Origin of the sequence: Streptomyces sp. NPDC006261 (assembly GCF_040613515.1) — a bacterium.
In the GTDB taxonomy this organism is placed as follows: Bacteria; Actinomycetota; Actinomycetes; order Streptomycetales; family Streptomycetaceae; genus Streptomyces.
In genome coordinates this window covers 113,186-170,406 of record NZ_JBEXSI010000007.1, presented here as the reverse complement: position 1 = coordinate 170,406, position 57,221 = coordinate 113,186, and the positions used below count along the sequence as shown (strand labels likewise).

The 57,221-nt window shown below is 72.1% G+C and carries 51 protein-coding genes, 1 tRNA gene and 1 pseudogene (1 of these 53 cut by a window edge); 30 read left to right on the top strand and 23 right to left on the bottom strand.

Features of this window, described 5'->3' with window-relative positions:
• From ABZ154_RS06610 to lgt, 7 genes are all read left to right on the top strand, one after another.
• Positions 1–155, top strand: partial view of a DUF2752 domain-containing protein gene (locus ABZ154_RS06610; RefSeq protein ID WP_356829684.1) — the 3' end only. The gene continues 430 nt to the left of window position 1, outside the view; the window shows 155 of its 585 coding nt (coding positions 431–585); its start codon lies beyond the left edge, outside the window; it ends in the stop codon at positions 153–155.
• Between the two features lie 115 nt (positions 156–270).
• Positions 271–1,080 (top strand): indole-3-glycerol phosphate synthase TrpC, encoded by an 810-nt coding sequence (gene trpC / locus ABZ154_RS06605; protein ID WP_356829682.1) that lies wholly within the window; start codon positions 271–273, stop codon positions 1,078–1,080.
• Between the two features lie 17 nt (positions 1,081–1,097).
• On the top strand, positions 1,098–1,286 hold the full coding sequence (locus ABZ154_RS06600; RefSeq protein ID WP_356829680.1) for a tryptophan synthase subunit(beta): 189 nt from the start codon (positions 1,098–1,100) through the stop codon (positions 1,284–1,286).
• 309 nt (positions 1,287–1,595) lie between these two features.
• On the top strand, positions 1,596–2,882 hold the full coding sequence (trpB, locus tag ABZ154_RS06595; RefSeq protein ID WP_356829678.1) for a tryptophan synthase subunit beta: 1,287 nt from the start codon (positions 1,596–1,598) through the stop codon (positions 2,880–2,882).
• Entirely contained in the window at positions 2,879–3,691 is an 813-nt protein-coding gene (trpA, locus tag ABZ154_RS06590) for a tryptophan synthase subunit alpha (protein WP_356829676.1), read from the top strand. Before trpB ends, trpA begins: the two co-directional genes overlap by 4 nt.
• A 76-nt stretch (positions 3,692–3,767) precedes the next feature.
• Positions 3,768–4,595, top strand: coding sequence for a thioredoxin domain-containing protein (locus ABZ154_RS06585; RefSeq protein ID WP_356829674.1), 828 nt, complete (start codon positions 3,768–3,770; stop codon positions 4,593–4,595).
• Positions 4,596–4,714: 119 nt separating this feature from the next.
• Positions 4,715–5,683, top strand: coding sequence for a prolipoprotein diacylglyceryl transferase (lgt, locus tag ABZ154_RS06580; protein WP_356829672.1), 969 nt, complete (start codon positions 4,715–4,717; stop codon positions 5,681–5,683).
• Between the two features lie 46 nt (positions 5,684–5,729).
• Here lgt and ABZ154_RS06575 read toward each other — a convergent pair whose 3' ends face one another.
• From ABZ154_RS06575 to ABZ154_RS06545, 7 genes are read right to left on the bottom strand one after another with little or no spacing between them, the layout of a single operon-like run.
• A complete protein-coding gene (locus tag ABZ154_RS06575) occupies positions 5,730–6,596 on the bottom strand; it encodes an aldolase/citrate lyase family protein (RefSeq protein WP_356829670.1) in 867 nt (288 codons plus the stop codon).
• On the bottom strand, positions 6,593–7,798 hold the full coding sequence (locus ABZ154_RS06570) for a CoA transferase (RefSeq protein WP_356829668.1): 1,206 nt from the start codon (positions 7,796–7,798) through the stop codon (positions 6,593–6,595). Before ABZ154_RS06570 ends, ABZ154_RS06575 begins: the two co-directional genes overlap by 4 nt.
• Positions 7,795–8,685 (bottom strand): ribokinase, encoded by an 891-nt coding sequence (gene rbsK / locus ABZ154_RS06565; RefSeq protein ID WP_356829666.1) that lies wholly within the window; start codon positions 8,683–8,685, stop codon positions 7,795–7,797. Before rbsK ends, ABZ154_RS06570 begins: the two co-directional genes overlap by 4 nt.
• On the bottom strand, positions 8,682–10,049 hold the full coding sequence (locus ABZ154_RS06560; protein WP_356829664.1) for an ADP-ribosylglycohydrolase family protein: 1,368 nt from the start codon (positions 10,047–10,049) through the stop codon (positions 8,682–8,684). Before ABZ154_RS06560 ends, rbsK begins: the two co-directional genes overlap by 4 nt.
• Positions 10,046–11,242, bottom strand: a complete 1,197-nt coding sequence (locus ABZ154_RS06555; protein ID WP_356829662.1) for an ADP-ribosylglycohydrolase family protein — start codon at positions 11,240–11,242, stop codon at positions 10,046–10,048. Before ABZ154_RS06555 ends, ABZ154_RS06560 begins: the two co-directional genes overlap by 4 nt.
• Entirely contained in the window at positions 11,166–12,428 is a 1,263-nt protein-coding gene (locus ABZ154_RS06550; protein ID WP_356829660.1) for an ADP-ribosylglycohydrolase family protein, read from the bottom strand. Before ABZ154_RS06550 ends, ABZ154_RS06555 begins: the two co-directional genes overlap by 77 nt.
• Positions 12,425–13,534, bottom strand: coding sequence for an ADP-ribosylglycohydrolase family protein (locus tag ABZ154_RS06545; protein WP_356829658.1), 1,110 nt, complete (start codon positions 13,532–13,534; stop codon positions 12,425–12,427). The genes ABZ154_RS06550 and ABZ154_RS06545 overlap by 4 nt, the downstream gene beginning before the upstream one ends.
• 286 nt (positions 13,535–13,820) lie before the next feature.
• Between ABZ154_RS06545 and ABZ154_RS06540 the strand changes: the two genes are divergently transcribed.
• The 3 genes from ABZ154_RS06540 (at position 13,821) to ABZ154_RS06530 (ending at position 21,026) form a co-directional block, all read left to right on the top strand.
• The gene (locus tag ABZ154_RS06540; RefSeq protein WP_356829656.1) at positions 13,821–14,552 is read left to right on the top strand and encodes a VIT1/CCC1 transporter family protein; all 732 of its coding nucleotides are present in this window, start codon (positions 13,821–13,823) and stop codon (positions 14,550–14,552) included.
• Positions 14,553–15,004: 452 nt separating this feature from the next.
• Entirely contained in the window at positions 15,005–19,573 is a 4,569-nt protein-coding gene (gene gltB, locus ABZ154_RS06535) for a glutamate synthase large subunit (RefSeq protein ID WP_356829655.1), read from the top strand.
• Positions 19,566–21,026, top strand: a complete 1,461-nt coding sequence (locus ABZ154_RS06530; protein WP_356829653.1) for a glutamate synthase subunit beta — start codon at positions 19,566–19,568, stop codon at positions 21,024–21,026. The genes gltB and ABZ154_RS06530 overlap by 8 nt, the downstream gene beginning before the upstream one ends.
• A gap of 156 nt (positions 21,027–21,182) precedes the next feature.
• Here ABZ154_RS06530 and ABZ154_RS06525 read toward each other — a convergent pair whose 3' ends face one another.
• Positions 21,183–22,091, bottom strand: a complete 909-nt coding sequence (locus tag ABZ154_RS06525) for a rhomboid family intramembrane serine protease (RefSeq protein ID WP_356829651.1) — start codon at positions 22,089–22,091, stop codon at positions 21,183–21,185.
• 151 nt (positions 22,092–22,242) lie between these two features.
• Between ABZ154_RS06525 and ABZ154_RS06520 the strand changes: the two genes are divergently transcribed.
• The 3 genes from ABZ154_RS06520 (at position 22,243) to ABZ154_RS06510 (ending at position 24,093) form a co-directional block, all read left to right on the top strand.
• Positions 22,243–22,992: a VWA domain-containing protein gene (locus ABZ154_RS06520; RefSeq protein WP_356829649.1), complete on the top strand. Its 750-nt coding sequence runs from the start codon at positions 22,243–22,245 to the stop codon at positions 22,990–22,992.
• A complete protein-coding gene (locus tag ABZ154_RS06515) occupies positions 22,989–23,546 on the top strand; it encodes a HutD family protein (protein ID WP_356829647.1) in 558 nt (185 codons plus the stop codon). Before ABZ154_RS06520 ends, ABZ154_RS06515 begins: the two co-directional genes overlap by 4 nt.
• A 64-nt stretch (positions 23,547–23,610) precedes the next feature.
• The gene (locus ABZ154_RS06510) at positions 23,611–24,093 is read left to right on the top strand and encodes a pyridoxamine 5'-phosphate oxidase family protein (RefSeq protein ID WP_356829645.1); all 483 of its coding nucleotides are present in this window, start codon (positions 23,611–23,613) and stop codon (positions 24,091–24,093) included.
• Between the two features lie 39 nt (positions 24,094–24,132).
• Here the strand turns inward: ABZ154_RS06510 and ABZ154_RS06505 are convergent, their stop codons facing one another.
• The gene (locus tag ABZ154_RS06505; protein WP_356829643.1) at positions 24,133–25,143 is read right to left on the bottom strand and encodes an acyl-CoA dehydrogenase family protein; all 1,011 of its coding nucleotides are present in this window, start codon (positions 25,141–25,143) and stop codon (positions 24,133–24,135) included.
• Positions 25,143–26,288 (bottom strand): acyl-CoA dehydrogenase family protein, encoded by a 1,146-nt coding sequence (locus tag ABZ154_RS06500; protein WP_356829641.1) that lies wholly within the window; start codon positions 26,286–26,288, stop codon positions 25,143–25,145. Before ABZ154_RS06500 ends, ABZ154_RS06505 begins: the two co-directional genes overlap by 1 nt.
• 91 nt (positions 26,289–26,379) lie before the next feature.
• Between ABZ154_RS06500 and ABZ154_RS06495 the strand changes: the two genes are divergently transcribed.
• The 5 genes from ABZ154_RS06495 (at position 26,380) to ABZ154_RS06475 (ending at position 31,323) form a co-directional block, all read left to right on the top strand.
• Positions 26,380–27,162, top strand: coding sequence for an SDR family oxidoreductase (locus ABZ154_RS06495; RefSeq protein WP_356829639.1), 783 nt, complete (start codon positions 26,380–26,382; stop codon positions 27,160–27,162).
• A gap of 30 nt (positions 27,163–27,192) precedes the next feature.
• Positions 27,193–27,804 (top strand): TetR/AcrR family transcriptional regulator, encoded by a 612-nt coding sequence (locus ABZ154_RS06490; RefSeq protein ID WP_356829637.1) that lies wholly within the window; start codon positions 27,193–27,195, stop codon positions 27,802–27,804.
• Positions 27,805–27,825: 21 nt separating this feature from the next.
• Entirely contained in the window at positions 27,826–28,983 is a 1,158-nt protein-coding gene (locus ABZ154_RS06485) for an acetyl-CoA C-acetyltransferase (protein WP_356829635.1), read from the top strand.
• Positions 28,984–29,288: 305 nt separating this feature from the next.
• Complete coding sequence (locus tag ABZ154_RS06480) at positions 29,289–29,492, top strand: cold-shock protein (RefSeq protein ID WP_015607926.1); 204 nt, start codon at positions 29,289–29,291, stop codon at positions 29,490–29,492.
• 187 nt (positions 29,493–29,679) lie between these two features.
• The gene (locus ABZ154_RS06475; RefSeq protein WP_356829634.1) at positions 29,680–31,323 is read left to right on the top strand and encodes a DEAD/DEAH box helicase; all 1,644 of its coding nucleotides are present in this window, start codon (positions 29,680–29,682) and stop codon (positions 31,321–31,323) included.
• Between the two features lie 163 nt (positions 31,324–31,486).
• Here the strand turns inward: ABZ154_RS06475 and ABZ154_RS06470 are convergent, their stop codons facing one another.
• From ABZ154_RS06470 to ABZ154_RS06455, 4 genes are read right to left on the bottom strand one after another with little or no spacing between them, the layout of a single operon-like run.
• Positions 31,487–32,533 carry a nitronate monooxygenase gene (locus ABZ154_RS06470; protein ID WP_356829632.1) on the bottom strand — a complete coding sequence of 349 codons (1,047 nt, stop codon included), beginning with the start codon at positions 32,531–32,533 and terminating at the stop codon, positions 31,487–31,489.
• Positions 32,533–33,282 (bottom strand): CoA-transferase, encoded by a 750-nt coding sequence (locus ABZ154_RS06465; RefSeq protein ID WP_356829630.1) that lies wholly within the window; start codon positions 33,280–33,282, stop codon positions 32,533–32,535. The genes ABZ154_RS06470 and ABZ154_RS06465 overlap by 1 nt, the downstream gene beginning before the upstream one ends.
• Positions 33,279–34,172 (bottom strand): CoA-transferase, encoded by an 894-nt coding sequence (locus ABZ154_RS06460; RefSeq protein WP_356829628.1) that lies wholly within the window; start codon positions 34,170–34,172, stop codon positions 33,279–33,281. The genes ABZ154_RS06465 and ABZ154_RS06460 overlap by 4 nt, the downstream gene beginning before the upstream one ends.
• Positions 34,173–34,175: 3 nt before the next feature.
• Entirely contained in the window at positions 34,176–34,925 is a 750-nt protein-coding gene (locus tag ABZ154_RS06455; RefSeq protein ID WP_356829626.1) for an enoyl-CoA hydratase family protein, read from the bottom strand.
• Between the two features lie 96 nt (positions 34,926–35,021).
• On the opposite strand from ABZ154_RS06455, the gene ABZ154_RS06450 reads away from it, so the two are divergent.
• The 3 genes and pseudogenes from ABZ154_RS06450 (at position 35,022) to ABZ154_RS06440 (ending at position 37,312) form a co-directional block, all read left to right on the top strand.
• Positions 35,022–35,948 (top strand): SDR family oxidoreductase, encoded by a 927-nt coding sequence (locus tag ABZ154_RS06450; protein ID WP_356829624.1) that lies wholly within the window; start codon positions 35,022–35,024, stop codon positions 35,946–35,948.
• Between the two features lie 104 nt (positions 35,949–36,052).
• Positions 36,053–36,361: pseudogene (locus tag ABZ154_RS06445) on the top strand (VOC family protein); the annotation flags it as partial.
• A gap of 375 nt (positions 36,362–36,736) precedes the next feature.
• Entirely contained in the window at positions 36,737–37,312 is a 576-nt protein-coding gene (locus ABZ154_RS06440; RefSeq protein ID WP_356829704.1) for a GNAT family N-acetyltransferase, read from the top strand.
• Here ABZ154_RS06440 and ABZ154_RS06435 read toward each other — a convergent pair.
• Positions 37,278–38,060 (bottom strand): ankyrin repeat domain-containing protein, encoded by a 783-nt coding sequence (locus tag ABZ154_RS06435; RefSeq protein ID WP_356829622.1) that lies wholly within the window; start codon positions 38,058–38,060, stop codon positions 37,278–37,280. The two genes, ABZ154_RS06440 and ABZ154_RS06435, sit on opposite strands and share 35 nt — an antisense overlap.
• 30 nt (positions 38,061–38,090) lie before the next feature.
• Positions 38,091–38,993 carry a hypothetical protein gene (locus ABZ154_RS06430; RefSeq protein WP_356829620.1) on the bottom strand — a complete coding sequence of 301 codons (903 nt, stop codon included), beginning with the start codon at positions 38,991–38,993 and terminating at the stop codon, positions 38,091–38,093.
• A gap of 236 nt (positions 38,994–39,229) precedes the next feature.
• Between ABZ154_RS06430 and ABZ154_RS06425 the strand changes: the two genes are divergently transcribed.
• Positions 39,230–40,009: a serine protease gene (locus ABZ154_RS06425; protein WP_356829618.1), complete on the top strand. Its 780-nt coding sequence runs from the start codon at positions 39,230–39,232 to the stop codon at positions 40,007–40,009.
• A 13-nt stretch (positions 40,010–40,022) separates the two neighbouring features.
• On the opposite strand, the gene ABZ154_RS06420 is transcribed toward ABZ154_RS06425, so the two are convergent.
• A complete protein-coding gene (locus ABZ154_RS06420) occupies positions 40,023–41,831 on the bottom strand; it encodes a beta-galactosidase family protein (RefSeq protein ID WP_356829617.1) in 1,809 nt (602 codons plus the stop codon).
• Between the two features lie 195 nt (positions 41,832–42,026).
• Between ABZ154_RS06420 and ABZ154_RS06415 the strand changes: the two genes are divergently transcribed.
• Positions 42,027–42,905, top strand: coding sequence for an AraC family transcriptional regulator (locus ABZ154_RS06415; RefSeq protein WP_356829615.1), 879 nt, complete (start codon positions 42,027–42,029; stop codon positions 42,903–42,905).
• A 25-nt stretch (positions 42,906–42,930) separates the two neighbouring features.
• Positions 42,931–43,287 (top strand): chorismate mutase, encoded by a 357-nt coding sequence (locus ABZ154_RS06410; RefSeq protein WP_356829613.1) that lies wholly within the window; start codon positions 42,931–42,933, stop codon positions 43,285–43,287.
• Here the strand turns inward: ABZ154_RS06410 and ABZ154_RS06405 are convergent.
• Entirely contained in the window at positions 43,268–44,056 is a 789-nt protein-coding gene (locus tag ABZ154_RS06405) for an aquaporin (protein ID WP_356829611.1), read from the bottom strand. The two genes, ABZ154_RS06410 and ABZ154_RS06405, sit on opposite strands and share 20 nt — an antisense overlap.
• A 179-nt stretch (positions 44,057–44,235) precedes the next feature.
• Between ABZ154_RS06405 and pepN the strand changes: the two genes are divergently transcribed.
• Positions 44,236–46,800 (top strand): aminopeptidase N, encoded by a 2,565-nt coding sequence (pepN, locus tag ABZ154_RS06400; RefSeq protein WP_356829609.1) that lies wholly within the window; start codon positions 44,236–44,238, stop codon positions 46,798–46,800.
• A 66-nt stretch (positions 46,801–46,866) separates the two neighbouring features.
• Here the strand turns inward: pepN and ABZ154_RS06395 are convergent, their stop codons facing one another.
• Positions 46,867–47,226 (bottom strand): metalloregulator ArsR/SmtB family transcription factor, encoded by a 360-nt coding sequence (locus tag ABZ154_RS06395; RefSeq protein WP_356829607.1) that lies wholly within the window; start codon positions 47,224–47,226, stop codon positions 46,867–46,869.
• A 121-nt stretch (positions 47,227–47,347) separates the two neighbouring features.
• Positions 47,348–47,800 carry an ATP-binding protein gene (locus ABZ154_RS06390; protein ID WP_356829605.1) on the bottom strand — a complete coding sequence of 151 codons (453 nt, stop codon included), beginning with the start codon at positions 47,798–47,800 and terminating at the stop codon, positions 47,348–47,350.
• Between the two features lie 450 nt (positions 47,801–48,250).
• On the opposite strand from ABZ154_RS06390, the gene ABZ154_RS06385 reads away from it, so the two are divergent.
• Positions 48,251–49,675, top strand: coding sequence for an aminotransferase class V-fold PLP-dependent enzyme (locus ABZ154_RS06385; protein ID WP_356829603.1), 1,425 nt, complete (start codon positions 48,251–48,253; stop codon positions 49,673–49,675).
• Positions 49,672–51,120, top strand: coding sequence for a SidA/IucD/PvdA family monooxygenase (locus tag ABZ154_RS06380; RefSeq protein WP_356829601.1), 1,449 nt, complete (start codon positions 49,672–49,674; stop codon positions 51,118–51,120). Before ABZ154_RS06385 ends, ABZ154_RS06380 begins: the two co-directional genes overlap by 4 nt.
• A gap of 76 nt (positions 51,121–51,196) precedes the next feature.
• Here the strand turns inward: ABZ154_RS06380 and ABZ154_RS06375 are convergent, their stop codons facing one another.
• The gene (locus ABZ154_RS06375; protein ID WP_356829599.1) at positions 51,197–53,029 is read right to left on the bottom strand and encodes a 5'-nucleotidase C-terminal domain-containing protein; all 1,833 of its coding nucleotides are present in this window, start codon (positions 53,027–53,029) and stop codon (positions 51,197–51,199) included.
• A 143-nt stretch (positions 53,030–53,172) separates the two neighbouring features.
• On the opposite strand from ABZ154_RS06375, the gene ABZ154_RS06370 reads away from it, so the two are divergent.
• Positions 53,173–53,901, top strand: coding sequence for an SIMPL domain-containing protein (locus ABZ154_RS06370; protein WP_356829597.1), 729 nt, complete (start codon positions 53,173–53,175; stop codon positions 53,899–53,901).
• 120 nt (positions 53,902–54,021) lie between these two features.
• Entirely contained in the window at positions 54,022–55,461 is a 1,440-nt protein-coding gene (pyk, locus tag ABZ154_RS06365; protein ID WP_356829595.1) for a pyruvate kinase, read from the top strand.
• Positions 55,462–55,467: 6 nt separating this feature from the next.
• On the opposite strand, the gene ABZ154_RS06360 is transcribed toward pyk, so the two are convergent.
• Together ABZ154_RS06360 and ABZ154_RS06355 are read right to left on the bottom strand one after the other, a co-directional pair.
• Positions 55,468–56,247 (bottom strand): helix-turn-helix domain-containing protein, encoded by a 780-nt coding sequence (locus ABZ154_RS06360; protein ID WP_356829593.1) that lies wholly within the window; start codon positions 56,245–56,247, stop codon positions 55,468–55,470.
• 111 nt (positions 56,248–56,358) lie between these two features.
• Positions 56,359–56,431 (bottom strand) — tRNA-Leu (locus tag ABZ154_RS06355).
• A gap of 100 nt (positions 56,432–56,531) precedes the next feature.
• Between ABZ154_RS06355 and ABZ154_RS06350 the strand changes: the two genes are divergently transcribed.
• The gene (locus ABZ154_RS06350; RefSeq protein WP_030567928.1) at positions 56,532–57,188 is read left to right on the top strand and encodes a response regulator; all 657 of its coding nucleotides are present in this window, start codon (positions 56,532–56,534) and stop codon (positions 57,186–57,188) included.
• The last annotated feature ends 33 nt before the right edge of the window (positions 57,189–57,221 follow it).

Genomic DNA, 57,221 nt, shown 5'->3' with positions numbered 1-57,221 from the left:
TCGCCGTGGTCTGGGTCCTGTGGCTGGTCCGGGCCTGGCGCGGGCAGCCGCTGCGGATCGTCCTCGCCCCCGTCTGGTGGTGGGGCATCGGCGCCCTGCTCCTGATCTTCACCATCGTCCGGAATCTGCCGTTCGGCTCGGCCCTGGCGCCCTGAATGCCCAGGTAGTGGGACGCGGCGCGGCCTGATGCGGGCCCCGGGGCCTCCTGCGGATACCATCGGTGTGGCTGATCCTGTTCACCGTCAACCGTTCCGGAAGGGGGCCGCTCGCGTGAGTGTGCTCGACGAGATCATCGACGGCGTTCGCGCCGACCTCGCGGAGCGGCAGGTGCGCGTCAGCCTCGACGAGCTGAAGGAGCGCGCGGCCCGCGCTCCCCAGGCCAAGGACGGAGTCGCCGCCCTGCGCGGCGAGGGCGTCACCGTCATCTGCGAGGTCAAGCGCTCATCCCCGTCCAAGGGGGCCCTTGCCGCCATCGCGGACCCCGCCGCGCTCGCCGCGGACTACGAGGCGGGCGGCGCGTCCGTCATCTCGGTCCTCACCGAGCAGCGCCGCTTCGGCGGCTCGCTCGCCGACCTGGAGGCCGTCCGCGCCAAGGTCGACACCCCGATCCTGCGCAAGGACTTCATCGTCACCTCGTACCAGCTGTGGGAGGCCCGGGCCTACGGAGCCGACCTCGCCCTGCTGATCGTCGCCGCCCTCGACCAGGAGGCCCTGGTCTCCCTGATCGAGCGCGCCGAGTCGATCGGGCTCACCCCGATCGTCGAGGTGCACGACGAGGACGAGGCGGAGCGCGCCGTGGACGCCGGAGCGAAGATCATCGGCGTCAACGCGCGCAACCTCAAGGACCTCAAGGTCGACCGCTCCACCTTCGAGCGTGTCGCCCCCGAGATCCCCGACCACATCGTCAAGGTCGCCGAGTCCGGCGTCCGGGGCCCGCACGACCTGATCGCGTACGCCAACGCCGGCGCCGACGCCGTCCTGGTCGGCGAGTCCCTCGTCACCGGCCGCGACCCGCGCGCCGCCGTCGCCGATCTGGTCGCCGCGGGCGCCCACCCGGCGCTGCGCCACGGCCGCGGCTGACCGGGGACGACGAGACCATGACCGACCGTCCAGGCCCTGGCCCCGTCGGGGGCCGGGATCCGCACGCCCCGCTGGCGCGCGGGTGCAGGCCGCGAGGCTGCCGCGCCCCCGCCCGGCGCGTGCACGGACGGCGTGTGCGGTACGTGATCGGTGACGAGCCCGGCCAGGTGAACGGGATGCGATGGCGCCCGGGGTCCGCGCTGTAGCGAGCCCCGGCCGACGTACCGCGGTACCTCCACCCCCGTACGTACGACCGCACCACCCCGACCGCAGGCCGGTCCCGGTGGCGGCTCGCTCCTGAGGGGCACCCCGCGGATCATGACCGGGGTCACGACGCCTGGCACGGCACCTCGCGGCGTTGCCGAAACGTCCGAATCGCTCCGCGATGACGACGCTCCGGCGCCTGCGAGGCACCGCACCGGACGCCGCGCCCTTTCCGGCCCTGATCCGCCGGGCACCCCCTCCGCGCATACGGTGAACCCACCCGTTGCCATGCATGCCAAGGAGCACGTCGCATGACGTCCGAATTCTTCATTCCGGACCCCGAGGGTCTGATCCCCAGCGCCGAGGGTTACTTCGGCGCGTACGGCGGCAAGTTCATCCCTGAGGCGCTCGTCGCCGCCGTGGACGAGGTCGCCGTCGAGTACGACAAGGCCAAGTCCGACCCGGCCTTCGCCGCCGAGCTCAACGAGCTGATGGTCAACTACACCGGCCGGCCCAGCGCGCTGACCGAGGTCCCGCGCTTCGCCGAGCACGCGGGCGGCGCCCGGATCTTCCTCAAGCGCGAGGACCTGAACCACACTGGCTCGCACAAGATCAACAATGTGCTGGGCCAGGCGCTCCTCACCAAGCGCATGGGCAAGACCCGGGTCATCGCCGAGACCGGAGCGGGTCAGCACGGCGTCGCCACGGCGACCGCCTGCGCGCTCTTCGGCCTCGACTGCACCGTCTACATGGGCGAGATCGACACCGAGCGCCAGGCGCTCAACGTGGCCCGGATGCGGATGCTCGGCGCCGAGGTCGTCGCCGTGAAGTCCGGCTCGCGGACCCTGAAGGACGCCATCAACGAGGCGTTCCGTGACTGGGTCGCCAACGTGGACCGTACGCACTACCTCTTCGGTACGGTCGCGGGTCCGCACCCCTTCCCGGCGATGGTCCGCGACTTCCACCGGGTCATCGGTGTCGAGGCCCGCCGCCAGCTCCTGGAGCGGACCCACCGCCTCCCCGACGCGGCGGTCGCCTGCGTCGGCGGCGGCTCCAACGCCATCGGCCTCTTCCACGCCTTCATCCCGGACGACGGGGTCCGCCTGGTGGGCTGCGAGCCCGCCGGACGCGGCGTGGAGACCGGCGAGCACGCGGCGACCCTGACCGCGGGGGAGCCGGGCATCCTGCACGGTTCGCGCTCCTACGTCCTCCAGGACGACGAGGGCCAGATCACCGAGCCTTACTCCATCTCCGCCGGTCTGGACTACCCGGGCATCGGTCCGGAGCACTCCTACCTCAAGGACATCGGGCGCGGCGAGTACCGGGCGATCACCGACGACGCGGCCATGCAGGCCCTGCGTCTCCTCTCCCGCACCGAGGGCATCATCCCGGCCATCGAGAGCGCCCACGCGCTCGCCGGTGCGCTGGACCTCGGCAAGGAGCTCGGCAAGGACGGGCTCATCCTCATCAACCTGTCCGGCCGCGGCGACAAGGACATGGACACCGCCGCCCGCTACTTCGGGCTGTACGACACCGACGCAGCCGTCGAGGCGGACGCCGACAGCGACCGCGCCGAGATCGAGGGGGACGCCAAGTGAGCGGCAACATCGAGCTGTTGAGCACCACTCTCGCCGCCACCAAGGCGGAGGGCCGGGCGGCGCTCATCGCCTACCTCCCGGCCGGCTTCCCGACCGTCGACGGCGGCATCGAGGCGGTCAAGGCGGTCATCGCGGGCGGCGCCGACGTCGTGGAGATCGGACTTCCGCACAGCGACCCGGTCCTCGACGGACCGGTCATCCAGACCGCCGACGACATCGCCCTGCGCGGCGGGGTCAAGATCGCCGACGTGATGCGTACGGTCCGCGAGGCGTACGCGGCCACCGGGGTGCCGATCCTGGTCATGACGTACTGGAACCCCATCGACCGGTACGGCGTGGAGCGCTTCACCGCCGAGCTGGCCGAGGCGGGCGGAGCCGGGTGCATCCTGCCCGACCTGCCCGTCCAGGAGTCCGCGCTGTGGCGCGAGCACGCCGACAAGCACGGCCTCGCCACCGTGTTCGTCGTCGCCCCCAGCAGCCAGGACGCCCGCCTCGCCACCATCACGGCAGCGGGCAGCGGCTTCGTCTACGCCGCGTCCCTGATGGGCGTCACCGGCACCCGCGCCTCGGTCGGCGCCCAGGCCCGGGAGCTGGTGGGCCGCACCCGCGCCACCACCGATCTGCCGGTCTGTGTCGGCCTCGGCGTCTCCAACGCCGAGCAGGCCGCCGAGGTCGCCGGCTTCGCCGACGGCGTGATCGTCGGCTCGGCCTTCGTGAAGGCGATCCTGGACGCCCCCGACGAGGCCGCCGGTCTCGACGCCGTCCGCTCGCTGGCCGGGGAGCTGGCCCAGGGCGTTCGAAAGCGCTGACCCTCGAAGTCACCTGAACGGGTGGAATATGGACCGGGGAGGCGCGTACGTGCCTCCCCGGTTCGTTGCTGCGGGTGTGAGCGACAAGATTCCTGAGGGAAACCGAAGTGCGCGTGAGCGCCTGGCCCAGCAGCGCGAGCGGGACAAGGGCCGCGAGAAGCGCCGCCGTACGCTGATCGTCTCCTCCGCCGTGGTCGGCGTCCTGGCGCTGGCCGCCGTGGTCGGCCTGATCGCGGCCAACGTGGGCAAGGACGGCGGCGGCGACAGCGCCTCCGGCCCCGCCATCACCCCGTCCGGAGCGACCGGCGAGGACTCCCTGACCCTGCCGGTCGGCGCCTCCGACGCCCCGTCCACGCTCACGATCTGGGAGGACTTCCGCTGCCCGGTCTGCGCCCAGTTCGAGAACGCCTTCCGGGACACCATCACGGAGCTGGTGGAGGCGGGGCAGCTCAAGGTGGACTACCACCTGGCCACGATCATCGACGGGAACCTCGGCGGTAAGGGCTCGCTGCGCGCCGCCAACGCCGCCGCCTGCGCCCAGGACGTCGGCAAGTTCGCCCCTTACCACGACGTGCTCTTCCGCAACCAGCCCCCCGAGCCGGACGACGCCTTCGCCAAGAACAGCCGGCTGATCGAGCTGGCCGGCGAGGTCGAAGGGCTCGACACGCCGGGGTTCCGCACCTGTGTGGAGAGCGGCGAGCACGACAGCTGGGTCCAGAAGTCGGACACGGCGTTCCGCGAGGGCGGTTTCCAGGGCACCCCGACCGCGCTCCTCAACGGTGAGTCGATCTTCCCGAAGAAGGGCGACGAGCAGATCTCCGTGGAGAACCTGAAGAAGTGGGTCGCCGAGGCCAACAAGGGAAAGAAGCCCGGCACCGCCACCCCGTCCGCGCCCGCTTCCTGACGGGCGGGGGAGCACGCGGAGGGGCGGGCGGGACGGGCCCGTGACAGGGCCCTCGTTACGCAGACGTTGCCGGGTGGCTTGCCGTACCCACCGCCCGGCAAGGTAGCGTCGACCCCGTCATGAACCTTGCCTCCATTCCCAGCCCGTCGACCGGCGTGATCGAGCTCGGCCCGATCCCGCTCCGCGGCTACGCGTTCTGCATCATCATCGGTGTCTTCGTCGCCGTCTGGATCGGCAACAGGCGCTGGGTCGCCCGCGGCGGCAAAGCCGGCACCGTCGCCGACATCGCCGTCTGGGCCGTGCCCTTCGGCCTCGTCGGCGGCCGGCTCTACCACGTGATCACCGACTACCAGCTCTACTTCAGCGACGGCCAGAACTGGGTCGACGCCTTCAAGATCTGGGAGGGCGGCCTCGGCATCTGGGGAGCGGTCGCCCTCGGCGCGGTCGGTGCCTGGATCGCCTGCCGCCGGCGAGGCATCCCCCTGCCGGCCTGGGCGGATGCGCTGGCACCCGCCCTCGCCATCGCCCAGGCCATCGGCCGCTGGGGCAACTGGTTCAACCAGGAGCTGTACGGCAAGCCGACCGACCTCCCCTGGGCGCTGGAGATCAGCGAGGGCCCGAACCGGGTCGCCGGGACGTACCACCCGACCTTCCTCTACGAGTCGCTGTGGTGCATCGGCGTGGCGCTGCTGGTCATCTGGGCCGACCGCCGCTTCAAGCTCGGCCACGGACGGGCGTTCGCGCTGTACGTCGCGGCCTACTGTGCGGGGCGCGGCTGGATCGAGTACATGCGGGTCGACGAGGCCCACCACGTCCTCGGCCTGCGCCTGAACGTGTGGACCGCGATCGTGGTCTTCGTCCTCGCCGTCGCCTACATCGTGATCTCCGCGAAGCTCCGCCCGGGCCGCGAGGAGATCGTGGAGCCGGACAGGGACGCCGAGGCCGCCGCGAAGAAGGACGGCGCGGACGGCACCGACGCCCCCGAGGCCGACAGCGATCCGCTGGAAAAGGACGCGACGGCCAAGCAGGCGGCGGACACCGACGCCCCGTCCGAGGGCGCCGCCCCCGAGGCAGCCGACAAGAGCTGATCTCCCGCGTTCACCGCCTCCGATCGCCGGGCGGACCTGAGAAACCTCAGGACCGCCCGGCGATCGCCAGTGTGCGGCGCGCCGACGCCACCACGGCCGCGTCCACGAACCGCCCGTCCGGGAGCGCCAGCGCCCCGGCCTCCGCCGCCGACGCCGCGACGATCTCCTCCGCCTCCTCGATCTCCCCGGCCGTCGGCCGGAACGCCCGCTCGATCACCTCCAGCTGACGCGGATGGATCGCCGCCCGGCCCAGCAGTCCGAGCCCCCGCCCCCGTACGCACGAGTCCCGCAGCCCGTCCAGGTCCCGCACGTCCGGGAAGACCGACTGCGCGGGCGGCGGCAGCGCGGCCGCCCGGGCCGCCACCACGAGCCGGCTGCGCGACCAGTCCAGCCCGCAGTCCTTCCGTACGCCGAGATCGGCGCGGAGGTCCGCCTCGCCCAGCGCGACGCCCCGGACGGCGGGGTCGGCCGAGGCGATGGAGTACGCGTGCTCCAGGGCGAGCGCCGACTCCAGCAGCGGATAGAGCGGTACGCCGGGGGCCACCGCCGCCACATGGTGCACGGAGACCGCGTGGGTGATCTTGGGCAGCCGGAATCCGGAGAGCCCCGGCAGTCCCGTCAGCGCCCGGATGTCGTCCTCGCCGTGCACCCGGACATGGACCGGTACGGCGTCGGGGGAGACGGTCACCGGGTCGGCGAGGAGCTCGGCGGTGGCGGCGCGCGCGTACTCCTTGCGGTCGGGGGCGACCGCGTCCTCCAGGTCGACGATGACCACGTCCGCCCCGCAGCCGAGCGCCTTGGCCACCACCTCCTGCCGGTCTCCGGGGACGTACAGCCAGGTCAGCGGGGGCCGGCCGAGGGGTGGGGGCGGGCCCTCCGGCGCCGGCGGGCCCGGGATCGGCCGGCCGGTCACAGCGCCCCCTGGTCCCGCAGCGCCGCGATCCGGGTCTCCGAGAGGCCGAGCCCGGCCAGGATCTCCTCGGTGTCCGAGCCGTGCGGGCGGCCCGCCCAGCGGATGGCGCCCGGGGTCTCCGAGAGCCGGAAGAGGACGTTCTGCATCCGCAGCGGCCCCAGCTCCGGGTCGTCCACCTCGGTGAGGGTGCCCAGCGCCCGGTACTGCGGGTCCTCCATCACTTCCCGTACGTCATGGATCGGCGCCACGGCCGCCTCCGCCTTCTCGAAGCCGTTGAGCACCTCTTCGCGGCTGTGGCGGGAGATCCAGTGGCCGACGGCCTCGTCCAGTTCCTCGGTGTGGTCGGCCCGGGTGGTGCCCGCGCCGAACCACGGCTCCTCGATCAGCTCCGGGCGGCCGACCAGCCGCATCACCCGCTCGGCGACGGACTGGGCGGAGGTGGAGACCGCGACCCAGTGGCCGTCGGCGGTGCGGTAGGTGTTGCGCGGGGCGTTGTTGCGGGAGCGGTTGCCGGTGCGCGGCTGGACGTAACCGAGCTGGTCGTACCAGAGCGGCTGCGGACCCAGCACGGTCAGGATCGGCTCGATGATCGCCAGGTCCACCACCTGCCCCTCGCCCGTCTTCTCCCGCCCCGCGAGTGCGGCCATCACCGCGTAAGCCGTGGCCAGCGCCGCGATGGAGTCCGCCAGCCCGAACGGCGGCAGCGTCGGCGGCCCGTCCGGCTCCCCGGTGATCGCCGCGAACCCGCTCATCGCCTCGGCCAGCGTGCCGAACCCGGGCCGGTGCGCGTACGGGCCGAACTGGCCGAAGCCGGTGACCCGGGCCAGCACCAGGCGCGGGTTGACGGCGTGCAGCTCCTCGGGACCCAGCCCCCAGCGCTCCAGGGTCCCCGGCCGGAAGTTCTCGACGATCACGTCGGTCCCGGCGGCCAGTTGGAGGAAAACGTCCCGGCCACCCGGAGCGGACAGATCCAGCGTCAGGGTGCGCTTGTTGCGGCCGAGCAGCTTCCACCACAGGCCGATTCCGTCCTTGGCGGGCCCGTGCCCGCGCGAGGGATCCGGTTTACGGGGGTGCTCGACCTTGATCACATCGGCGCCGAAGTCCCCGAGCATGGTGGCGGCGAGCGGCCCGGCGAAGAGGGTGGCGAGGTCGATGACCTTCAGCCCGGTCAGGGGGCCTGCGTCGGTGGCGGTCGTACTCATACGGCATCGGCCTCGATCTCGCTCCGGTACGGCATGGACGTGGACGCGCCAGGCTTCTGGACGCAGAGCGCGGCGGCCGAGGAGGCGAAGGCCAGCGCCTTGGCGACCGGCCGCCCCTCCCCGAGCGCCACGGCCAGCGCTCCGACGAAGGTGTCCCCGGCCCCGGTCGTGTCGACGGCGGTCACCTCGGGCGCCGCGAAGAGCACGGGCTCGCCGGCTCGCGCCGCGTACAGCGCCCCCTTCGCGCCGAGCGTGATGATCACCTCGGGCACCTGCCGCAGCAGGATCTGCGCCGCCGCGTGCGGCTCGGTCTGCCCGGAGAGCTCGGCCGCCTCGTGCTCGTTGGGGATCAACAGGTCGATGTGGTCCCAGAGCTCATCGGGCAGCGGCTGTACGGGGGAGGGGGTGAGGATGGTCCGTACGCCCTGGGACCTGGCCGCGCGGGCGCCCTCCACGACGGCGGAGAGCGGGAGTTCGAGCTGCATCAGCAGCAGGTCGGCGGCGGCGATGGCCGCGATCTCGCCGGGGCCGAGCGCGGTGATGACGCCGTTCGCGCCGGGGATCACCACGATGGCGTTGGAGCCGGAGTCGTCCACCACGATGTGCGCGGTGCCGCTCGGGCCCTCGGCGGTGTGCAGGAGGTCGGTGTCGACCCCGGCGTGTTCGAGGCCGTCGCGCAACCGTGTGCCGTACACGTCGTCGCCGACCGCGCCGATCATCGTCACCTCCCCGCCCGCGCGGGCGGCGGCGACGGCCTGGTTGGCGCCCTTGCCGCCGGGGACCGTCCGGAACTCCCGGCCGGTGACGGTCTCCCCGCGTTCCGGCGCGCGGGCGGTGTAGGCGACGAGGTCCATGTTGGTGCTGCCGAGCACCGCGATACGGGTCATGGGCGCAGAGCCTCCTGGTGGGTCAGTGCGGCGAGGGTGTCGAAGCCGGTCCGGTCCAAGCCGGGTACGGAGGTGGCCAGGCGGTTCTTCAGGGGGGCCGTCCAGTGGCCGGGCAGGGCGGCCGGGGTGCCCGCGAGGAGTCCGGCGAGAGATCCTGCGGTGGCCCCGTTGGAGTCGGTGTCCCAGCCGCCGGAGACCGCGCAGCCGATCGACCGGGTGAAGTCGCCGTCGGCGTGGGTGAGGGCGGCAGCGAGCAGCGCGGCGTTCGGCAGCACGTGTACCCAGTGGTGGGTATCGGCGTACGCGGCGTGCAGCCGGTCCACCACCAGGTCGAACTCCCCTTCCGTACGCGCGGTTTCGATGCCGAGCCGGACCGCTTGGGCGTACCGCGAGTGCGGCGGCACGACCCGCAGCCCGGCGGCCAGGCAGCCGTGCACATCGCTCTCCCCGCCCGCCGCCACAGCGAGCGCGGCAGCTGTGAACATGGCGCCGTAGACCCCGTTGGCGGTGTGGGTGAGGACCGCGTCTCGGTGGGCCTGGGCGGCGGCTCCGGCCGGGTCGCCGGGGTGGATCCAGCCGTGCACGTCGGCCCGGATCAGGGCGCCGATCCACTCGCGGAACGGGTTGCGGAGGCGGGCCGTCTCCGGGGGTTCGACGCCCGCGAGGAGGTTGCCGTACGCGATGCGCTCGGCGGTGAAGGTGCGCCCGGCGGGCAGCGCGTCCAGCCAGAGCCGGGCCAGGTCGGCCGTGGTGAAGGAGCGCCCGTGCCGCTGGAGCAGCAGCAGGGTGAGCAGGGGGTGGTTCAGGTCGTCGTCCTCGGGCATGCCGTCGATGTTCTCGGCCAGCGAGGTGGGGGCCGAGCGGCGGTTCCAGGGGTGGGCGGCCAGCAGTTCGTCGGGCACGCCGCGCGCGGTGAACCAGGTGGCCAGGGGCCAGTTGCCGGTGGCGCGGGCGAGCGCGCGGATGCCGTCGAGGGGCAGCTTCTCGACCGGTTTCCCGAGCAGACAGCCCGCCGCCCGGCCGAGCCAGGCCGCGTGCAGCCGGTCCCGGCCGACGACGGGAGCGGGCCCGGGCGGTCCTGGCCAGTGCGGACAGGCGGCGATGATCGCGTCCAGGTCGGTGGGCTCGTCGGCGGCCAACGGTGAGTCCATCAGGGCGAGTTCGTCGAGGAGCTGTCCGGCCAGTTCACGCAGGCGCGGGGGTGCGGGCGGCTCGGAGGCGCCCGCGCGCTCCGGGGCGGGCGAGCCCCCGGCCGCGTACCACCGCTCCTCGAACTCCCGGGCGTCGCGGCCGTCCTGCGCGGCCTGCCGCAGCTCGTGCCCGATCAGGTCCTCGGGCTGCACCCAGGTGAGCCGGACGTTCACCGCGTACCGGCCAGCGCGGCGAACGCCTCTTCGTGGGACCGGCGGCGCTCCACGTCCCGGGCGAAGACCTCGCGGGCCACCTGCGCTAGGGTCCGGGCCGGGGCGCGCAGATCCAGCCGGCTCGCCTGCGCCACCGTCTTTGCCCAGTCGGCCGGGACCTCGCCGCCCAGTGCGCCCGCGATCGCGCCGCTCATCGTGGCGATGGAGTCGCAGTCCCGCCCGTAGTTGACCGAACCGAGCACCGTACGCCGGTAGTCACCGCCTCCGACCAGCAGCATGCCCAAGGCGATGGGCAGTTCCTCGATGGCGTGCAGCCGGGAGGGCCGACGGGCGCCGAGCGAGGGGGAGCGGTAGTCGGGTCCGACGGTGTCGAACGGCTCGACCGCCGCCCGCAGCGGGGCGAGCGCGGCCTCGAAGTCGTCGTGCTGCGCGGCCACTTCACCAACCGCCTCGATCGCTGACCGGGTGCCGTCCTTCGCCACGGCGAGTGCGGCGTCGACCACCGAGCCGGGCGTGGCGTCCGGGCGGCACGCGGCGGCGACGGCGGCGGCGAAGACCCCCGCGGCCTCCCGCCCGTAGGAGGACTGGTGGGGCGCGGCGACCTCCAGGGCCTCGGCGTACGCGGCCTGAGGGTGGCCGGCGTTGACCAGGCCGACCGGGGCCATGTACATCGCGGCCCCGCAGTTGACGATGTTGCCCGCACCGGCCTCGCGCGGGTCGACGTGCCCGTAGTGCAGCCGGGCCACGATCCACTTCTCCGCCAGGAAGATCCGCTGGAGCGGCAGCGCCTCGGCCTCCAGCTCCGGGATCCAGCGGGGTGACAGGAGGTCCGGCACGAGGTGGTCGGCGACGGCGTACGCGTCGAGGTGGTCGCGGACGCGGTCGTAGACCCGGATCAGGGCGTGGGTCATCAGGGTGTCGTCGGTGACGTGCCCGTCGCCCTTGTGGTACGGGGCGACGGGGCGTGCGGTGCGCCAGTTCTCGCCGTGCCAGGGGCCGACGATCCCGGTCACCCGGCCGCCGTGGCGCTCGGCGATCTGCTCGGGGGTCCAGCCCTCGACCGGGCCGCCCAGGGCGTCACCGACGGCGGCGCCGACGAGGGCCCGGGCGATGCGGTCATCGAGGCCGGGAGGGGACTGAGGTGTCGAGGGGGCGGGGGCGGGCTCGGCTGCCGTGGCCGTTGTGGGCGTCATGCCGGAATTGTCCACCCGGGGTGGCCGGTTCCGTGGCTGCCAGCCGCCCGGCGAGTTCGACCAGATCCGTGCCCGCGAGCCGGGGCAGCGCACACCCCGCGAGGGTCCGGCACGCCTCGCGCCAGCCCGCCGGTACGGCGCTGACCGAGCCGATCGCCCCGGTCAGCGCCCCGGCCAGGGCCGGCGCGGAGTCCGCGACCCGGGAGAGGCAGGCGGCGGCCGGGATCGCCTGCGCGATCTCGCCCCGCGCGGCGGTGGTGAGCGCCAGGGCGACGGGCACGGTCTCGGCGGCCGCGATCCCGTAGCTGTAGACGTGGTCCACGATCTGGTGCTCGAGGACCGGGACCAGGGCGAACGCCCCGGCGGGCTCGTCCGCGAACTCCCGGGCGAGGCGGACCGCGTGCGCGGCGTTGCGGGCGATCTCCGTGCCGTCGGGGAGCTGGGCGAGGGCGGCGTCCACCACCGCGTCGACGTCCGCCCCGGCCAGCGCCATGGCGATCGCGGCGGCCATGGCCCGCGCGCCGTGCACCCCGTCGCCGTCCTGGGTGTAGCGGGCGTCGAACTCCGCGAGCGCCGCGGCCTCCTCCGGGTCACCCGGGTGGACGACGGCGAGCACGGCCGCCCGTACGCAGGCGGCGTCGTCGAAGTAGTGCGGGTTGTCGTGCCCGGTGGCGGGCGGCCGCAGCCCGGCGGCCAGGTTGCCGAGGCCGGCCCGTACCGAGATCCGGGCGCGCAGCGGGAGCACGGCCGCCTCCACCTCGGGGGCCCGGGCGCTCGCGGCGGCGACGGTCGCGGCCAGCGCGTTCCAGGCCCGGTCCACCGCGTCCCGCATCCGGCGGCCCGGGGAGAGCCCGTCCGCGTCGTCGGCCGCCGCCAGCACCGTGCGGGCGGCGAACGCGGCCCACTCGGCGTCGTCGGACGGCCCGAGCCGCAGCGGTTCGGGCGGCTGGTTGAGGGCGATGGGTACGGGGAGCGTGGTCGTGGCGTTCTGTTCGGCGAAGGTGTCCAGCTCGCGGGTGAGCCGCCGGGTCCATTCGGGCATCCGTGCCGCCCGGTGCCGCGCGGCGGGCCACCCGGCGGCGTCCCCGGCGGCGAGGCCGAGGAGCAGGCCTTCGATCCGGGCGCGGCGGGAGGCGGCGGTCCCCGTGGTGGCGGGCGGTTGCGCCGCCGTCTCTGTCGTCGTCATCGCCGGTCCTGCCGTACGGGCTCGAAGGATGCGGCCACGGACGCCATGTCCCGCACGCCGGAGGGTTCACGCCCGCCACCATGCCCCCGCACGGCCCCGGAATCCTCCAAGCCCTCCGCCTTCTCCGAGCCCTCCGGGGTCAGCAGGTCCGCGATGTCCAGCACGTGGTACCCCCGCATCAAGGGCAGGCAACTGCCCCGCACCGGCCCGATCGCCGCCGCCCACTCCGACGGGATCGCGCCCACCCCGTGCAGCGCCCCGGCCAGCGCCCCCGCGACCGCCGCCGTCGTATCCGCGTCGCGGCCCATGTTCACGGCCGTCAGCACTGCCGTCCGAAAGTCGCCGCGCGCCGCCGTGAACGCCCCGAACGCCAGGCCCACCGCCTCCGGCGCGAGGTCCGTCCACGGGTAGCCGCCGATCACCACCGCCGACCGCACCGCCCGCTCCATCGTGAGCCGGTCCGGGTACGGGCGCTGGGCCGCCGCCACCGCGCGGCGCAGCGAGCGGGCCGTCCAGGAGTCCATCGGGACCACCGACAGCGCGGCCGCGATCACCGAGGCGAGGCCCGCGCCGACCATGGCCGCCGCCACCCCGGCCGCCACCGCCTGGCCCCCGTAGATCCCCTCGCCCTCGTGGCTCACCCGGCCGTCGACCGCCACCAGCCGGGCCGCCTCGGCGGGGTGCCCGGCCGCGAACACCCCGAAGGGGGCCGCCCGCATCGCGAGGCCGTCGCTCCAGGCGTGCCGGTGCTGGGCGGAGATCGGTGCCGCGAGGCCCCGGCGCAGGTTCTCCAGGGTGCCGCGCTCGCTGAACCCGGCGCCCCGGAACGGCCCCTCGTCCAGATCGGCGATCCAGTGGTGCCAGGCCCGCTCCACGTGGGAGACGGTGAGCGCGGAGCCGTGCCGGGCCAGCAGCAGCCCGGAGAAGATCGCGTACTCGGTGTCGTCGGTGCCCGCCGGGTCATCGCTCACGAACCCCTCGATCCGCCCCCAGCGGCGGCGGATCTCCGAGGGCCGCAGATTCTCCGCCGGCGCGCCGAGCGCGTCCCCGACCGCCAGACCCAGCAGCGCACCCCTGGCCCGTTCCTTGCCGACGGCCGTGTCCATGGCGTCACCTTTCGCTCGTCGGGCGAGTCCGAGTCCGGGCCCTGTCCGCATCTGTGCCACGCGGAGCACGTCCGGAGGCCGGACGGCGGCAGAAAGGGGCCACTCGGATGACACCCCGGAACAGCTGAGGCTGACCTTCCTTCGCAGGTCAGAGGGGTGGTAAGCCAGGCCTGCCTTGCTGGCGGAGGTCGCCCGTCCGGCGTACCTTGGACTTTGTCGAAAGTTATACGGATACCGCCTGGTGGGGCTCACGCGGCCCGCCGGGGGAGCAGGGGAGACGCAGACCGTGGCCATCATCGAGACCGACGCCGTCCTGCACGAGGCGCACCGGGACAACCACACCCACCGGGATGTGAACGGCGGCTGGCTGCGCCCCGCCGTCTTCGGTGCCATGGACGGTCTGGTCTCCAATTTCGCCCTGATGGCCGGTGTCGCGGGCGGTGCGGTCTCCCAGCAGACCATCGTGATCACGGGGCTCGCGGGACTGGCCGCCGGTGCGTTCTCCATGGCGGCCGGTGAGTACACCTCCGTCGCCTCCCAGCGCGACCTGGTCGAGGCCGAGCTGGCCGTCGAGCGCCGGGAGCTGCGTAAACACCCCGAGGACGAGATGGCCGAGCTCGCCGCGCTCTACGAGGCCCGGGGGGTCGACGCCCCGCTGGCCGGCGAGGTGGCCCGGCAGCTCTCGCGCGACCCGGAGCAGGCGCTGGAGATCCACGCCCGCGAGGAGCTCGGTATCGACCCGAACGACCTGCCCTCTCCGCTCGTGGCCGCCGTCTCCTCCTTCGGCGCCTTCGCGCTCGGAGCCCTCCTGCCCGTCCTGCCCTACCTGCTCGGGGCGAGCGGCCTGTGGCCCTCGGTGATCCTCGCCCTGCTCGGCCTCTTCGGCTGCGGCGCGGTGGTGGCCCGGGTGACGGCCCGCAGCTGGTGGTTCAGCGGGCTGCGGCAGCTCTCCCTCGGTGGTGCGGCGGCGGCACTGACGTACGGACTCGGCACCCTGTTCGGTGTGGCCGTCGGCTGACGCGAGGCGAGGATCGGCCGACGGACGGCGTGACGGGAGCGCCCGAACGGCGCAACCGTGCGGCAACCCGTGTGACGTACGTCTTGGCACCGCCCCCTGGGCGGAACGGGCCTGGCGGCCGTAAAATGAGACTCTATGCAGGGCTACACATAAGTAGCCGTTACTCGGTGGTTTCGATTCCTTTGCCACCGGGCATGAGCCGTAGGCACCGCAGGCAACGACGCCTGCTCTCTGCGGGTCCCCGGGCGCCGATCGTTCCGACTGCGACCCACCCCCTGGTCAGCCGGTCACCTCTGGTCACCCAGTCACTTCCGGTCACCACGGTGTCCGCATGTTGGAACAAGCCTTCCGCTTCTTGAGAAGCGCCCCATCATGTAACCTGCACGAAATTTCGCAGAGGGCCAACGTCGTCCCTCGGCACCGCAAATGCCACGACGACGACGGGAGAGCCGATGCGTATCGACGCCTGGTCGCCCATGGACGGTCGCCCCGCCCAGCAGGGGATGTACGACCCCCGTAACGAGCACGACGCCTGTGGCGTCGGGTTCGTGGCCACTCTGACCGGTGTGGCCAGCCATGAGCTGGTCGAGCAGGCGCTGACCGTACTGCGCAACCTCGAGCACCGCGGCGCCACCGGCTCCGAGCCCGACTCCGGCGACGGTGCCGGCATCCTGTGCCAGGTCCCCGACGCGTTCCTCCGCGCCGAGACCCCTTTCGAGCTCCCCGAGGCCGGCGCCTACGCCGTGGGCATCGCCTTCCTCCCCGCCGACGGCTCCACCGAGGCCGTCCGCACCATCGAGGAGATCGCCACGCAGGAGGGCCTGACGGTCCTCGGCTGGCGCGACGTCCCGGTCGCCCCCGCACTCCTCGGCAACGGCGCCCGCGCCACCATGCCCACGTTCCGCCAGGTCTTCGTGGCCGACGGCGAGTCCACCGGCATCGTCCTGGACCGCAAGGCGTTCGTCCTGCGCAAGCGTGCCGAGCGTGAGGCCGGGGTGTACTTCCCCTCGCTCTCCGCCCGCACCATCGTCTACAAGGGCATGCTCACCACCGGGCAGCTGGAGCCGTTCTTCCCGGACCTCTCCGACCGCCGCTTCGCCTCCACGGTCGCGCTGGTCCACTCCCGCTTCTCGACCAACACCTTCCCGAGCTGGCCGCTGGCCCACCCGTACCGCTTCGTCGCGCACAACGGCGAGATCAACACGGTCAAGGGCAACCGCAACTGGATGAAGGCCCGCGAGTCCCAGCTCGCCTCCAGCCTCTTCGGCTCCGAGCAGCTGGACCGGATCTTCCCCGTCTGCACCCCGGACGCCTCCGACTCCGCCTCCTTCGACGAGGTCCTGGAGCTGCTCCACCTCGGCGGGCGCTCGCTGCCGCACTCGGTGCTGATGATGGTCCCCGAGGCGTGGGAGAACCACGACTCCATGGACCCGGCCCGGCGCGCGTTCTACCAGTACCACGCCACGATGATGGAGCCCTGGGACGGGCCGGCCTGCGTCACCTTCACCGACGGCGTCCAGGTCGGCGCGGTCCTCGACCGCAACGGTCTGCGCCCCGGCCGATACTGGGTCACCGACGACGGCCTCGTCGTGCTCTCCTCCGAGGTCGGCGTCCTGGACATCGACCCGGCGAAGGTCGTCCGCAAGGGCCGCCTCCAGCCCGGCAAGATGTTCCTCGTCGACACCGCCGAGCACCGCATCATCGAGGACGACGAGATCAAGGCGTCCCTCGCCGCCGAGCAGCCGTACCAGGAGTGGCTGCGGACCGGCGAGATCGAGCTGAGCGACCTGCCCGAGCGCGAGCACATCGTGCACACCCACGCCTCGGTCACCCGTCGCCAGCAGACCTTCGGCTACACCGAGGAAGAGCTCCGCGTCATCCTCGCCCCGATGGCCCGCACCGCCGGTGAGCCGCTCGGCTCCATGGGCACCGACTCGCCGATCGCCGCGCTCTCCGAGCGCCCCCGGCTGCTCTTCGACTACTTCACCCAGCTCTTCGCCCAGGTCACCAACCCGCCGCTGGACGCCATCCGCGAGGAGCTCGTCACCTCGCTGCGCTCCTCGCTCGGCCCCCAGGGCAACATCCTGGAGCCGACCGCCGCGGCCTGTCGCAGCGTCACGCTGCCCTTCCCGGTGATCGACAACGACGAGCTCGCCAAGCTGATACACATCAACGCCGACGGCGACATGCCGGGCATGAAGGCCGCCACCCTCGCCGGTCTCTACCGGGTCGGCGGCGGCGGCGACGCCCTGGCCGCCCGGATCGAGGAGATCTGCACCGAGGTCGACGCCGCCATAGAGGACGGTGCCCGCCTCATCGTCCTCTCCGACCGGCACTCCGACGCCGAGCACGCCCCGATCCCCTCGCTGCTGCTCACCTCCGCCGTCCACCACCACCTCATCCGCACCAAGCAGCGCACCCAGGTGGGCCTGCTGGTCGAGGCCGGGGACGTCCGCGAGGTCCACCACGTCGCCCTGCTCATCGGTTACGGCGCCGCCGCGGTCAACCCGTACCTCGCGATGGAGTCCGTCGAGGACCTGGTCCGCGCCGGCACGTTCATCGAGAACATCGAGGCCGAGCAGGCCATCCGGAACCTGATCTACGCGCTCGGCAAGGGCGTCCTCAAGGTCATGTCCAAGATGGGCATCTCCACCGTCGCCTCCTACCGCGGCGCCCAGGTCTTCGAGGCCGTCGGCCTGGACGAGGCCTTCGTCGCGACGTACTTCAACGGCACCGCCACCAAGATCGGCGGCGCCGGCCTGGACGTCGTCGCCAAGGAGGTCGCCGCCCGGCACACCAAGGCGTACCCCGCCTCCGGCATCGCGGCCTCGCACCGCGCGCTGGAGATCGGCGGCGAGTACCAGTGGCGTCGGGAGGGAGAGCCGCACCTGTTCGACCCGGAGACGGTCTTCCGCCTCCAGCACGCCACCCGCAACCGGCGCTACGACATCTTCAAGCAGTACACGGACCGGGTGAACGAGCAGTCCGAGCGCCTCATGACGCTCCGCGGCCTCTTCGGCTTCGACTCCGGCCGCGAGCCGATTCCCATCGACGAGGTCGAGCCCGCCTCCGAGATCGTCAAGCGGTTCTCCACCGGCGCCATGTCGTACGGCTCCATCTCCCGTGAGGCGCACGAGACGCTCGCCATCGCGATGAACCAGCTCGGCGGCAAGTCCAACACCGGCGAGGGCGGCGAGGACGCCGACCGCCTCTACGACCCGGCGCGCCGCTCGTCCATCAAGCAGGTCGCCTCCGGCCGCTTCGGTGTGACCAGCGAGTACCTGGTCAACGCGGACGACATCCAGATCAAGATGGCGCAGGGCGCCAAGCCCGGCGAGGGCGGCCAGCTGCCCGGCCACAAGGTCTACCCGTGGGTCGCCAAGACGCGTCACTCGACGCCCGGCGTCGGCCTCATCTCGCCGCCGCCGCATCACGACATCTACTCCATCGAAGACCTCGCCCAGCTGATCCACGACCTGAAGAACGCGAACCCGCAGGCGCGGATCCACGTGAAGCTGGTCTCCGAGGTCGGCGTCGGCACGGTCGCCGCCGGAGTCTCCAAGGCGCACGCGGACGTCGTCCTCATCTCCGGCCACGACGGCGGAACGGGCGCCTCCCCGCTCACCTCCCTCAAGCACGCGGGCGGCCCCTGGGAGCTCGGCCTCGCCGAGACCCAGCAGACCCTGCTGCTCAACGGCCTGCGCGACCGCATCGTCGTGCAGACCGACGGCCAGCTCAAGACCGGCCGCGACGTCGTCATCGCCGCACTGCTGGGCGCCGAGGAGTTCGGATTCGCGACCGCGCCGCTCGTCGTCTCCGGCTGCGTCATGATGCGCGTCTGCCACCTGGACACCTGCCCGGTCGGCATCGCCACCCAGAACCCGGTCCTCCGCGACCGGTTCTCCGGCAAGGCCGAGTACGTCGTCAACTTCTTCGAGTTCATCGCCGAAGAGGTCCGCGAGATCCTCGCCGAGCTGGGCTTCCGCACCATCGAGGAGGCCGTCGGCCACGCCGAGCTCCTCGACACGGACCGGGCCGTCACCCACTGGAAGGCGCAGGGTCTGGACCTGGCTCCGCTCTTCTACGTCCCCGAGCTGCCCGAGGGCGCGGTCCGCCACCGGATCGTCGAGCAGGACCACGGTCTGACGAAGGCGCTCGACAACCAGCTGATCAAGCTGGCGGCCGACGCGCTCGGCGCCGACAGCCCCGAGGCCGCCCAGCCGGTCCGGGCCCAGGTCGCGATCCGCAACATCAACCGGACCGTCGGCACCATGCTCGGCCACGAGGTGACCAAGAAGTTCGGCGGTGCGGGCCTGCCCGAGAACACCATCGACATCACCTTCACCGGCTCGGCCGGCCAGTCGTTCGGAGCCTTCCTCCCGCGTGGGGTCACCCTGCGCCTGGAGGGCGACGCCAACGACTACGTCGGCAAGGGCCTCTCCGGCGGCCGCGTCGTCGTCCGCCCGGACCGGGGCGCCGACCACCTCGCCGAGTACAGCACCATCGCCGGCAACACCATCGGCTACGGCGCCACCGGAGGTGAACTCTTCCTCCGCGGCCGCACCGGCGAACGCTTCTGCGTCCGCAACTCCGGCGCGACCGTCGTCTCCGAAGGCGTGGGCGACCACGGCTGCGAGTACATGACCGGCGGCCACGCCGTCGTCCTCGGCGAGACCGGACGCAACTTCGCCGCGGGTATGTCGGGCGGTGTCGCGTACGTCATCGACCTGAACCGCGACAACGTCAACGTGGGCAACCTCGGCGCGATCGAGGAGCTCACGGACACCGACCGGCAGTGGCTGCACGACGTCGTGCGCCGCCACCACGAGGAGACCGGCTCCACGGTCGCCGAGAAGCTCCTCGCCGAGTGGGACAGCGCCGTCGGCGGCGCGTCCCGCTTCAGCAAGATCATCCCGTCCACGTACAAGGCAGTGCTCGCCGCCAAGGACGCCGCTGAGCTCGCCGGTCTCTCCGAGCAGGAGACCACCGAGAAGATGATGGAGGCGGCGACCAATGGCTGACCCCAAGGGCTTCCTGACCACCGGACGCGAGGTCGCCCAGACCCGCCCCGTGGCCGAGCGCGTCAAGGACTGGAACGAGGTCTACGTCCAGGGCTCGCTGCTCCCGATCATCAGCAAGCAGGCCGGCCGCTGCATGGACTGCGGCATCCCGTTCTGCCACAACGGCTGTCCGCTCGGAAACCTCATCCCCGAGTGGAACGACTACGCCTACCGCGGGGACTGGACCGCCGCCTCCGAGCGGCTGCACGCCACGAACAACTTCCCGGAGTTCACCGGGCGGCTCTGCCCGGCCCCCTGCGAGTCGGCGTGCGTGCTCGGCATCAACCAGCCGGCCGTCACCATCAAGAACGTCGAGGTCTCCATCATCGACAAGGCGTGGGACAGCGGCGACGTCACCCCGCAGCCGCCCGAGCGCCTCTCCGGCAAGACCGTCGCGGTCATCGGCTCGGGTCCGGCGGGTCTCGCCGCCGCCCAGCAGCTGACCCGGGCCGGCCACACCGTCGCCGTCTACGAGCGCGCGGACCGCATCGGGGGCCTCCTCCGCTACGGCATCCCCGAGTTCAAGATGGAGAAGTCGCACATCAACCGCCGCATCGAGCAGATGCGCCTGGAGGGCACCAAGTTCCGTACGGAGGTGGAGATCGGCAAGGACATCGACGCCGCCAAGCTCCGCCGCCGCTACGACGCGGTCGTCATCGCGGCCGGTGCCACCGTCTCCCGCGACCTGCCGGTCCCCGGCCGTGAGCTGGGCGGCATCCACTTCGCGATGGAGTACCTCCCGCTCGCCAACAAGGTGCAGGAGGGCGACCTCACGGTCGCCCCGATCCACGCCGGCGGCAAGCACGTCGTCGTCATCGGCGGCGGCGACACCGGCGCCGACTGCGTGGGCACCGCCCACCGCCAGGGCGCGGCCTCCGTCACCCAGCTGGAGATCATGCCGAAGCCGGGCGAGGAGCGGAACCCGAACCAGCCGTGGCCGACCTTCCCGATGCTCTACAAGGTCACCTCCGCGCACGAGGAGGGCGGCGAGCGGGTCTACTCCGTCTCCACCACCCACTTCGAGGGCGACGAGGACGGGAACGTCGCGGCCCTCCACCTGGTCGAGGTCGAGTTCAAGGACGGTAAGCTGGAGCAGAAGCCCGGCACGGAGCGGCGCATCCCCGCGCAGCTCGTCACCCTCGCCATGGGCTTCACCGGAACCGACCAGTCCAACGGTCTGGTCCAGCAGTTCGGCCTGGAGCTCGACCAGCGGGGCAACATCGCCCGCGACGAGGACTACGCGACCAACGTCGACGGCGTCTACGTCGCCGGTGACGCGGGCCGCGGCCAGTCACTGATCGTCTGGGCGATCGCCGAGGGCCGCTCCGCCGCCCGCGGCGTGGACCGCTTCCTGACCGGGACCAGCGCCCTGCCGGCCCCGATCCGCCCGACGGACCGGTCCCTGCTGGTCTGAGCACGACCCGGGTTCCCCCTGGGCCACACGGCCCGGGGGTGAGCCCCCGGAAACGTCCCGTACAACGGCGTACGGAACTGAACGCGGCGCCTGCCTGTCCCCGACCGGACACCAGCGGGCGCCGTGGCGCGTCCGGGGTCGGGCCGTCCAGGCGGCTCAGCCGGTCAGCGCGGAGGTCTTCACCACCACCGCCACCGCGAACAGGCCCACCAGCACCACCCCGCCCGCGAGCTGCACCGGCCAGGTCCGCAGCTTCGCCGGCGCGTAGGCGATCCCGTACGTCACCAGCGCCCCGGTCAGCAGCCCGCCCAGGTGGCCCTGCCACGAGGTGAACAGGGCCGAGAGCACCATCCAGAGCAGGAACCCGGCCATGAACCGGTTGACCGCCGCCATGTCCCGGCCGAGCCGCCGGTTGATCACCCAGTACGAGGCGGCCAGCCCGAAGACCGCACCGGAGGCGCCGACGGTGGAGGTGTCCGGGGCCAGCAGATACACCACGACGGAACCGCCCACCGCCGACAGCAGATACAGCGCCAGATGACGGGCCCGGCCGAGCTGCCCCTCCACCATCCGGCCGATGTTCCACAGCGCGAACATGTTGAACAGCAGGTGCATCACCCCGAACGAGGCGTCCGGCGGCAGATGCAGAAAGGTCCCCGTCACCAGCCGGTACCACTCGCCGTCCGCGATGCCGGTCAGCTCGTACCCGGCGAACGTCTCGCCCCGGTAGTAGTACCGCTCCCCGTCCGGCCCGGTCAGCGCGGCACCGAGCACCGCGAACCGGTCCACGATCTCGGGCCGCACCACCTCGCCGAGGTAGGCCAGGATGTTCAGCGCCATCAGGACGTACGTCACCACGGGTGCCGTCGCCCCGGACACCGCACCGCCGAACACGGTCCGGGCCCGCCGCACCGAGCGCTGCCCCTCCTTCACGCACTCGCCGCAGTGGAAACCCACCGCGGCCTCGCGCATGCAGTCCGGGCAGATGGCGCGCTCGCAGCGGGTGCAGCGGACATACGTCTCGTACGACGGATGGCGGTAACACGTGGTGGCGGCGGCCTCCATGACCGGCTCCTTCACTGGGAGTGTGCTGCAAGGGCCGGTGTGGGCGGCGGCGATCAAGATAGCGAACGGGTGCCGCAGACTCCGGAGCCGGGGGCATCGCTGTGGCCTAGGCTTCAAGTCCGCAGAGCGCGGACCGCACAAGGGGGGCGCCATGCACGGCGTGAACACGGCGGCTGCCACCGGCCCGGCCATCAGCCTGGAGAAGGTGCGGGAGACGGCTCCCGGCCTCGTCAGCCTCTACAAGAGCGCCGGGGTCTCACTGGAGAAGCACGGACTGAACGGCCGGCGGGCGGCGGTCTACCTGGTCCTCGACCACTCCGGCTCGATGCGGGACTACTACAAGGACGGCACCGTCCAGGCGCTGGCCGACCGGGTGCTGGGTCTCTCGGCCCACCTCGACGACGACGGACGCGTCCCCGTCCTCTTCTTCTCGACCGACATCGACGGGTTCGGGGAGGCCGGGCTGAGCGACCATCACGGGATCATCGACAAGATCGTGGCGAACCTCGGACACATGGGCCGGACGAACTACCACGTCGCGATGGACGAGGTCATCGACCACTACCTCGACAGCGGCTCCACCGACCCCGCCCTGGTCGTCTTCCAGACGGACGGCGGGCCCACCAGCAAGCTCGCCGCCGAGCGCTACCTCTGCAAGGCCGCGAAGCTGCCGCTGTTCTGGCAGTTCGTCGGCTTCGGCGACACCCGCAGCACCCAGTTCGACTTCCTGCGCAAGCTGGACGAGCTGGCCGTCCCCGCGAAGCGGGCCGTGGACAACGCCGGGTACTTCCACGCGGGCCTCGACCCCCGAAAGGTCCCGGACGCCGCACTGTACGACCGACTGGTCGGGGAGTTCCCGCACTGGCTGACCGCCGCCGAGGCCCAGGGGATCGTCCGATGACCGCCCAGGTTCTGCGCGCCGCCGACCGCACGCCCGTCCCCTGGAAGAACGGCGGCGGGCTCACCCGCGAGGTGGCGACGGCTCCCGGAGGAACCGACGCGTTCGACTGGCGGGTGAGCCTCGCCGACGTCACCGCCGACGGGCCGTTCTCCGTCTTCCCGGGCGTCGACCGCACCCTGACCGTTGTCGAGGGCGCGGGCATGGACCTCGTCGTCGGCGGTGAGCACCACATCGTCGACGAGCCGCTGTGGCCGCACGACTTCCCCGGCGACCGACCCACCGAGGGCTTCCTGCTGTCCGGCCCCGTCGTCAACCTGAACGTCATGTACCGCAGGGGGCGTACGCGGGCGGAGACCGCCGTGGTCTGCGGCACCGTACGGCTGATGGCACCCCCGGGCGGGGCGGCGCTGGCCCTCTCCCTGGACGACGGGGCCGTGCTCGACTCCACGGACATCCGGCTCGACCGCTACGACGCGGTGCTCGCCGAGGGCGGATCGCCCGGGGTGCTGCGGACGATGGGCCAGGCGGTGGTCATCACGTTCTCGGACGTGTGAGCGGTCGGAGGCGGTCGGCGATACCGGACAGAAGGTGTCGGATATCGGGTGTTCGATGGCGCCCATGACGTCTTCCTCACCCCTTTCATGGAGTGGCTTCGCCGCCGCCGAGCCCGTCTTCGCCGACACCGTCCGCCGGCGCTTCCAGCTCTACAAGCACCACGTCCTCGCCACGCTCCGGAAGGACGGCTCGCCCCGCGTCACCGGCCTGGAGGCCGACTTCCGCTTCGGCGAGCTGCTGCTCGGCATGATGCCGGACTCCCGCAAGGCCCTGGACCTGCGCCGCGACCCGCGCTTCTCCCTCCACGCCAACCCGGGGCCCGACGCCGAGATGAACGACGGGGATGTCCGCGTCAGCGGCCGGGCCGTGGAGATCACCGACCCGGCGTTCCTCGCCCGCTTCGTCGAGGACGCCACCCCGCCCGAGCCGTTCCACCTCTTCCGGGCGGAGCTGACCGAGGCGGTCCGCACCGGGCTGGACGGCGACGCCCTGGTCGTCCGGTCCTGGCGGCCCGGGCAGCCGCTGCGTACGGTACGCCGGAAGTGACGGCACCCCTGGGCCGAGGTGACCTAGGCCCAGGGCCGTTCACCCCGCCAGCACCCGCGCCCGGCAGGCCGACGGTGTCCCCCACGCGTCCCGCAGCGGCCGGGCCCGGCGCAGCCACCACGCCAGGTCCAGCTCCTCGGTGTACCCCACCGCGCCGTGCAGCTGCAGCGCGGTGCGGGCCGCCGCGTACCCGGCCTCGCCCGCCGCCACCTTCGCCGCCGCGACCGCCGCCCCGGCGCCGGGTGCCCCCTCGGCCAGCTCCACCGCCGCCCCGTACAGCAGCGGGCGCGCGAACTCCAGGCCGAGCAGGGTGTCCGCGAGGCGGTGCTTGACGGCCTGGAACGAGCCGACGGGCACCCCGAACTGGGTGCGCTGCTTCACGTACGCCACCGTCGCCCGCAGCAACTCCTCGCCGCAGCCGAGTGCCTGGGCCGCCGTCGCGAAGGTGGCCCAGGTGCCCGCCGCCCGGGCAGCCTCGCGCACCCTCGGCCCGTCCGCCGCCACCTCGCCGCCCGCCTCGGGGCGGAACAGCCGCCGCGCCGGGTCCATCGAACGCGTCGGCTTCCTTGCCGCGAACCGTAGCCCGCCCCCGGCCCCCGCCGTGAGCCGCAGCTCGTCCCCGGCCACCGTGAACACCGCGTCCGCCACATCCGCGTCCAGCGCGTACGGCCCGTGCCCCTCCAGGACCAGCGACACCACCGCCGTACCGGACGCGATCCTCGGCAGCCACTCCTTGGCCGCCGGACCTCCCGCCCGGCCCAGCAGCAGCCCCGCCGCCACGCTCTCCACCACCGGACCCGGCACCCCGTGACGCCCCAGCTCCACGCACGCCACGGCCGTCTCCACCGGGAGCGGGCCGACACCCCCGTACGCCTCCGGGACCGCCAGCGCGAACACGCCCGCGTCCGCGAGCCGCCGCCACAGGACCAGCCCCGGCGCGTGGTCCCCGGCGGCCCACGCCCGTACGACCGAGGGCGTGCCGGCGGCCGCCAGCAGCGCGTCCAGCGAGCGGGCGAACTCCCGCTGCCCGTCGTCCAGGAGGAAACGCATCAGCGCCGTCCCTTCGGCAGGCCCAGCAGCCGCTCGGCGATGATGTCGCGCTGGATCTCGTTCGTCCCCGCGTAGACGGGCCCCGCCAGCGCGAAGACGTACCCCTCCGACCATGCTCCGTCCGCCGCCTCCGCGTCCGGGCCGAGCAGATCGAGCGCGGTCTCGTGCAGCGCGATGTCGTAACGGGACCAGAACACCTTGTTCAGGCTCGACTCCGCCCCGAGCGCCGCCCCCGCCGCGAACCGCGACGCCGAAGCGGCCGTGAACAGCCGGTACGCCCGCGCACCGATCACCGCGTCCGCCACCCGGTCCCGTACGGCGGTGTCCTCCGGGTCACCCGCCTCGCGCCACAGGGCCGCCAGCCGGTCGGCGGCCGCCAGGAAGCGGCCGGGGGAGCGGAGGGTGAGGCCGCGCTCGTTGCCGGTGGCCGACATGGCGATGCGCCAGCCCTGGCCCGGCTCCCCGATGACGTCCTCGTCCGGTACGAAGACCTCGTCCAGGAAGATCTCGGCGAACGCGGGCTTCCCGTCCAGCCGCCCGATCGGGCGGACCGTGACCCCTGGCGCCCGCAGCCCGAACATCAGGTACGTCAGTCCCTGGTGCGGCCCCACGGCCCCCGGGCCCGTGCGGAAGATCCCGAACGCCCGGTCCGCGAACGCCGCCCGTGAGGACCACGTCTTCTGGCCCGACAGCAGCCAGCCGCCCTCCGTCCGCTCCGCCCGCGACCGCAGTGCCGCCAGGTCCGACCCGGCCTCCGGCTCCGACCAGGCCTGCGCCCAGATCACCTCGCCGCTCGCCATCGGGGGCAGCGCCTGGGCCCGCTGCTCGGCGGTGCCGTGGTCGAAGAGGGTCGGGGCGAGGAGGCTGATCCCGTTCTGCGAGACCCGGCCGGGAGCGTTCGCCGCCCAGTATTCCTCCTCGAACGCCAGCCATCCGAAGAGGTCCGCGCCCCGGCCCCCGTACTCCTCGGGCCAGGTGACCGCCGACCACCCGTCCGCGTACAGCTCCGCCTCCCAGTCCCGGTGCGCGGCGAACCCGTCCGCCGTCTCCAGGGAGGGGAGCGGCCGGGCGGGCACACGGGCGCGCAGCCACTCCCGCGCCTCGGCCCGCAGTGCCTCGGTCCGTGCTGTCTGCGCCAGATCCATGGGGCCTGCCTTCCGTGAGGCCGTTCCCTAACAAGTGTTTGGTAGGTTAACGTACGGCTCAAGCACCGTCGAGGAGGAGGGGGACGGGCCGATGAGCACACCGGACTACCTGCCGGGCCACGGGCTGCTGACCGGCCGCACCGCCGTCGTCACCGCCGCCGCCGGAGCCGGGATCGGCGGCGCCACCGCCCGCCGCTTCCTGGAGGAGGGTGCCCGCGTCGTCATCGGCGACGCCCACGCCCGGCGGCTGGAGGCAAGTGGGCGCGCCCTCGCCGAGGAGTTCGGCCGCGACCGCGTCACCGCACTGACCTGCGACGTCACCGACGAGGACCAGGTGCAGGCTCTCTTCGCCCATGCCGAACACGCCCACGGCGGCCTCGACATCGTCGTCAACAACGCGGGCCTCGGCGGCACCGCCGAGCTCACCGAGATGACCGACGACCAGTGGACGAAGATCCTCGGCGTCACCCTGAACGGCACCTTCCGCTGCACCCGCGCCGCCCTGCGCTCCCTCAAGGCGGCCGGCACCGGGGGAGTCGTCGTCAACAACGCCTCCGTCGTCGGCTGGCGCGCCCAGCGCGGCCAGGCCCACTACGCCGCCGCCAAGGCCGGCGTCATGGCCCTCACCCGCTGTGCCGCGCTCGAAGCGGCCGACTACGGCGTACGCGTCAACGCCGTCGCCCCCAGCCTCGCCATGCACCCCCACCTGGCCAAGGTCACCTCTGCCGAGCTGCTCGCCGAGCTGACGGAGAAGGAGGCCTTCGGTCGGTACGCCGAGCCCTGGGAGATCGCCAACGTGATCGTCTTCCTGGCCAGCGGCTACTCGTCCTACATGACCGGTGAGGTCGTCGCCGTCAGCAGCCAGCATGCGTGAACACTCAGGCCGCGGGCGGACAATGGGCGGGTGCCTACCAAGAAGAAGCCCCAGGTGACCCCCACCCCAGAACGGCGCCGCGAACTCCTCGCCACCGCCGCCGAGGTCTTCGCCGCCCAGGGATACAACGCCACCACCGTCCGCCGCATCGCGGACGAGGCGGGGATGCTCGCCGGCAGCCTCTACTACCACTTCGATTCCAAGGAATCGATGATCGACGAGATCCTCTCCACCTTCCTCGACGAGCTCTGGCAGGGCTACGACGCCGTCCTGGCGGCGGGACTGGGCCCCCGCGAGACCATCGAGGCACTGGTCACCGAGTCCTTCCGGGAGATCGACCGGCACCGCCCCGCCGTCGCGATCTACCAGAAGGAGTCCAGGCACCTCGCCACCCAGCCCCGCTTCGCCTACCTCACCGACTCGCAGGCGAAGTTCGAGAAGGCCTGGCTCGGCACGCTGGAACGAGGCGTCGCCGAAGGCGCCTTCCGCGACGACCTGGACATCCGCCTCACCTACCGCTTCGTCCGCGACACCGTCTGGGTCGCGGCCTCGTGGTACCGGCCCGGCGGACACCACAGCCCCGAAGAGATCGCCCGCCAGTACCTCTCGATGGTGCTGGACGGGATCGCCCTGCGCATCTAGCCACCTCGAGGAGCAGCAGCCATGGCCGAGGCCTACATCGTCGAAGCGGTACGGACACCCGTCGGGCGGCGCGGGGGAGGCCTCGGGGCCGTCCACCCCGCCGACCTCGGCGCGCACGTCCTGAAGGAACTCATCGCCCGCTCCGGCGTCGATCCGGCGGCCGTGGAGGACGTCGTCTTCGGCTGCCTGGACACCGTCGGACCGCAGGCCGGGGACATCGCCCGTACGTCGTGGCTGGCGGCCGGGCTGCCCGATGAGGTGCCCGGCGTCACCGTCGACCGGCAGTGCGGCTCCTCCCAGCAGGCCCTCCACTTCGCGGCCCAGGGCATCCTCTCCGGCACCCAGGACCTCGTCGTCGCCGGCGGCACCCAGAACATGACCCAGATCCCCATCGCCTTCGCCTCCCGCCAGGCCGCCGAACCCCTCGGCCTCACCGAGGGCCCGTACGCGGGCAGCGAGGGCTGGCGCGCCCGCTACGGCGACGCGCCCGTCAACCAGTTCCACGGCGCCCAGCTGATCGCCGAGAAGTGGGACATCAGCCGCCGGGACATGGAGGAGTTCGCCCTCACCTCCCACCGCCGCGCCGTCCGCGCCATCGACGAGGGGCGCTTCACCCGCGAGACGGTCGCGTACGGGGACGTCACCGTGGACGAAGGGCCGCGTCGCGACACGACCCCGGAGAAGATGGCCGCACTCAGCCCCGTCCTGCCCGGTGGCACGATCACCGCCGCCTGCTCCTCGCAGGTCTCCGACGGGGCCGCCGCCCTGCTCATCGCCTCCGAGCGGGCCGTCACCGAACACGACCTGACCCCGCGTGCCCGGATCCACCACCTCTCCGTACGGGGCGAGGACCCGATCCGGATGCTCTCCGCGCCGATCCCCGCCACCGCGTACGCCCTGAGGAAGACCGGCCTCACCATCGACGCCATCGACCTCGTCGAGATCAACGAGGCCTTCGCCCCGGTCGTCCTCGCCTGGCTGAGGGAGACCCGTGCCGACCCCGAGCGCGTCAACGTCAACGGCGGGGCCATCGCGCTCGGCCACCCGCTCGGCGCGACCGGCGCCAAGCTGATGACCACGCTCCTGCACGAACTGGAACGCACCGGGGGCCGCTACGGGCTCCAGACCATGTGCGAGGGCGGCGGACAGGCCAACGTCACCATCGTCGAGCGCCTCTGACGCCTCTGACGCCTCTGACGCCCCCTGGCGCCTCGGGCGCCGGCTCCCGGCGGACACCGGCCGTACCCCTTCTGGTCAGCCAGGTTTTCCCTCGCGCGGTGGGGTGCGTCACGCCGCGCGAGGAGAGGACGTGCTACGGTGTTCCCGTTGCAGTTTTGGTACCCATGAACTTTATGTGCGCCTGACGGGAATGCTTCCTCAGGCGCTTTATTGTTTTCCGGCTTTCTCCGGATGGGGCTCAATGCGGCGACTTGGAATCCGTAAAGTGCGGATTCTCGGCACTGCACCTCTTTTAGGAGAATGACATGGCTACTGGAACCGTGAAGTGGTTCAACTCGGAAAAGGGCTTCGGCTTCATCGAGCAGGACGGCGGCGGCGCCGACGTCTTCGCCCACTACTCCAACATCGCCACCCAGGGCTTCCGTGAGCTCCAGGAGGGCCAGAAGGTCTCCTTCGACGTCACGCAGGGCCAGAAGGGCCCGCAGGCGGAGAACATCGTCCCGGCCTAATTGCCGCGACGCGTACCTCTCTGACCGGGGCCCGCACCGTGAAGGTGCGGGCCCCGGTTTGTGCTGTTCGAGAAACAACCCGCTTTGTGCGCGCATCCTGGGGGCGCACAACAAGCGGTAGGACAAGCATATCGGCTGTGATCCGAATCCGTAGTTGCCCAGGAATCCCCCAGGAGGGCAATTCCGTATGACTCGTTTCGAACGCCAGGACCGCACCCCCCGCTCCCGCCCGGCCCGTGGCCGCGGCCAGGGCGCGACCGCGCAGGCGGCGTCCAACCCCCGCGGCGGCTCCGCCGCCCGCGGCAAGGCCCCGGCCCGCCGCCGCGCCACCCCGCCGCAGGGAGAGTTCGCCCTGCCGGAGATGGTGACCCCCGCACTGCCCGCCGTCGAGGCCTTCGCGGACCTCGACATGCCGACCGCCCTGCTGAAGACCCTCGCCGCGCAGGGCGTCACCGAGCCGTTCCCGATCCAGGGCGCCACCCTGCCGAACTCGCTGGCCGGCCGGGACATCCTCGGCCGTGGCCGCACCGGCTCCGGCAAGACCCTCGCCTTCGGCCTGGCCCTGCTCGCCCGTACCGCCGGCCGCCGCAGCGAGCCGCGCGCCCCGCTGGCCATGGTCCTCGTCCCCACGCGTGAGCTGGCCCAGCAGGTCACCGACGCGCTGACGCCGTACGCGACGGCCGTGAACCTGCGGATGGCCACGGTCGTCGGCGGTATGTCGATCACCAAGCAGTCCGCCACCCTGCGCCGCGGTGCCGAAGTCCTCGTCGCCACCCCGGGCCGGCTCAAGGACCTCATCGAGCGCGGCGACTGCCGACTGGACGAGGTCTCCATCACCGTCCTCGACGAGGCCGACCAGATGGCCGACATGGGCTTCATGCCCCAGGTCGTGGCCCTGCTCAAGCAGGTCGAGGCGGACGGGCAGCGGATGCTGTTCTCCGCCACCCTGGACAAGAACATCGACCGCCTCGTCAAGATGTTCCTCACCGACCCGGTCGTCCACTCCGTCGACCCGTCCGCCGGTGCGGTCACCACGATGGAGCACCACGTGCTCCATGTGATGGACGAGACGGACAAGAAGGCCGTCGCCACGAAGATCGCCGCCCGCGAGGGTCGCGTGATCATGTTCGTCGACACCAAGCGCGCCGCCGACCGCTTCGCCAAGCGGCTGCTCGCCAGCGGTGTACGGGCGGCCGCCCTGCACGGCGGGCGCTCCCAGCCGCAGCGCAACCGGACCCTGGACCAGTTCAAGAACGGCCAGGTCACCGCGCTCGTCGCGACGAACGTGGCGGCCCGTGGCATCCACGTCGACGACCTCGACCTCGTCGTCAACGTGGACCCGCCCACCGACCACAAGGACTACCTCCACCGCGGCGGGCGCACGGCGCGCGCCGGGGAGTCCGGCAGCGTCGTCACGCTGGTGCTGCCCGAGGAGAAGCGGGAGATGACCCGGCTGATGCAGGACGCGGGCATCGCGCCGCGCACCACGCGGGTCACCTCCAGCGACGAGGAGCTGACCCGGATCACGGGGGCCCGTGAGCCCTCCGGGGTCGCGATCGTCGTCGAGGTCCCGCAGCCGACTCCGCCGAAGCAGCGGACCCGGTCGGGCGGTTCTGGTTCGGCCGGCTCCGGCGGGGGCGCGGTGCGCTCCGGGAGCCGGGGACGGGGACGGCGTGGGACCGGCGCGGGTGCGGGTGCGGGCGGCGGTGCCCAGGCCGGGGGCGCGGGTCGTTCCGGCGGCGCCTCGCGTGCCGGTGGCGAGGCCCGCGGCGCGGGTCGCTCCGGTGCGGGTCGCTCGGGCGCCCCGGCGCGGGGGCGTCGGGCCGCGTAGGGCGGCAACCCGGGCCCGTCCGGCGATCGAGGACACCCCCCCGGTGGCGGGCGACCGGGGCGGGGCCCTTCGGGGCTGCGCCCCGGGCCCCGGCCCTCAAGCGCCGGACGGGCTGGATCACGCCGCCCGGGAGGGGATGTGCGGGCACGGCCGGGCACAGGCCCTAACGGCCGGGCAGGGCCGCCAGGGTCCCGTCCGCCTCCGCCATGATCCGGGCCACCAGCTCCGCCACGCTCGGCAGGTCCTCGATCAGGGCCGCCACCTGGCCCGACGCCATGATGCCCACGTCCGTGCGGCCGTCCACCATGGACGCCTTCAGCAGCATCGGCGTGTTCGCCGCCACCAGCACCTGGCTCCATGTCAGCCCCTCGCCGTGCCGCAGCGCCAGCCCGTCCCGCACCATCCCGGGCCAGCTCAGCTCGGCGATCCGGCGGAAGCGGGACGCCCGGCGCACCGCCGTCGCCAGGGAGCGCAGCCGCCCCGCCCCCTCCAGCGCGGCCACCATCTCCGTACGGAGCATCCGGTGCGGGAGTCCGTCCACGGCGGTCGTCAGGGTGATGTCCTCGACCGTGGCCGCCAGATAGCGGGCCTTCACCGCGTCCGGCACCGTCGAGTCCGAGGTCAGCAGGAACCTGGTTCCCATCGCCACGCCCGCCGCCCCGTACGCCAGCGCCGCGACCAGCCCCCGCCCGTCGTGGAAGCCGCCCGCCGCGATCACCGGGATGTCCACCGCGTCGACCACCTGGGGCAGCAGCACCGTCGTCGCCACGTTCCCCGTGTGGCCGCCGCCCTCGCCGCCCTGCACGATCACCGCGTCCGCGCCCCACGCCGCGACCTTCTCCGCATGCCGCCGGGCCCCCACCGACGGGACGACCACCACGCCCGCGTCCTTCAGCTCCGTGATGAGCTCCTTCGTCGGGGCGAGCGCGAACGACGCCACCCGTACCCCCTCCTCGACGACGATCCGCACCCGCTCCCGCGCGTCCTCGGCGTCCGCCCGCAGGTTCACCCCGAACGGGGCGTCCGTCCGCGACCTCACCTCCCGTACCGCGGACCGCAGTCGGTCCGGTGTCATCGTCGCGGCGGCCAGAATGCCGAGCGCCCCGGCTCGCGCGGTCGCGGTGACCAGGCGGGGGCCGGAGACCCACCCCATCCCCGTCTGCACGATCGGATGCCGCACCCCTACGAGCTCCGTGAGCGCCGTGCGCATCAGGGCCGCACCTCGCGGTCCCGGGTTCCCGCCGGGTCGACGACCTCGCGGATCAGGGCGAGTTCGGCGGGGGTGGGGCCGCGGCTGTACGGGACGTCGGCGGGGACGGTCAGGGGGAAGCCCGTCGCTTCCTGGACCATCTCCACCGTGACGCCCGGGTGGACCGAGACCAGCCGCATCGAGCGGTCCGGGGTCGCGAAGTCGAAGACCCCGAGATCGCTGACGACCCGGGGGATGCGGTGGAAGCGCGTGGCGGAGGGGCCCGCCGCCACGGCCCGGTCGTAACCGACCCCGCAGACCATGTCGACCCGCTCGACGAAGACCCGGGGCGAGTGCCGGGGGATCCAGTAACTCACCGGGTTGTTCAGCGTGTTGACGGGCGCGCCGCGGACCCCCAGGAGCTGGCGGGCGGGCTGCTCCCAGTCGCCGATGCAGGAGATGTTCTGGTTGCCGAACCGGTCGATCTGGCTCGCGCCCATCATCACGTGCCGTCGTCCGCCGGTGACCAGGGTGAGGTGCCTGCGGTAGGGGAGCCAGCCCTCCGCCTCACCGCCCGGGCCGACGATCGTCGCCTCGCCGTCCGTGAGCAGCAGTTCGGGGGCGAAGGTCAGCCGGGCCAGCCGCGCGCCGACGGACGGGACCGTCCCCATCGGACTGGCCAGCACCTCGCCGTCGCCGCGCCAGGCCTCCGCGCAGGCGATCACGCAGTATTCGGCACGGGTCGCGGCAACAGTGCCGGGTGGGTTCATTTCTGCTCCTCGTGCCAGGTGCGGACCGACTGCCGGTAGCCCTTCTCGTCGCCGTCCGGAGGCAGGAAACGCGCGCTGAACTCCGCCCAGGCCGCCGGATCCGCCGCGGCTGCCGCGTATGCCTTCTGGAACGGCTCGTCGCGCGGATGGTCGGGAGCGCACGAGGTGAAGTGCGCGCCGCCCGGCGTCTCGGCCACCCCCGTCACGGAGTGCCGCCGGATCAGGAGGGTCTGCGGGGCCGCGCCGGAATCCCCCGTCAGCTCCGTCGTCTCCACCAGGCGTTCGCAGGAGACGTACGCCGTGTCCGCCGCCTCGCAGAACAGGTCGTCGAAGTACGGGTCGGGGCCCAGGTACTGCCCGTTGCCCAGCCGGTCCGCCCGGTTCATGTGGACCAGCGCCGCGTCCATCCGCAGGGCCGGCACCGCGACGAACTCCTCGCCGTCCTCGTACGGTGACGTCACCGTGCGCAGCTCGGGGTTGACCCGCATCACGTCGGAGCCGAGCCCCGCCCGCACCGGCAGGAACGGCAGCCGGTTGGCGGCCGCGTGCAGCCCCCACATGAACATCGCCTCGTCGATCTCCGTCAGCGCGAACGCCCCGCGCTGCCGGGCCGCCCGGTAGTGCGGCTCCAGCGGGATGGAGTCGAGCGTCACGAACGCCGTGACCAGGCGGGAGATCCGGCCCGCGGCGGCGAGCAGCCCGACGTCCGGGCCACCGTAGGAGATCACCGTCAGATCGGTGACGGGCGACCTGAGCAACGCCCTCACCAGGGCCATGGGTTTGCGGCGCGACCCCCAGCCGCCGATGCCGATCGTCATGCCGCTGTGCAGCCGGGCGGCCACCTCGTCGGGCGCCATGGTCTTGTCGCGCGCAGGCGGCGGAACGGTCATGCCTCAGGCCTCCTTGCCGAAGGCCGAGCGGACCCGGTCGGCCGTCCCCGCCAGGCTCGCCTCGAAGGTGAATCCCTGCTCGAAGCGGTAGCTGCGCCGTACGTCGACGGGGTCGATGCCGTTGAGCGCGGCCTTGGCCAGCCGCAGCAGGTGTCCGTCCTTACGGGCGATCTCGGCCGCCAACTCCACGGCGGCACTCAGCAGTTCGCCCGGCGGGACGACCCGCCAGACCGAGCCGTGGGCCAGCAGCTCGGCCGCCGTCACCGTGCGCGAGGTGTAGTACAGCGTCCGCATCAGGTGCTGCGGGACCAGCCGGGCCAGATGGGTCGCCGCCCCGAGCGCGCCCCGGTCCAGCTCCGGCAGGCCGAAGACGGCGTCCTCGCTCGCCACGATCGCGTCGGCGTTCCCGACGAGGCCGACACCGCCCCCGAGGCAGAACCCCTGCACCGCCGCGACGACCGGGACCTCGCACGCGTACACGGCCTCGAACGCCTCCGCGCAGCCCCGGCTGACGCCGATCAGGGCCGCGCTCCCCGGGTCGCGCTGCAGCTCCTTGATGTCGACACCGGCGTTGAAGCCGCGCCCGGCGGCGGCCAGGACGACGCAGCGAACCTCCGGGTCGCGGCCCGCGGCCCGGACTGCGTCGGCCAGGTCGTACCAGCCCTGTACGGGGAGGGCGTTGACGGGTGGATGGTCGACGGTGACGACGCGGACGCCCTCGGCATCGGCCGGACGCGCGGTGGAGACAGTCATCGGAGGATCAGCTACCTTTCCACCAAACATTTGTTAGGTGGACGGTAGCAGTCACACCTCTGCCCGCCAACCGGGCCCACGCGAACGGGAGATGCGATGACCACACCCACCACCGGACGGCTCTGCGCGGGCAGGGTCGTCGCCGTCACCGGCGCCGGACGCGGCCTCGGCCGGGCTCATGCGCTCGCCTTCGCCGCCGAAGGGGCCCGGGTCGTCGTCAACGACCTCGGCGTCGGGCCCGGCGGCGACGGCGGCTCGGGCGGTCCCGCCCGCCGGGTCGTCGAGGAGATCGTGGCCGGGGGCGGCGAAGCGGTCGTCCACGACGGCGACATCGCCACCACCGAGGGTGCCGCTTCCTTGGTCACCACCGCCCTGGACGCCTTCGGCCGCCTCGACACCCTCGTCAACAACGCGGGCTTCCTGCGCGACCGGATGCTCGTCAACCTGGACGAGGACGACTGGGACGCGGTGACGCGCGTCCACCTCAAGGGCCACTTCCTGCCCCTGAAGCACGCCGCCGCCCACTGGCGCGGTGAAGCCGAGGCGGGCCGCCCGCCCGTCGCCCGGGTGATCAACACCAGCTCCGGCGCCGGGCTCCTCGGCAGCGTCGGCCAGGGCAACTACGCGGCCGCCAAGGCCGGGATCGTGGCCCTCACCCTGGTCGCGGCGGCCGAACTGGGCCGGTACGGAGTCCACGTCAACGCCCTCGCCCCGGCCGCCCGGACCCGGATGACCGAGCAGGCCTTCGCCGCGACGATGGCGGCCCCGGGAAAGGGGCAGTTCGACGCGATGGCCCCCGGAAACGTCTCGCCCCTCGTCGTCTGGCTCGGCTCCGTGTCGAGCGACGGGGTGACCGGCCGCGTCTTCGAGGCCGAGGCGGGCCGCATCACCGTCATGGAGGGCTGGCGCCCCGGCCCCACCGACGACCGGGGCGCCCGCAGGTCCCCGGCCGAGGCCGGCGAGACGGTGCGACGGCTGCTGGCGGACGCGGAGGTGCCGCAGGCGGTGTACGGGGCGTCGTAGGCGGCCCCGTACGACGCGTGGACTGCGCGTCGTACGGGGGAAACTCGTTTGCGGAGACGTCCGTGCGCCCGGTATCCAGTCCCAGGACACCCGAGGAGCACACGATGACAGGGCACGGCCCCATGGACGAGTTCTGCTGGATGGACCTCAAGACGCACGACCCCTCCGGCACCGCCGACTTCTTCTCCGCCGTGCTGGGCTGGGACTTCGCCGTGGACGAGGAGGACTGGCGCAAGGCCGTCAGCTTCTGCGCCGGTGGCCACCGCATCGGCGGCGTCAGCGGCCTCGCGCAGCCCGTCCACCCGCCGGGGCTCCCCGCCCATGTCGCCTACTACCTGGCCGTCGACGACGTGGACCGCCGTACGGCCATGGCGGCGGAGAACGGTGCGCAGGTCCTCGTACCGCCCTTCGACGCGGGGGACCAGGGCCGGATCGCCACCCTGATCGACCCGGTGGGCGCGGTCTTCTCCCTGTGGCGGCCGCGGGGGTTCGCCGGGTGGCCGGTATCGCCCCCGGCCGGGGCTGTTCCTCATCACATGGTCCTGGCCTGCGAAGATCCCGAGCGCGCCCGGCGCTTCTACACCGGGATGACGACCGGCGCTCCGCCCGCCCGGGCCGCGTTCGTCGAATCTTCCCCGGCCACCCCGCCGCAGTGGGAGCTGGCCCTCGCGGTGGACGACCTCGACGGTGTCGCCGCCCGGGCCCGGGCTCACGGCGGGGAACTCCTCACCGTCTCCGGAGGCCTGGCGCGGCTGGTGAGCCCGGAAGGACTGACCTTCCGCGTACAGGTGCCGGAGGTCTCCCGGGTCTTCCTGGAGACCGACCGGCTCGTGCTGCGCCCGTTCACGGACGCCGACGCCCCCGGTCTGCTCGCCCTCGACAACGATCCCGAGGTCATGCGGTACATCAACGGAGGCCGTCCCACCACCGCCGAGGCGATCAGGGAGCGGACCCTGCCGCGGCTCCTCCACGACCACTCCTGCACCGGGACCCGCGGGTTCTGGGCCGCGGAGGAGAAGGCCACCGGCACCTTCCTCGGCTGGTTCGAACTCCGGCCGCTGGCCGACCACGACTCCACCGTCGTCGAGCTCGGCTACCGGCTGAACAGGGCCGCCTGGGGCTGCGGTTACGCCACCGAGGGCGCACGGGCCCTCGTGCGCAAGGGGTTCACCGACCTCGGGGCCGAGCGCGTGACCGCCAACACCATGGCCGTCAACGCCGGCTCCCGGCGGGTGATGGAGAAGGCGGGGCTGACCTTCCTCCGCGCCTACACCGAGGACTGGCCGGACGCCATCGAGGGCTCGGAACACGGGGAGGTGGAGTACGAGCTCACCCGGGCGGAATGGGAGAAGCGCCGCCCGTAACCTCCTGAAGCAGCGCCGCGATCTCCGCGTGCCCCGTGTGCCGGTCCACCCCCGCCGCCGGCACCCCGTCCCGCAGCAGCTCCACGGCCACCGTCTCCTCGCCGTCGACCAGATCCCGCCGGACCACCGCGTCGAGGCCGGTCCCGTACGCCTCCTCCAGCTGCCGCAGCAGCTCCCGCTCCAGGTCGAGACCGGCCAGCCGCCGCGCCTCGGCCAGCGCCACCCCGACCACCGCGTCCTGCCCCGGCGCCCCCGCCCCGTACTCCAGCAGCGCCCGCACCGTCCGCGGCGAGCCGCGCTGCGCCGCCAGGACCAGCATCGGCTCCCCCTGCGGGCCGGGCAGCAGCGGATCCGCGCCCCGGGCCAGCAGCAGCTCCACCGTCGGGGCGTGGCCGAGCCCCACCGCCCAGCGCAGCGCCGTGAACCCGAACTCCTCGCGCAGATCCGGCTGTGCCCCGGCGGACAGCAGCGCCTCCACCACCTCGGTGTGCCCGCCGCACGCCGCCCCGCACAGCGGCAGGTCGACCGTGTCGGCGCCGCTCGCCCGGTCGGGATCGGCGCCCGCCGCGAGCAGCAGCCGTACCGCTTCCGGCCGGTCCTGGACCGCCGCCAGGTAGAGCGCCGTCGTGCCCTCCTCGTCGCTCGACTCGGCCTGCGCGCCCGCGCGCAGCGCCCGTACAACAGCGTTCTCGTCCTCGTACAACGCATCGAACAGGCTTGGTTCGTCCCTGATCGGCTCGTTCGTCATGCTTCGACCCTACGGTGGCCGGAATGACACTCAGGTGTCGCACTCCAGTCGCGTACGGCACAGCCCGCACCGCGCGACGACCCGGCCCCGGACGGGCAGCCGGATGCGCTGGTGGCAGGTGGGGCAGGGGAAGGAGACCCGCAGCCCCTCACCGCCGGACTCGAAGGCGTACGGAACACCCGGGTCCGCAGCTGTGCCGGGGTGGTCCAGGGTGTACCGCCGGTCCTTGGCGTAGCGCCGCCGCCCCGCCCACCCTGCTGCTGTCAGCGGAGGCCGGCGCAGATCGTGCAGCGCCTGCGCCCGCCCCTTGGTGTACGCCGTGTACGCCTGCGGGCTGGTGAACCAGGGTGAGGGGTCCTCGTCGAACGCCAGCGCCCGCTTGGCCAGGACGTATCCGAACTCCTCCGGTGTCAGGTAGCCCAGCTTCTGCCGGGACGTGGCGTCCTCCCGGAAGGCGTCCAGCAGCAGCCAGCCCGCGCCGAGATAGGCGGTCACCGTGTCGGTGAGGATCTCGTTGTCCCGTGTGCCGGGGAACTCCAGGTCCAGCCGGTGCAGCAGGACATGGGTGATCTCGTGGGCGAGCGCCGCGCCGATGTCCCTGCGGTGGGTGCGGAACCGGTCGTTCAGCTCGATGAAGTATTCGGGGCCCGCGGTCAGTTCCACACTCGCCGCGTGCTCCATCGTGCGGAAGCCGACGATCATGCGGGCGTCGGGCAGACGGAGGTGCTGGACCAGGGCCCGCGCCACCCGCTGGGCGCCGAGATGGAGATCGTCCGCGTCGGAGAAGGCGGCGTCGGCGGGGACCAGACTGGTGCCGTAGGTGTGGACGCCGTCCGGGGAGAGCCGCCGGTACAGCGCGGTGATCGCGGATCTGACCGTGCCCAGATGCGGAAAACCGTGGACGACCGGTGCGCCCGGACTGCCGTTGCTCACGTCCGTACCCCCATCCGCTTCGGCCGGGGACCCCCGCCCCCGGCCGGTCTCCACTGTAGGCCCGGGCGCTTGAGAGGAGCGGAATCCGCGGGGGCGAGCTTGGCCGAAAAGTGCACCTTGTGGCAGCGGTGACCGCATCCCGATAATCGGATGGCCTTGACGGGTTCATGACTAACGCATCACGTCGTCGTCCCGTCGTGGTTCCCACGGCAACCCCCCACGAAAGAAGGCAGTCCGTGAAGCAGCTCCTGCGTGCTCTGAAGAGATGCTCCGTCGTCGTCGCCACCGTCGCCATAGCGGTCGTCGGCCTCCAGCCCGTCACCGCCTCCGCCGCCCCCAACCCCGTCGTCGGCGGAACCCGCGCCGCCCAGGGCGAGTTCCCCTTCATGGTCCGGCTCTCCATGGGCTGCGGCGGCGCCCTCTACGCCAAGGACATCGTCCTCACCGCCGCCCACTGCGTGAACGGGTCGGGCAACAACACCTCCATCACCGCCACCGGCGGCGTCGTCGACCTCCAGTCACCCAACGCCGTCAAGGTCCGCTCCACCAAGGTCCTGCGGGCCCCCGGCTACAACGGCTCCGGCAAGGACTGGGCGCTCATCAAGCTCGCCCAGCCCATCAACCAGCCCACCCTCAAGATCGCCACCACCACCGCGTACAACCAGGGCACGTTCACCGTCGCCGGCTGGGGCGCCAACCGCGAGGGCGGCAGCCAGCAGCGCTACCTGCTCAAGGCCAACGTCCCCTTCGTCTCCGACGCCGCCTGCCGCTCCGCCTACGGCAACGAGCTCATCGCATCCGAGGAGATCTGCGCCGGATACCCCGACACCGGCGGCATCGACACCTGCCAGGGTGACTCCGGCGGCCCGATGTTCCGCAAGGACAACGCGGGCGAGTGGGTCCAGGTCGGCATCGTCAGCTGGGGTTACGGCTGCGCCCGCCCCGGCTACCCCGGCGTCTACGCCGAGGTCTCGACCTTCGCCTCCGCCATCGCCTCCGCGGCCGCCACGCTCTGACGCCGTTGACCGGTCACGGCTGAACCACCCCGGGGGTGCCCGACCGTACGGGCGCCCCCGGACCCAGCTCCACGAAAGGCCCGCCCGCGCCCTCCAGCTCAAGCACCCACACCTCGTTGGCGCCCTCGCTGAGCACCGGACCCGGCACGTACAGCGTCTCCTGCGGACCCGCCGACCAGTACCGGCCCAGGCAGAAACCGTTCACCCAGACGAAGCCACGCGTCCAGCCGGGCAGCCGCAGCCCCGCGTGATCGACGCCTTCCGCCCCCTCGACGGTGAACGTCCCCCGGAACAGCCCGGTCCGCCCTGGGACCCCCGTCACCGGCGCGAACGGAACCCCCGCCACCGCGCCCGCCTCCTCGAAGGCGTCCAGCCGCAACCCCCGCGCCCGTACACCGTGCAGGTACTGCCGCTCGTGCAGCACCCCGCCCGTGATCCCCTTCGGCTCACCCAGGCGCGGCCCGTAGTTGACCCGGCCCAGCGACTCCACCCACAGCTCCACCACCGCCGGACCCGCCACCGGCTCCGGCAACGTGGCGCTCTCCTCGGTCAGCACCCCCGCCCGAACCCCGTCCACGTACACCACCGCCCGGTCCCGCAGCCCCGCCGCGATCAGCGGATACGGGACGCGCGGCCCCGGCACCGCGACCCGGTAGCGCACCAGGCCCCGGCCCACGCCCAGCTCCTCGAAGGTCGGCGCCACCCCCGGCTCCGGCCCCTCCGGATCACCCAGCGCCTCCACCACGTCATCGAGCCCGGCCCACCCGTCCAGCTCCACCCGCACCGGGCCGGCCAGGCCCCTCGGCTCCGGCGGCAGCGCGGGCAGCGGGCCTTCCGCGTACTCCGCCAGCACCTTCCGGAACAGGTGGAACTTCTCCGTGGCCCGCCCGTACTCATCGACCGGGGCGTCGTAGTCGTACGACGTCACCGTCGGCTGGAACTCCCCGTCCTGCACCGGCCCGCCCCGGTTCGCCCCCGCCCACCCCGCGAAGTTCGTCCCGCCGTGCGCCATGTAGATGTTCACCGACGCCCCGCACTCCAGGATCTCCCGCAGCGCCCCGGCCGCCTGCTCCGGATCCCGTACGACGGGTTCGGCCCCCCAGTGGTCGAACCAGCCGCACCAGAACTCCATGCACATCAGCGGCCCCTTCGGCTGATGGCGGCGCAGCACCGCGAAACCCTCCCGCGCCCTGGAACCGAAGTTCGCCGTCGCCAGCAGCCCGGGCACGGAACCACCCGTCAGCATGTGGCCCTCCGGACCGTCCGACGTGAACAGCGGAACGCTCACTCCGCACCGCCGCAACAGCCCCGCCAGCCACACCAGATACACCGAGTCGCTGCCGTAACTCCCGTACTCGTTCTCCGCCTGCACGAGGATCACCGGACCGCCCTGGTCCACCTGCCGCTGGACCACCTGCGGCAGCAGCTCCCGGAACCACCGCTCCACCACCGCCCGGTACCCGGCGTCCCGCGTCCGCACCCGCCGCCCGAACCGGCCCGTCACCCAGACCGGCAGCCCGCCGTTCTCCCACTCGGCACAGATGTACGGACCCGGGCGCACGATCGCCCACAGCCCCGCCCGCCCCACCGCGTCCAGGAACCGGCCGAGCGCCCCCACATCCCGGTACACCCCCTCGCGCTCCTCGTGCAGATTCCACGGCACATACGTCTCGACGCAGTTCAGCCCCATAGCCGCCAGCATCGCCAGCCGGTGGTCCCACTGCTCCTCGTGCACCCGGAAGTAGTGCAGGGCACCCGACAGCAGCCGTACGGGCTTCCCGTCGAGCCGGAAGTGGTCGTCCCCCACGGTGAAGTCGGTCATCGTGCTCGTACGCTCCTGTGCTCCGCCGCCCCCGGCGGCCCGGGGGTGAATTGGTCCGACCACCTTCACCCCTGGCGCGCACCGGGTCCATGGACAAAGATCGCTGCTGATTGGACGCAACGGACACAAGGACCCTGGGAACGGGATCATGGACCCTGGGAACGGGATGAAGGACCTCGGGAGGGGAAGACCGCGATGTACCACACCTGGATGCGCTTCTTCACCCCCAGCCCGCTCCACCACCGCCTCGGCCTCGTCTGCCTCGGCGTCGGCCTCCAGCACGGCGCGCTGCCCACCGTCGGCCCCCGCACCCTCGACCACCACGTCGCCGTGATCGTCAACTCCGGCACCGGCTGGTTCAGCGGCCCCGACGGACGCCGCACCCCCGTCACCGGGCCCACCCTCATCTGGCTCACCCCCGGCACCCCGCACCACTACGGCGCCGACCCCGGCACCGGCTGGGACGAGTGCTTCGTCGACTTCACCGGCCCCGCCACCGCCACGTACACCGAACTCGGCTGCATCGAGCCCGACCGCCCCCTCGTCCCGCTCTCCGACACCGCCGCCCCCCGCGCCGCCGTCGGCCGCATCGTGCGCGCCGCCCGCCGCGGCAACCCCCTGCTCGAGGTCGAGACCGCGGCAGCCGTCCACGAACTCCTCGTCTCCCTGCGCCGCGCCCGCGCCGACCTCGGCCCCGACGGCGACCCCGTCCTCCAGGCGCTCGCCCGCGACGCCTACCAGCCGCTCACCGTCGCCGAGCACGCCGCGAAGCACGGCATGACCCCCGCCGAACTACGCACCGCCGTACGGCGCGGCGCCGGGTGCAGCCCCAAGGACTACCTGCTCACCATCCGCCTCGGCCGGGCCAAGGAACTCCTCGCCGCCACCGACCTCCCGGTCGCCGCCGTCGCCCGCCGCGTCGGCTATGACGACCCCGCCTACTTCTCCCGCCTCTTCGCCCGCCGCGTCGGCACCGCCCCCGTGCGCTTCCGCGAACAGCAGGGCCGCAGCGTGCCCGGCGGCTGGAGCGACCAGGTACCCGACCCGGACGCCCCGCCGATGATCGCGCCGTGACGGCGGACGTCTAAGCTCGCTGACCATGAGTACGAGCGAAATCGACGCGTCCGTCCAGGCCGAGCTGAACCGGCTGCGCGAGAGCATCGACAACATCGACGCCGCCGTCGTCCACATGCTCGCGGAGCGCTTCAAGGCCACCCAGCAGGTCGGCCGCCTCAAGGCCGACCACCGGCTGCCGCCCGCCGACCCGGCCCGCGAGACCCGCCAGATCACCCGGCTGCGGCAGCTCGCGCAGAGCGCCAACCTGGACCCGGCGTTCGCCGAGAAGCTGCTGAACTTCATCATCGCCGAGGTCATCCGCCACCACGAGCGCATCGCCGAGGAAGCGGGGAACGGGGACGCCTACGGGAACGGGAGCGCTACGGCTGCCGAGGCCTGACAGGCGGCCGGGTGAGCCGGACCCCGAGCACCCCGGCCCTCCTGAGCAGCCCCGCCCCGGCCACCGCCCCCAGCACCGGCCCGGCCCCGTACACCCACAGCCGCCCGACCTCACCCGACAGCAGCGCCGGGCCGAACTGACGGGCCGGGTTGGCCGCCCCGCCGCTCAGCGGACCGAGCACCGCGATCACGAGGGCGGTGACCAGACCGACGGCGTACGGGAGGAGGCTTCGGCCCACCGGCCGCGCCAGGAGCCCGGCGAGCAGCAGCGTCGACCCGGCCAGCACCCCCGCCTCGGCCGCCACCACGCCCCCCTCGCCCCAGCCGGGACCGGGCCGCACCACCGCATGACCGACCGGCGGCAGGGAGACCACGGGCCCCCACAGCAGCCCCGCCAGCCACGTCCCCACCACCGAGCCGGCCGACTGCGCGACGACGTACGGCACCACATCCCGCCCCGGGAACACCCCGAGCCGCCACAGGGCGACGGTGACGGCCGGATTCAGATGCCCGCCCGAGCACCGCCCCGGCGCGCAGAGCATGAGGACGGCGAGCAGCACGCCGACCCCCGCCCCGAGCACGGCGAACGCCACCCCGCCACCGCCGTACCCGTCCGGCGCGAACAGCCACCGAACCCCGCTCACGACCGCCAGGAGCAATAAGGCCGTCAGCCCGAACTCGCAGGCGGCACGACGCGACAGGCCGGGGGAGGGGACAGAAACCAGGTCAGGAACACGGGCGGCGGCATCGCGCGCAGGCGTGAGCGTCATGAGGACGTCCTCGGTACTCGGTGTGCCGCGCCGAGGAGATGGTAAGCGGGCGCATCCACCAAGAGGTATCCCCCTGCGACCACAGCCCCCCGGGGTATCCGCCCACGCCCCCGGGCCGCCCCTACGCCCAGCGAGAACCCCCCCTGTGCCCGCCCCGCCCCGTACGGCAGCATGGGCCCATGTCCGTACTGACGCGCGACGAAGCGCAGACCCGAGCCCAGATCATCGACGTGGAGCGGTACACGATCGCCCTCGACCTCACCACCGGCGAGGAGACCTTCGGCTCCCGGGCCGCCATCCGGTTCACCGCCCACGCGGCCGGAGACACCTTCGTCGAGATCAAGCCCGCCACCCTGCGCTCCATCGCCCTGGACGGACAGCCCCTGGACCCCGCCCTCCTCGACGGGAACCGCTACCCCCTCACCGGCCTCACCCCCGGCCCCCACGAACTCCACGTCGACGCCGCGATGAGCTACTCGCGCACCGGCGAGGGCATGCACCGCTTCACCGACCCCGCCGACGGCGAGACCTACCTCTACACCCAGCTGTTCATGGAGGACGTCCAGCGGGTCTTCGCCGCCTTCGACCAGCCCGACCTCAAGTCCGTCTTCGCCATCGACGTCACCGCCCCCGAAGGCTGGACCGTCCTCGGCAACGGTGTCGCCGAACACACCGGCGACGGGCGCTGGACCATCGCGCCCACCCCCCTCATCTCCACCTACCTCGTCGCCGTCGCCGCGGGCCCCTGGCACTCGGTCACCACCGAGCACGCCGGACTGCCCTTCGGCCTCCACTGCCGGCGCTCCCTCGCGCCCCACCTGGACGCCGACGCGGACGAGATCCTCGGCATCACCCGCGCCTGCTTCGACCGCTACCACGAGAAGTTCGACGAGCCCTACCCGTTCGACTCCTACGACCAGGCCTTCGTCCCCGAGTTCAACGCCGGCGCCATGGAGAACCCCGGACTCGTCACCTTCCGCGACGAGTTCATCTACCGCTCCGCCGTCACCGAAACCGAACGACAGACCCGCGCCATGGTCATCTCCCACGAGATGGCCCACATGTGGTTCGGCGACCTCGTCACCCTCAGCTGGTGGGACGACATCTGGCTCAACGAGTCCTTCGCCGAGTACATGGGCTACCAGACCCTCACCGAAGCCACCCTTCCCCAAGCTCTCAACGCCGTTCGAGCAGGGCAGACCGCATTCCCCGACACCTGGGTCGAATTCGGCGTCACCCGCAAGGGCTGGGGTTACGACGCCGACCAGCGCCCCTCCACCCACCCCGTCGCCCCCGACCCCGACGCCGTACCCGACACCGCCTCCGCCCTCCTCAACTTCGACGGCATCAGCTACGCCAAGGGCGCCTCCGCGCTCCGCCAGCTCGTCACCTGGCTCGGCGAGAAGGACTTCCTCGCCGGGATCAACACCCACTTCGCCCGGCACAAGTTCGCCAACGCGACCCTGGCCGACTTCATCGACAACCTCGCCTCCGCCACCGACCGCGACGTCCACGCCTGGGCCGAACAGTGGCTGCGCACCACCGGCGTCGACACCCTCACCGCCGACGTCCACGAACCCGCCGGGCCCACCGACGCCGGCGAGTCCTGGTCCCTGGCGGTGGAGCGCGCCGGCAGCCGCCCCCACCGCATCACCGTCTCCACCTTCGACCACGCCCTCAACACCCAGGCGGGCCCCGGCCACCTCGCCCCCCGTGACCGCTTCGAACTCGACATCCCCGGCGACGGCACCCCCCTCGTCCGCCCCGGCCGCCGCCCCGCCCTCGTCGTCCTCAACGACGGCGACCTCACCTACGCCAAGATCCGCCTTGACGCCACCTCCTGGGACACCGCCCTCACCCACCTCTCCGCCATCCCCGAGGCCCTGACCCGGGCCGTCATCTGGAACGCGGCCCGCGACATGGTCCGCGACGGCGAACTGGACCCCGCGCGCTACCTCACCGCCGCCCGCACCCACCTCCCGTACGAGAGCGACCTCGCCCTCGTCCAGGGCGTCCTGTCCTTCGCCGGCAGCCAGATCGCCGCCCGCTACGTCACCCCCGAGGTCCGCCCGGCCGCGCTCGCCACCCTCACCAGCCTCTGCCGCGACCTCATCCGCCGCACCGAGGACGGCTCCCACCCGGGCCTGCGCCTCACCGCCGTACGCCACTTCATCGACGCCGCCACCCAGCCCGACACCCTCCAGAGCTGGCTCACCGAAGGCACCGTCCACGGCGGACCCGAACTCGACCCCGAGCTGCGCTGGCGCATCCTCACCCGCCTCGCCGCCCTCGGCGCCACCGACGAGGCGGCCATCGACGCCGAACTCGCCGCCGACCCCAGCGCCACCGGCCGCGAAGGCGCCGCCCGCTGCCGTGCCGCCCTGCCCACCCCCGAGGCCAAGGCCGCCGCCTGGCACGCCATGTTCAGCGACGACACCCTGTCCAACTACCTGTTCACCGCCACCGCCCAGGGCTTCTGGCAGCCCGGTCAGGGCGAGCTCCTGAACGGTTACGTGGACCGCTTCTACCCCGAAGCCACCGCACTCGCCGCCCGCCGGGGCCCGGCCATCGCGGAAGCCGCCGGACGCTACGCCTTCCCCACGTACGCCGTCGACCCCGAGAGCCTCGCCACCGGCACCCGGGCCCTCAAGGACCCGGCCCTCATCCCGGCCCTGCGCCGCAAGCTGGTCGACCAGCTCGACGACCTCCGCCGGGCCCTGGCCGTACGGACCGCGAACGAGTGAGCCGATAAGCCGACAGCTGACAGAGAAGGCGATGGCCGGTGCGTGACAGCCGCTGGAGAGCAGCCGTCACGCACCGGCCGCCGGCCCCTCGCCCCCCAGGCCGGCCGCCCGCAGGTCCGCCAGCAGCTCGGCCTGGCCCGCCAGCACCTCGGTCAGGATCGTCCGGGCCACCCGCAACAGCTCCGCCACCTCCGGAGCGGCCAGCGTGTAGTACACGGCGGAACCCTCCCGCCGCGCCACCACCAGACCGGCACGGCGCAACACCGCCAACTGCTGCGAGAGGTGCGCCGCTTCGACCCCCACCTCACCCAGCATCTCCGAGACCGCGTGCTCACGCTCACTGAGCAGTTCGAGGACCCGGATCCTCACCGGGTGCCCCAACGTCTTGAAGAACTCGGCCTTCAGCCGGTACAGCGGCGTACTCACCGACGGGACCCCGTTCCGTGCACCGGGAATCCGCCGCGGCGCGGTGCTCCAGATCTCTTCTCCATGGGTTCATCCTCCCGTCTCCCCGCCGCCCGGATGAACCGGGGGACCGCCCGGTGCCTCACCGGGCACGGGACGCGCCGGACCGCCGGAGCGGCAGCGTGACCCAGATGCTCTTGCCGCCCCCGTCCGCGTCACCCCGCACCACCGCGCTGCCGCCCAGCTCCAGGGTCAGCTCCACCACCGTGGCCAGACCACGCCCGGCACCGGCCACGGCCGAGGTGTAGAGCGCGGGCCGGTAGGGATGACGGTCATGGACGCCGAACGCGAACGCGTCCGGGCCGCCCGCGAAGATCACCGTCACATCCGGGGACAGCACCGCCGCGTGCCGCACACTGTTGGCCACCAGCTCGCTCAGGATCAGCAACGCGGGCCCCGCACAAGGCTCCTGCGGGCCCACCCCCCACTCCGCCAGCACCTGCTCCGTCGTCTCCCGCGCGATCCGCACCGCCGAGCCCATCGCGGGCAGCGTCAGCACATGCCGGTACGGCAACGAGTCATGAGGCCTGATCACCGGGCAGCCTCCTCGGCCGTACGCCACCCCCGCGGGGCGCGGGAGCCGAGCGGGGACCGTGCCGCGGGAGTGTCGGCGGAACGGCCCACACAGCATGGAGCGAATTGCGGAATCCTGCAATTCGTTGATCAGCTAACTTCCGCCGCTGCCATGCCCCAACTCCCGGGCCTCACCGCACCCGCCGCGTCCGCCGCACCCGCCACATGTGCCGCCCTCGCCGCGTCCGCCGCACCGCCACATGCGCGCCCCCGCAGCACCCGCACCGTTGGAACCACCCGTACACCCGTCCCGGAACCGCACACCCTTACCACCCGAACCCCCGGCAAATGGCCCACACCGGCCACCAGTACCCCTTTCGAGTTCAGATCGTTGGGCTCTTCGGCCGCGCCCCCCGAAACCCGGGACAAGCTGGCATGTCCACCCCCGCCCTCCCGAAGGACCACCCCACCCATGCCCACCCCACCCCTCGCCGGAGGCACCGCGGGCCCCGCCGCACTGCGCCCCCTCATCGACACCGTCCTCACCGCACTCCACGACGGCGCGGCCCTCCGGGACGGCCCCCTCCCCGCCGGCGGACCCGAGACCGTCACCCCCCGCACCCGCACCGCCACCCACCCCCTCATCCCCGACCACGGCACCGGCGCCCACCACGCCCTCCGCGCCCTCGTCACCGCCCTCACCGAAGGCGCCGCCGACCCCGCCCACCCCCACTGCGCCGCCCACCTCCACACCCCGCCCCTCGCCCTCGCAGCCGCCGCCGACCTCGCCGCCAGCGCCCTCAACCCCTCCATGGACTCCTGGGACCAGGCCCCCGCCGCCTCCGCCCTCGAAGCCGACCTCACCACCGCCCTCGCCGCCGAGATCTACCCCCACGCCCCCTCACCCGACGCCGTCATCACCACCGGCGGCACCGAAGCCAACCAACTCGCCCTCCTCCTCGCCCGCGAACGCCACGGCCCCGTCCAGACGATCTGCGCCACCAACACCCACCACAGCGTCGCCCGCGCCGCCTGGCTCCTCGGCCTCCCCGAACCCGTCACCATCCCCGCCCCCACCGGCACCCTCGACCCCGCCGCCCTCGACGAAGCCCTGAGCCACCTCCACCGCCCCCTCCTCGTCGTCGCCACCGCAGGAACCACCGACACCGGCGCCATCGACCCCCTCGACGCCATCGCCGACCTCTGCGCCACCCACGGCGCCGAACTCCACATCGACGCCGCCTACGGCGGACCCCTCCTCTTCAGCCCCACCCACCGCCCCCTCCTCCACGGCCTCCACCGCGCCCAGAGCATCACCCTCGACCTCCACAAACTCGGCTGGCAACCCGCATCCGCCGGCCTCTTCGCCGTCCCCGAACGCCACCACCTCACCCCCCTCCACCACCACGCCCCCTACCTCAACGCCGACGACGACACCGAAGCCGGCCTCCCCGACCTCCTCGGCCGCTCCCTGCGCACCACCCGCCGCCCCGACGCCCTCAAGATCGCCGTCACCCTCCAGGCCCTCGGCCGCACCGGACTCGCCGACCTCATCGACCGGACCGTCGCCACCGCCCACCACCTCGCCGACCTCATCACCAGAACCCCCACCCTCGACCTCTACGAACGCCCCACCATCAGCACCGTCCTCTTCCGCCCCACCGACGCCGACGACCACACCGTCGCCACCCTCCGCCGCACCCTCCTCAACCGCGGCCACGCCGTCCTCGGCCGCGCCCACGCCGCCGGCCGCCTCTGGCTCAAGGCCACCCTCCTCAACCCCCACACCACCCCCCAAGACCTCCAGACACTCATCGACCTGGTCACCGCCACCACCACCGACCTGGCAGTCACCACCACCACAACCCCCCGCACGGAAGGCGACACCCCGCGATGACCGACCGGCCCGCCCCCGACCGGCCAGCCCCCACCCCCGAACCCGACCGACCGCACGACCTCGTCGGCATCGGCATCGGCCCCTTCAACCTCTCCCTCGCCGCCCTCGCCCACAACATCCCCACCGCCCCCGACGACCCCCGCCCCCTCGCCGCGACCTTCTACGAACAACGCCCCGCCTTCCACTGGCACCCCGGCCTCCTCCTCGACGGCGCCAGCCTCCAAGTCCCCTTCCTCGCCGACCTCGTCACCCTCGCCGACCCCTCCAGCCCCTGGAGCTTCCTCAGCTACCTCCGCACCCGCGACCGCCTCTTCCCCTTCTACTTCGCCGAGCGCTTCCACATCCAACGAGCCGAATACGACGCCTACTGCCGCTGGGTCAGCGAACAACTCCCCGGACTCCACTTCGGCCACCAGGTCGACGCCGTCCGCTGGAACACCGAACGCGCCCTCTTCGAAGTCGACTTCACCCAACTCGACCACGACGGCGAAGCCGAAGCCCTCGGCCGCGCCTACGCCCGCCACATCGCCCTCGGCATCGGCACCGAACCCTTCGTCCCCGAACCCCTGCGCCCCCTCGCCGAAGCCCCATCCGTCCCTGTACTCCACTCCGCCGACTACCTCCGCCACCGCGAACGCCTCCTCGCCGCCGACCACATCACCGTCATCGGCTCAGGACAGTCCGGCGCCGAGATTTTCCTCGACCTCCTACGCGCCCGCCCCGAAGGCGCCGAAAAGCTCCACTGGCTCGCCCGCACCCAGGCCTTCGCCCCCATGGAGTACTCCAAACTCGGCCTGGAACACTTCACCCCCGACTACAGCCGCTACTTCCACGCCCTCCCCGAAACCGCCCGCGACGAACTCGTCCCCCGCCAATGGCAGCTCCACAAAGGCATCGACGCCGACACCATCGCCGCCATCCACGACGAGCTCTACCGCCGCACCCTCCACGGCGGCTGGCCCGACGCCACCCTCACCCCCGGCGTCCACGTCCGCACCGCAGGCCGCCTCGCCAACACCCGCGTCGAACTCCACCTCGAACACACCCAGCAAGGCACCCGCTCCCGCCTCACCACCGACGCCGTCATCCTCGCCACCGGCTACCGCGAACGCCCCCTCGACGCCCTCCTCGGCGGCCTCGACCCCTACCTCCGCCGCGACGCCTCCCACCGCCCCCGCATCGACGACCAGTACCGCCTGATCCTCGACCGCGCGGTCACCGGACACGTCTACGTACAGAACGCCGAACGCCACACCCACGGCGTGGGCGCCCCCGACCTCGGCCTCGCCGCCTGGCGCAGCGCCACCATCCTCAACAACCTCACCGGCACCACCCCCTACCCCCTCCCCGAACGCACCGCCTTCACCACCTTCGGCCTCACCACCGGCCACCCCCGCGTCCCCGCCCAGGCCCCCGCCCTCATCCCCCTCAGCCAATCCGTCTGACCCACCGGAACACAGAACGGCCCGGGACCCACCACACACGGAGCCCCGGGCCGAACGAACAACACACCCCACAGAGTTACGGGAACACCGGCGTCCCCTCACGCGTCAGCCGCCACCCCACCGAAGCGAACGCCGCCGGATCCACCGACCCCTTCGCCTGCACCCACGCGATGATCGTGTTCCGGATCTCATCCGAATTCGCCCACAACTGCTTCGCCCCCGGCACATGCGGGAAATTGCCCCCTCCGCTCGCCCGGTAGTTGTTCACCGCGAACACGAACCGCGCCGCCGGATCCACCGGCTTCCCCTCGAAGGACAGCCCCACGATCCGCGAACCCACCGGCTGGGCGATATCGATGTCGTACGTCACCCCCGACACCGCGTCATAGTTGTAATCCGGAATCCCGTCCGCATTCGTCAGCTTCGCCGTATCCACCGGACCACCCGGCGCAGTCTGCGCGTAATACCGCGCCGAATACTCCAGATACTCCTTCAACTGCGCCCCCGTCAGCAGCCGCGCCTCCAGCGTGTTCTCGAACGGATACAGCCCCGCCGCATCCCGGATCGTCACATCACCGGCCGGAACCCCAGCCGTACGCGAGAAGCACGACGCCTGCGACAGCACCGGCAGCTCCGCGTACTCCCCACCCGCCAGCGCCCCCGCCACCGTCTCCGCCTGCACCTGGTTGATCAGATCGATGATCGGCTCGTCCTTCCACGGCGCATCCGCCGTCGACATCGCCACCACCGACGTACCGATCACTTGATTGACGTACGCCACCACCTTCCGGTGCTCGTCCCGCAACAGCGAGACCACCTTCCGGTCCTCGGCCACCGCATTCGAGTTCAGCACCTGCGAACCCGCCTTCTCGACCGTCCAGCGCCCCTTCTCCCACACCAGATCAAAATCGAACAGCGTCAGCCGCTGCCCCCACTTCGCCGGCTCCGAAAGAACCACCCGCTTCCCCGTCACCTTGTTCATGACGAAGTGCTCGGCGATCTCCACATGCGCATGCCCCACCAGAATCGCGTCGATCCCCGGCACCTGCTCCGCCACCAGACCCGCCGCATTCTCGACGTACGGCAACTGATCCCCGTACGACGACGTCCCCGACGAACCCGAATGCGCCGACACGATCACCACATCAGCACCCATCGAACGCAGCTTCGGCACCCACTTCGCCGCCTGCTCCTCCAACCCCGGGAACACCATCTTCCCGCCCACATTCACCTTGTCCCAGATCGCGATCCCCGGATTCGTCAACCCCAGAACCGCCACCCGCACATCACGCCCGAACGGCGTCCGCAACCGCTTGATCACATACGGGGCGAACGCCGGCCGCAACGTCTTCGCATCCAGCGCATTCGCCCCCAGCAGCGGAAAATCACACTGCTCCTCGAACTTCCGCAGCACCGGAATCCCGTAATTGAACTCGTGATTCCCCAGCGCCGCCGCGTCATACCCGATCGCGTTCATCGCCTGCGCCATCGGATGCACCGGACCACGACGAGCCGTGATCGGATCGACCTTCGCGTAGTAGTACGACAACTGCGTGCCCTGGATCGTGTCACCCGCGTCGATCAACAACGTGTTCCGGCGCCCCTTCTCCCGGCGCACCTGATCCACCAGCGTCGAGATCTTCGCCAGACCGACATCATTGTGAGCAGCGTCGTCGTACTCCTTGTCGGTGAAGTAGTCCCAGTTGAAGACGTTCCCGTGCAGATCGGTCGTACCCATCACCGTGAACGAGTACCGCCTGCCCGGCCGCCCATGACCGTGCCCGTGCCCATGCCCGCGGCCGTGCGCCTCAGCCGCACCCACCACCGCACCGCCCGCCAACGCCACCCCCGCACCGGCGGCAGCCGAACGGCCCAGAAACGTCCTGCGGTCCACGGGGTCCAACGACATCGCTCACTCACTCCTCGTTCAGTACGGGCAACGCGCGTAGATTCTGACCCGCCCCCCGTTCCCCGCAACACCCCACACAGGTTTCGATCCGATGACCCGCCGACACACCACCTCCACACCCACCCCCGTGCCACAGTGAACGCATGACCGAAACCCCCACACCCCAGCCCACACCCACCACCCACCACCCCTACGGCACCCCCGACACCCCCCACGTCACCGTCCGCGGCGAAGCCCACCTCGAAGTCGACCCCGAACTCGCCCACATCGCCATCACCCTCACCGCACGCGGCACCGACCGCCGCACCACCCTCGACGACCTCACCCACCGCAACACCACCACCCTCGACCTCATCAAGAGCTACGGCGACACCATCGAAAAACTCGAAACCGGCACCCTCACCATCAACCCCGAACTCACCCGCCACGGCCGCGCCGAACGCATCCGCGCCTACCACGGCCACATCCAACTCACCGCCACCCTCAACGACTTCACCACCCTCGGCGAACTCATCACCCGCCTCGCCGACCACGAACTCACCCGCATCGACGGCCCCTGGTGGTCCCTGCGCCCCACCTCCCCCCACCACGCCTCTGCCCGCCGCCAAGCCGTCCGCGAAGCCCTCCAACGCGCCCGCGAATACGCCGAAGCCCTCGACACTCGCCTCGGCACCCTCCTCGAACTCAGCGACACCGGCACCCGCCACAGCCCCCTCGGCCGCGCCGCCTTCGCCGAGTCCATGCCCTACGCGGCAGCCGCGGGCGGAGCCGAAGCCGCCGACGCCGCCCCGATCAACCTCGAACCCGTACGCCAGAACATCGACGCCCAGGTCGAAGCGTCCTTCACCCTCATCCCGCCGGCCCTCGGATAAACGCTCATCGGAGCGCACCGCTGCACAATTCAACACTTGTCAATAACCCTTCACCCAAAGGTTGTTGAGGTGTCATGCCGAGCCAAATACCTACCCGTAGGTAAGGTTTAGGCTCGAACCATGCGCCGAGCGAAAATCGTTTGTACCCTGGGACCCGCAACCGACACATACGACCAGATCAAGGCCTTGGTCGAAGCGGGAATGGACATCGCCCGCTTCAACCTCAGCCACGGCTCCTACGCCGAACACGAGCAGCGATACCACCACGTCCGCAAAGCCGCCGAAGAGACCGGCCGCAGCGTCGGCATCCTCGCCGACCTTCAAGGCCCGAAGATCCGCCTCGGACGCTTCCGCGAAGGCCCCGTACTCCTTGAACGCGGCGACACCTTCACCATCACCGTCGAACCCCTCGAAAACGAAGGCAACGGCGACATCTGCGGCACCACCTACGACGGCCTCGCCGCCGACGTCACCACCGGCGAACGCATCCTCGTCGACGACGGCCGCGTCACCCTCGAAGTCACCGACGTCGACGGCCCCCGCGTCCACACCACCGTCATCGAAGGCGGCATGGTCTCCGACAACAAGGGCCTCAACCTCCCCGGCGTCGCCGTCTCCGTCCCCGCCCTCTCCGAGAAGGACATCGACGACCTCCGCTGGGCCCTGCGCACCGGCGCCGACCTCATCGCCCTCTCCTTCGTCCGCACCGGACGCGACATCGACGACGTCCACCGCATCATGGACGAAGAAGGCCGCCGCCTCCCCGTCATCGCCAAGGTCGAAAAACCCCAGGCCGTCGAGAACATCGACGACATCGTCGCCGCCTTCGACGGCATCATGGTCGCCCGCGGCGACCTCGGCGTCGAAATGCCCCTGGAACAGGTCCCGATCGTCCAGAAGCGCGCCATCAAACTCGCCAAGCGCAACGCCAAGCCGGTCATCGTCGCCACCCAGATGCTCGACTCGATGATCGACAACTCCCGCCCCACCCGCGCCGAAGCCTCCGACGTCGCCAACGCCATCATCGACGGCACCGACGCGGTGATGCTCTCCGGCGAGACCAGCGTCGGCAAGTACCCCATCGAGACCGTCCGCACCATGTCCCGCATCGTCGAAGCGGCAGAAGAGGACATCCTCGCCAAGGGCCTCCCGCCCCTCACCGAACGCAACAAGCCCCGCACCCAGGGCGGCGCCGTCGCCCGAGCCGCCGCCGAGATGGGCGACTTCCTCGGCGCCAAGTTCCTCGTAGCGTTCACCCAGAGCGGCGACACGGTGAAGCGCCTCTCCCGCTACCGCTCACCCATCCCGCTCCTGGCCTTCACCCCCGACGAAGCGACCCGCGCCCAGCTCAACCTGACGTGGGGCGTCGAGACCTTCCTCGGCCCGAAGGTCGACTCCACGGACGCGATGGTGGCCCAGGTCGACGAGGAACTCCTGCGCATCGGCCGCTGCGCGAAGGGCGACATCGTGGTGATCACCGCCGGCTCCCCGCCCGGCGTAGCAGGCTCCACCAACCTGGTCCGCGTCCACCACATCGGCGAGGACGACAGCCCGGAGTAGGGCGGCTCAGTATTTCGGCCCGACGTGCGCATCCATGAGGGCGACGGATGCCCGTCGGGCTACGGAGATGTTGTAGGGCTTGCCCGCGCGCGTGCAGTGCGTCCAGACGATGCCGAGCGCGTCGAGTGCATCGGTGTAGAGGCGGCGGATGTCGTCGGAGACGTTGGTGAAGTAGTACCGCGGGTACTCGTAGCGCTTCTGCTCACCTTTGACGATGCGGGTCGTCCAGTTCATGTTCCGGCATCCGTCGGAGTGGATGAGGCCTCGGACGAACTGCCAGGGGTGGGCGTCGACGATTTCCTGTTGCCACCCTAGGAGAACGATCGGCCGATCGTGCTTCTTGCCCGGTCCGTGCTGGGGGAATACGCAGGTCCAGTGCTTGCTGTACGACTTCACCTCGACGCAGTTGTTCCGTCGGCGTCGACCGGTGCGCGGCATGGGCATGACTTTCTGCATGGCCGCTTCCGCCTCGTCGATCACGCCCGGCCAGATGGCGTCGCAGAAGATCGACAGATGATGCTGCCTGGGCTTCGACGTGATGTGTCCGTCGCCCAAGTACAGCCCCAGTAAGTAGGCGTACGCGGCGCGATCAGGCTCGTGGCCCGTGCACACGGGACAGTCGGTGGGCTGTTCGTACTGCACCCCGCGACGCTTGCGGTCCTCGTGCAGCCACCAGCCGACGGTTCCGCGCGGCACGTTGAGGTGTTCGGCAACTGCCCGATTGGTGGTTCCGCTGCGCAAGAGTGCGAGCGCTTCGTCGCGTATCGAGAGGTTGTGCTGCTCCATGCTGCGCAGTTTCCTGCGACCTTCGAAGGCGCGTGCCCCGATCGAAGAGGCGTTCACCGGCAAGGGTGAAGATCGCCAAATTATTGCTCGACCTTGGAATCCAAGGAGAAGTGCCCCGAGTCGGATTCGAACCGACGCTGTATGGGTTTTGAATCCATCGCCTCTGCCGCTGGGCTACCGGGGCCCCTTCGAAACGAAGGATACCGAGGACCCTCCGTGCCTCAAACATACCGTAACTAGGTAGGCTCTTGGGAGCTGCACCCCTGTCCTTCCCGAGGAGCCCCGTGACCACCCCCGAGTCGCCCCAGCCCGTAGACGCCGTCGACGACGACAAGTCGCACGTCCCGCCGCTGACGACCCGCGTCGTCATCGCCGAGGACGAGGCCCTCATCCGCCTCGACCTCAAGGAGATGCTGGAGGAGGAGGGCTACTCCGTCGTCGGTGAGGCGGGCGACGGGCAGCAGGCCGTCGAGCTGGCCCGGGAGCACAAGCCGGACCTCGTCATCCTGGACGTGAAGATGCCGGTCCTCGACGGGATCTCCGCCGCCGAGAAGATCGCCGAGGAGTCCATCGCACCCGTCCTCATGCTCACCGCCTTCTCGCAGCGCGACCTCGTCGAGCGGGCCCGGGACGCCGGGGCGATGGCGTACCTCGTGAAGCCGTTCAGCAAGAGCGACGTCGTGCCGGCCATCGAGATGGCCGTCTCCCGGTTCGCGGAGCTGAAGGCGCTGGAGAGCGAGATCGCGGACCTCTCCCAGCGGCTGGAGACGCGGAAGCTGGTGGACCGGGCCAAGAGCATTCTCCAGACCGACTACGGGCTCTCCGAGCCGGCCGCGTTCCGGTGGATCCAGAAGACGTCGATGGACCGCCGGATGTCGATGCAGCAGCTGGCGGAGGCGCTGATCGAGGACGCCGAGGAGAAGAAGAAGGCGGCCGAGTAGCCGCGTACGTACGCGATCGTACAAAGAAGAAGA

Coding starts and splice junctions, on each gene's coding strand:
- ABZ154_RS06455 (WP_356829626.1), bottom strand. CDS start 34,925: ATGACTGTCTCCACCGCGCGTCCGGCCGATGCCGAGGGCGTCCGCGTC.
- ABZ154_RS06420 (WP_356829617.1), bottom strand. CDS start 41,831: ATGACCGACTTCACCGTGGGGGACGACCACTTCCGGCTCGACGGGAAG.
- ABZ154_RS06555 (WP_356829662.1), bottom strand. CDS start 11,242: ATGACGCCCACAACGGCCACGGCAGCCGAGCCCGCCCCCGCCCCCTCG.
- ABZ154_RS06550 (WP_356829660.1), bottom strand. CDS start 12,428: ATGACGACGACAGAGACGGCGGCGCAACCGCCCGCCACCACGGGGACC.
- ABZ154_RS06530 (WP_356829653.1), top strand. CDS start 19,566: ATGGCTGACCCCAAGGGCTTCCTGACCACCGGACGCGAGGTCGCCCAG.
- ABZ154_RS06370 (WP_356829597.1), top strand. CDS start 53,173: ATGACCGAAACCCCCACACCCCAGCCCACACCCACCACCCACCACCCC.
- ABZ154_RS06570 (WP_356829668.1), bottom strand. CDS start 7,798: ATGAGTACGACCGCCACCGACGCAGGCCCCCTGACCGGGCTGAAGGTC.
- ABZ154_RS06375 (WP_356829599.1), bottom strand. CDS start 53,029: ATGTCGTTGGACCCCGTGGACCGCAGGACGTTTCTGGGCCGTTCGGCT.
- gltB (WP_356829655.1), top strand. CDS start 15,005: ATGCGTATCGACGCCTGGTCGCCCATGGACGGTCGCCCCGCCCAGCAG.
- ABZ154_RS06545 (WP_356829658.1), bottom strand. CDS start 13,534: ATGGACACGGCCGTCGGCAAGGAACGGGCCAGGGGTGCGCTGCTGGGT.
- ABZ154_RS06470 (WP_356829632.1), bottom strand. CDS start 32,533: ATGCGCACGGCGCTCACGGAGCTCGTAGGGGTGCGGCATCCGATCGTG.
- ABZ154_RS06600 (WP_356829680.1), top strand. CDS start 1,098: ATGACCGACCGTCCAGGCCCTGGCCCCGTCGGGGGCCGGGATCCGCAC.
- ABZ154_RS06380 (WP_356829601.1), top strand. CDS start 49,672: ATGACCGACCGGCCCGCCCCCGACCGGCCAGCCCCCACCCCCGAACCC.
- pepN (WP_356829609.1), top strand. CDS start 44,236: ATGTCCGTACTGACGCGCGACGAAGCGCAGACCCGAGCCCAGATCATC.
- ABZ154_RS06485 (WP_356829635.1), top strand. CDS start 27,826: ATGGCCGAGGCCTACATCGTCGAAGCGGTACGGACACCCGTCGGGCGG.
- pyk (WP_356829595.1), top strand. CDS start 54,022: ATGCGCCGAGCGAAAATCGTTTGTACCCTGGGACCCGCAACCGACACA.
- ABZ154_RS06360 (WP_356829593.1), bottom strand. CDS start 56,247: ATGGAGCAGCACAACCTCTCGATACGCGACGAAGCGCTCGCACTCTTG.
- ABZ154_RS06515 (WP_356829647.1), top strand. CDS start 22,989: ATGACCGCCCAGGTTCTGCGCGCCGCCGACCGCACGCCCGTCCCCTGG.
- ABZ154_RS06415 (WP_356829615.1), top strand. CDS start 42,027: ATGTACCACACCTGGATGCGCTTCTTCACCCCCAGCCCGCTCCACCAC.
- ABZ154_RS06450 (WP_356829624.1), top strand. CDS start 35,022: ATGACCACACCCACCACCGGACGGCTCTGCGCGGGCAGGGTCGTCGCC.
- ABZ154_RS06435 (WP_356829622.1), bottom strand. CDS start 38,060: ATGACGAACGAGCCGATCAGGGACGAACCAAGCCTGTTCGATGCGTTG.
- ABZ154_RS06510 (WP_356829645.1), top strand. CDS start 23,611: ATGACGTCTTCCTCACCCCTTTCATGGAGTGGCTTCGCCGCCGCCGAG.
- ABZ154_RS06410 (WP_356829613.1), top strand. CDS start 42,931: ATGAGTACGAGCGAAATCGACGCGTCCGTCCAGGCCGAGCTGAACCGG.
- ABZ154_RS06480 (WP_015607926.1), top strand. CDS start 29,289: ATGGCTACTGGAACCGTGAAGTGGTTCAACTCGGAAAAGGGCTTCGGC.
- ABZ154_RS06385 (WP_356829603.1), top strand. CDS start 48,251: ATGCCCACCCCACCCCTCGCCGGAGGCACCGCGGGCCCCGCCGCACTG.
- ABZ154_RS06405 (WP_356829611.1), bottom strand. CDS start 44,056: ATGACGCTCACGCCTGCGCGCGATGCCGCCGCCCGTGTTCCTGACCTG.
- lgt (WP_356829672.1), top strand. CDS start 4,715: ATGAACCTTGCCTCCATTCCCAGCCCGTCGACCGGCGTGATCGAGCTC.
- ABZ154_RS06495 (WP_356829639.1), top strand. CDS start 26,380: ATGAGCACACCGGACTACCTGCCGGGCCACGGGCTGCTGACCGGCCGC.
- ABZ154_RS06500 (WP_356829641.1), bottom strand. CDS start 26,288: ATGGATCTGGCGCAGACAGCACGGACCGAGGCACTGCGGGCCGAGGCG.
- ABZ154_RS06505 (WP_356829643.1), bottom strand. CDS start 25,143: ATGCGTTTCCTCCTGGACGACGGGCAGCGGGAGTTCGCCCGCTCGCTG.
- rbsK (WP_356829666.1), bottom strand. CDS start 8,685: ATGACCCGTATCGCGGTGCTCGGCAGCACCAACATGGACCTCGTCGCC.
- ABZ154_RS06525 (WP_356829651.1), bottom strand. CDS start 22,091: ATGGAGGCCGCCGCCACCACGTGTTACCGCCATCCGTCGTACGAGACG.
- ABZ154_RS06475 (WP_356829634.1), top strand. CDS start 29,680: ATGACTCGTTTCGAACGCCAGGACCGCACCCCCCGCTCCCGCCCGGCC.
- ABZ154_RS06460 (WP_356829628.1), bottom strand. CDS start 34,172: ATGACCGTTCCGCCGCCTGCGCGCGACAAGACCATGGCGCCCGACGAG.
- ABZ154_RS06465 (WP_356829630.1), bottom strand. CDS start 33,282: ATGAACCCACCCGGCACTGTTGCCGCGACCCGTGCCGAATACTGCGTG.
- ABZ154_RS06520 (WP_356829649.1), top strand. CDS start 22,243: ATGCACGGCGTGAACACGGCGGCTGCCACCGGCCCGGCCATCAGCCTG.
- trpB (WP_356829678.1), top strand. CDS start 1,596: ATGACGTCCGAATTCTTCATTCCGGACCCCGAGGGTCTGATCCCCAGC.